At 73.0% G+C, this 55,808-nt stretch carries 52 protein-coding genes and 1 riboswitch (2 of these 53 cut by a window edge); of the genes, 22 read left to right on the top strand and 30 right to left on the bottom strand.

From position 1 onward, the window contains the following. The 3 genes from pucL to AB0C76_RS01220 all read left to right on the top strand — a co-directional run. Positions 1-575: the 3' portion of a factor-independent urate hydroxylase gene (gene pucL, locus AB0C76_RS01230; protein ID WP_359957708.1), read on the top strand. 346 nt of this gene lie to the left of the window's left edge; the window shows 575 of its 921 coding nt (coding positions 347-921); its start codon lies off the left edge, out of view; it ends in the stop codon at positions 573-575. A 431-nt stretch (positions 576-1,006) separates the two neighbouring features. Next, positions 1,007-2,353 carry a nucleobase:cation symporter-2 family protein gene (locus AB0C76_RS01225; protein ID WP_359957705.1) on the top strand — a complete coding sequence of 449 codons (1,347 nt, stop codon included), beginning with the start codon at positions 1,007-1,009 and terminating at the stop codon, positions 2,351-2,353. Between the two features lie 117 nt (positions 2,354-2,470). Continuing rightward, positions 2,471-3,856, top strand: a complete 1,386-nt coding sequence (locus AB0C76_RS01220; RefSeq protein WP_359957702.1) for an 8-oxoguanine deaminase — start codon at positions 2,471-2,473, stop codon at positions 3,854-3,856. A 303-nt stretch (positions 3,857-4,159) separates the two neighbouring features. On the opposite strand, the gene AB0C76_RS01215 is transcribed toward AB0C76_RS01220, so the two are convergent. Both AB0C76_RS01215 and aceB read right to left on the bottom strand, forming a co-directional pair. Then, complete coding sequence (locus AB0C76_RS01215) at positions 4,160-4,561, bottom strand: gamma-glutamylcyclotransferase (RefSeq protein ID WP_359957699.1); 402 nt, start codon at positions 4,559-4,561, stop codon at positions 4,160-4,162. A gap of 175 nt (positions 4,562-4,736) precedes the next feature. Further along, the gene (gene aceB / locus AB0C76_RS01210; protein ID WP_359957696.1) at positions 4,737-6,386 is read right to left on the bottom strand and encodes a malate synthase A; all 1,650 of its coding nucleotides are present in this window, start codon (positions 6,384-6,386) and stop codon (positions 4,737-4,739) included. 202 nt (positions 6,387-6,588) lie between these two features. Between aceB and AB0C76_RS01205 the strand changes: the two genes are divergently transcribed. Next, a complete protein-coding gene (locus AB0C76_RS01205; RefSeq protein ID WP_359957694.1) occupies positions 6,589-7,386 on the top strand; it encodes an IclR family transcriptional regulator in 798 nt (265 codons plus the stop codon). A gap of 253 nt (positions 7,387-7,639) precedes the next feature. Next, positions 7,640-8,158 carry a hypothetical protein gene (locus tag AB0C76_RS01200; protein ID WP_359957691.1) on the top strand — a complete coding sequence of 173 codons (519 nt, stop codon included), beginning with the start codon at positions 7,640-7,642 and terminating at the stop codon, positions 8,156-8,158. A 22-nt stretch (positions 8,159-8,180) separates the two neighbouring features. Here AB0C76_RS01200 and AB0C76_RS01195 read toward each other — a convergent pair whose 3' ends face one another. Next, a complete protein-coding gene (locus AB0C76_RS01195) occupies positions 8,181-9,470 on the bottom strand; it encodes a glycoside hydrolase family 16 protein (protein ID WP_359957689.1) in 1,290 nt (429 codons plus the stop codon). 1 nt (position 9,471) lies between these two features. Further along, positions 9,472-9,644, bottom strand: a riboswitch (cyclic di-AMP (ydaO/yuaA leader). Between the two features lie 189 nt (positions 9,645-9,833). Further along, complete coding sequence (locus AB0C76_RS01190) at positions 9,834-9,959, bottom strand: hypothetical protein (protein WP_359957686.1); 126 nt, start codon at positions 9,957-9,959, stop codon at positions 9,834-9,836. Between the two features lie 150 nt (positions 9,960-10,109). On the opposite strand from AB0C76_RS01190, the gene AB0C76_RS01185 reads away from it, so the two are divergent. After that, entirely contained in the window at positions 10,110-10,439 is a 330-nt protein-coding gene (locus AB0C76_RS01185; RefSeq protein ID WP_359957683.1) for a MoaF N-terminal domain-containing protein, read from the top strand. A gap of 85 nt (positions 10,440-10,524) precedes the next feature. Here the strand turns inward: AB0C76_RS01185 and AB0C76_RS01180 are convergent, their stop codons facing one another. Continuing rightward, positions 10,525-11,694, bottom strand: coding sequence for an alpha/beta hydrolase-fold protein (locus AB0C76_RS01180; RefSeq protein ID WP_359957680.1), 1,170 nt, complete (start codon positions 11,692-11,694; stop codon positions 10,525-10,527). Positions 11,695-11,924: 230 nt separating this feature from the next. Between AB0C76_RS01180 and AB0C76_RS01175 the strand changes: the two genes are divergently transcribed. Next, entirely contained in the window at positions 11,925-12,362 is a 438-nt protein-coding gene (locus tag AB0C76_RS01175; RefSeq protein ID WP_359957678.1) for a TIGR03618 family F420-dependent PPOX class oxidoreductase, read from the top strand. Positions 12,363-12,374: 12 nt separating this feature from the next. Here AB0C76_RS01175 and AB0C76_RS01170 read toward each other — a convergent pair whose 3' ends face one another. After that, positions 12,375-12,995 carry a TetR family transcriptional regulator gene (locus AB0C76_RS01170; protein ID WP_359957676.1) on the bottom strand — a complete coding sequence of 207 codons (621 nt, stop codon included), beginning with the start codon at positions 12,993-12,995 and terminating at the stop codon, positions 12,375-12,377. A gap of 138 nt (positions 12,996-13,133) precedes the next feature. Between AB0C76_RS01170 and AB0C76_RS01165 the strand changes: the two genes are divergently transcribed. Continuing rightward, on the top strand, positions 13,134-13,898 hold the full coding sequence (locus AB0C76_RS01165) for an SDR family oxidoreductase (protein WP_359957674.1): 765 nt from the start codon (positions 13,134-13,136) through the stop codon (positions 13,896-13,898). 100 nt (positions 13,899-13,998) lie between these two features. On the opposite strand, the gene AB0C76_RS01160 is transcribed toward AB0C76_RS01165, so the two are convergent. From AB0C76_RS01160 to AB0C76_RS01140, 5 genes are all read right to left on the bottom strand, one after another. Then, positions 13,999-14,655 (bottom strand): Pr6Pr family membrane protein, encoded by a 657-nt coding sequence (locus AB0C76_RS01160; RefSeq protein ID WP_359957671.1) that lies wholly within the window; start codon positions 14,653-14,655, stop codon positions 13,999-14,001. Between the two features lie 132 nt (positions 14,656-14,787). Continuing rightward, positions 14,788-15,708: a phosphotriesterase gene (locus tag AB0C76_RS01155; RefSeq protein WP_359957668.1), complete on the bottom strand. Its 921-nt coding sequence runs from the start codon at positions 15,706-15,708 to the stop codon at positions 14,788-14,790. Continuing rightward, positions 15,705-16,283 (bottom strand): carboxymuconolactone decarboxylase family protein, encoded by a 579-nt coding sequence (locus tag AB0C76_RS01150; protein WP_359957665.1) that lies wholly within the window; start codon positions 16,281-16,283, stop codon positions 15,705-15,707. Before AB0C76_RS01150 ends, AB0C76_RS01155 begins: the two co-directional genes overlap by 4 nt. A gap of 16 nt (positions 16,284-16,299) precedes the next feature. Next, a complete protein-coding gene (locus AB0C76_RS01145; RefSeq protein ID WP_359957663.1) occupies positions 16,300-16,899 on the bottom strand; it encodes a DUF4865 family protein in 600 nt (199 codons plus the stop codon). A 73-nt stretch (positions 16,900-16,972) separates the two neighbouring features. Next, positions 16,973-17,548: a TetR/AcrR family transcriptional regulator gene (locus AB0C76_RS01140; protein WP_359957660.1), complete on the bottom strand. Its 576-nt coding sequence runs from the start codon at positions 17,546-17,548 to the stop codon at positions 16,973-16,975. A 386-nt stretch (positions 17,549-17,934) separates the two neighbouring features. On the opposite strand from AB0C76_RS01140, the gene AB0C76_RS01135 reads away from it, so the two are divergent. Further along, positions 17,935-18,924 carry an aldo/keto reductase gene (locus AB0C76_RS01135; protein ID WP_359957657.1) on the top strand — a complete coding sequence of 330 codons (990 nt, stop codon included), beginning with the start codon at positions 17,935-17,937 and terminating at the stop codon, positions 18,922-18,924. 103 nt (positions 18,925-19,027) lie between these two features. On the opposite strand, the gene AB0C76_RS01130 is transcribed toward AB0C76_RS01135, so the two are convergent. The 6 genes from AB0C76_RS01130 to AB0C76_RS01105 form a co-directional block, all read right to left on the bottom strand. After that, positions 19,028-19,777 (bottom strand): winged helix-turn-helix domain-containing protein, encoded by a 750-nt coding sequence (locus tag AB0C76_RS01130; RefSeq protein ID WP_359957654.1) that lies wholly within the window; start codon positions 19,775-19,777, stop codon positions 19,028-19,030. Between the two features lie 557 nt (positions 19,778-20,334). Continuing rightward, a complete protein-coding gene (locus AB0C76_RS01125; RefSeq protein WP_359957652.1) occupies positions 20,335-20,457 on the bottom strand; it encodes a hypothetical protein in 123 nt (40 codons plus the stop codon). A gap of 278 nt (positions 20,458-20,735) precedes the next feature. After that, the gene (locus AB0C76_RS01120) at positions 20,736-21,278 is read right to left on the bottom strand and encodes an ATP/GTP-binding protein (protein ID WP_359958091.1); all 543 of its coding nucleotides are present in this window, start codon (positions 21,276-21,278) and stop codon (positions 20,736-20,738) included. 112 nt (positions 21,279-21,390) lie between these two features. Then, on the bottom strand, positions 21,391-21,966 hold the full coding sequence (locus tag AB0C76_RS01115; protein WP_359957650.1) for a DUF742 domain-containing protein: 576 nt from the start codon (positions 21,964-21,966) through the stop codon (positions 21,391-21,393). Positions 21,967-21,974: 8 nt separating this feature from the next. Continuing rightward, positions 21,975-22,397 (bottom strand): roadblock/LC7 domain-containing protein, encoded by a 423-nt coding sequence (locus tag AB0C76_RS01110; protein ID WP_329930638.1) that lies wholly within the window; start codon positions 22,395-22,397, stop codon positions 21,975-21,977. Beyond that, entirely contained in the window at positions 22,394-25,435 is a 3,042-nt protein-coding gene (locus tag AB0C76_RS01105; protein ID WP_359957648.1) for a nitrate- and nitrite sensing domain-containing protein, read from the bottom strand. The genes AB0C76_RS01110 and AB0C76_RS01105 overlap by 4 nt, the downstream gene beginning before the upstream one ends. A 430-nt stretch (positions 25,436-25,865) precedes the next feature. On the opposite strand from AB0C76_RS01105, the gene AB0C76_RS01100 reads away from it, so the two are divergent. The 3 genes from AB0C76_RS01100 to AB0C76_RS01090 all read left to right on the top strand — a co-directional run bounded on the left by AB0C76_RS01100 (position 25,866) and on the right by AB0C76_RS01090 (position 30,326). Beyond that, positions 25,866-27,692, top strand: a complete 1,827-nt coding sequence (locus tag AB0C76_RS01100; protein WP_359957646.1) for an AMP-dependent synthetase/ligase — start codon at positions 25,866-25,868, stop codon at positions 27,690-27,692. A gap of 284 nt (positions 27,693-27,976) precedes the next feature. Further along, a complete protein-coding gene (locus tag AB0C76_RS01095; RefSeq protein WP_359957644.1) occupies positions 27,977-29,119 on the top strand; it encodes a polysaccharide deacetylase family protein in 1,143 nt (380 codons plus the stop codon). A 346-nt stretch (positions 29,120-29,465) separates the two neighbouring features. Beyond that, complete coding sequence (locus AB0C76_RS01090) at positions 29,466-30,326, top strand: nitroreductase/quinone reductase family protein (protein WP_359957643.1); 861 nt, start codon at positions 29,466-29,468, stop codon at positions 30,324-30,326. 176 nt (positions 30,327-30,502) lie between these two features. Here AB0C76_RS01090 and AB0C76_RS01085 read toward each other — a convergent pair whose 3' ends face one another. The 3 genes from AB0C76_RS01085 to AB0C76_RS01075 all read right to left on the bottom strand — a co-directional run bounded on the left by AB0C76_RS01085 (position 30,503) and on the right by AB0C76_RS01075 (position 33,494). Further along, positions 30,503-31,279 (bottom strand): SGNH/GDSL hydrolase family protein, encoded by a 777-nt coding sequence (locus AB0C76_RS01085; protein ID WP_359958088.1) that lies wholly within the window; start codon positions 31,277-31,279, stop codon positions 30,503-30,505. Between the two features lie 403 nt (positions 31,280-31,682). Then, a complete protein-coding gene (locus tag AB0C76_RS01080) occupies positions 31,683-32,303 on the bottom strand; it encodes a hypothetical protein (RefSeq protein ID WP_359957640.1) in 621 nt (206 codons plus the stop codon). A 207-nt stretch (positions 32,304-32,510) separates the two neighbouring features. Beyond that, a complete protein-coding gene (locus AB0C76_RS01075; protein WP_359957638.1) occupies positions 32,511-33,494 on the bottom strand; it encodes a hypothetical protein in 984 nt (327 codons plus the stop codon). A 534-nt stretch (positions 33,495-34,028) separates the two neighbouring features. Between AB0C76_RS01075 and AB0C76_RS01070 the strand changes: the two genes are divergently transcribed. Together AB0C76_RS01070 and AB0C76_RS01065 are read left to right on the top strand one after the other, a co-directional pair. Further along, positions 34,029-35,198, top strand: a complete 1,170-nt coding sequence (locus tag AB0C76_RS01070; protein ID WP_359957635.1) for an exonuclease SbcCD subunit D — start codon at positions 34,029-34,031, stop codon at positions 35,196-35,198. After that, complete coding sequence (locus AB0C76_RS01065; RefSeq protein WP_359957633.1) at positions 35,195-38,239, top strand: SMC family ATPase; 3,045 nt, start codon at positions 35,195-35,197, stop codon at positions 38,237-38,239. Before AB0C76_RS01070 ends, AB0C76_RS01065 begins: the two co-directional genes overlap by 4 nt. Before the next feature lie 22 nt (positions 38,240-38,261). On the opposite strand, the gene AB0C76_RS01060 is transcribed toward AB0C76_RS01065, so the two are convergent. Beyond that, positions 38,262-38,480 (bottom strand): hypothetical protein, encoded by a 219-nt coding sequence (locus tag AB0C76_RS01060; RefSeq protein WP_359957631.1) that lies wholly within the window; start codon positions 38,478-38,480, stop codon positions 38,262-38,264. A 182-nt stretch (positions 38,481-38,662) separates the two neighbouring features. Between AB0C76_RS01060 and AB0C76_RS01055 the strand changes: the two genes are divergently transcribed. Continuing rightward, positions 38,663-39,208 (top strand): DUF1990 domain-containing protein, encoded by a 546-nt coding sequence (locus AB0C76_RS01055; protein WP_359957628.1) that lies wholly within the window; start codon positions 38,663-38,665, stop codon positions 39,206-39,208. 7 nt (positions 39,209-39,215) lie between these two features. On the opposite strand, the gene AB0C76_RS01050 is transcribed toward AB0C76_RS01055, so the two are convergent. Both AB0C76_RS01050 and AB0C76_RS01045 read right to left on the bottom strand, forming a co-directional pair. Next, positions 39,216-39,665 carry a YjbQ family protein gene (locus AB0C76_RS01050; RefSeq protein ID WP_359957625.1) on the bottom strand — a complete coding sequence of 150 codons (450 nt, stop codon included), beginning with the start codon at positions 39,663-39,665 and terminating at the stop codon, positions 39,216-39,218. A 204-nt stretch (positions 39,666-39,869) separates the two neighbouring features. Continuing rightward, on the bottom strand, positions 39,870-40,136 hold the full coding sequence (locus tag AB0C76_RS01045) for a hypothetical protein (protein ID WP_359957622.1): 267 nt from the start codon (positions 40,134-40,136) through the stop codon (positions 39,870-39,872). Positions 40,137-40,966: 830 nt separating this feature from the next. Here AB0C76_RS01045 and AB0C76_RS01040 point away from each other — a divergent pair. After that, complete coding sequence (locus AB0C76_RS01040; protein WP_359957619.1) at positions 40,967-43,165, top strand: bifunctional glycosyltransferase family 2 protein/CDP-glycerol:glycerophosphate glycerophosphotransferase; 2,199 nt, start codon at positions 40,967-40,969, stop codon at positions 43,163-43,165. A 121-nt stretch (positions 43,166-43,286) separates the two neighbouring features. On the opposite strand, the gene AB0C76_RS01035 is transcribed toward AB0C76_RS01040, so the two are convergent. After that, a complete protein-coding gene (locus tag AB0C76_RS01035) occupies positions 43,287-43,499 on the bottom strand; it encodes an EF-hand domain-containing protein (RefSeq protein ID WP_359957616.1) in 213 nt (70 codons plus the stop codon). Between the two features lie 188 nt (positions 43,500-43,687). Between AB0C76_RS01035 and AB0C76_RS01030 the strand changes: the two genes are divergently transcribed. Then, positions 43,688-44,356 carry a lysophospholipid acyltransferase family protein gene (locus AB0C76_RS01030; RefSeq protein ID WP_359957613.1) on the top strand — a complete coding sequence of 223 codons (669 nt, stop codon included), beginning with the start codon at positions 43,688-43,690 and terminating at the stop codon, positions 44,354-44,356. 37 nt (positions 44,357-44,393) lie between these two features. On the opposite strand, the gene AB0C76_RS01025 is transcribed toward AB0C76_RS01030, so the two are convergent. Both AB0C76_RS01025 and AB0C76_RS01020 read right to left on the bottom strand, forming a co-directional pair. Then, positions 44,394-46,232: an ABC transporter ATP-binding protein gene (locus tag AB0C76_RS01025; RefSeq protein ID WP_359957610.1), complete on the bottom strand. Its 1,839-nt coding sequence runs from the start codon at positions 46,230-46,232 to the stop codon at positions 44,394-44,396. A gap of 174 nt (positions 46,233-46,406) precedes the next feature. Beyond that, positions 46,407-47,180: an SDR family oxidoreductase gene (locus tag AB0C76_RS01020; protein WP_359957608.1), complete on the bottom strand. Its 774-nt coding sequence runs from the start codon at positions 47,178-47,180 to the stop codon at positions 46,407-46,409. Between the two features lie 154 nt (positions 47,181-47,334). Here AB0C76_RS01020 and AB0C76_RS01015 point away from each other — a divergent pair, with 154 nt between their 5' ends. From AB0C76_RS01015 to AB0C76_RS01000, 4 genes are all read left to right on the top strand, one after another. Further along, positions 47,335-47,544, top strand: coding sequence for a hypothetical protein (locus tag AB0C76_RS01015; protein ID WP_359957606.1), 210 nt, complete (start codon positions 47,335-47,337; stop codon positions 47,542-47,544). A 130-nt stretch (positions 47,545-47,674) separates the two neighbouring features. Next, positions 47,675-48,556: a hypothetical protein gene (locus tag AB0C76_RS01010; protein WP_359957603.1), complete on the top strand. Its 882-nt coding sequence runs from the start codon at positions 47,675-47,677 to the stop codon at positions 48,554-48,556. After that, a complete protein-coding gene (locus AB0C76_RS01005; RefSeq protein WP_359957601.1) occupies positions 48,553-49,488 on the top strand; it encodes a hypothetical protein in 936 nt (311 codons plus the stop codon). Before AB0C76_RS01010 ends, AB0C76_RS01005 begins: the two co-directional genes overlap by 4 nt. Continuing rightward, positions 49,485-50,537: a serine hydrolase domain-containing protein gene (locus AB0C76_RS01000; protein ID WP_359957598.1), complete on the top strand. Its 1,053-nt coding sequence runs from the start codon at positions 49,485-49,487 to the stop codon at positions 50,535-50,537. The genes AB0C76_RS01005 and AB0C76_RS01000 overlap by 4 nt, the downstream gene beginning before the upstream one ends. An 82-nt stretch (positions 50,538-50,619) precedes the next feature. Here the strand turns inward: AB0C76_RS01000 and AB0C76_RS00995 are convergent, their stop codons facing one another. Beyond that, on the bottom strand, positions 50,620-51,282 hold the full coding sequence (locus AB0C76_RS00995) for a LysE family translocator (RefSeq protein WP_359957596.1): 663 nt from the start codon (positions 51,280-51,282) through the stop codon (positions 50,620-50,622). Positions 51,283-51,384: 102 nt separating this feature from the next. Here AB0C76_RS00995 and AB0C76_RS00990 point away from each other — a divergent pair, with 102 nt between their 5' ends. Then, positions 51,385-52,734 carry a PLP-dependent aminotransferase family protein gene (locus AB0C76_RS00990; RefSeq protein ID WP_359957593.1) on the top strand — a complete coding sequence of 450 codons (1,350 nt, stop codon included), beginning with the start codon at positions 51,385-51,387 and terminating at the stop codon, positions 52,732-52,734. A 127-nt stretch (positions 52,735-52,861) separates the two neighbouring features. Here the strand turns inward: AB0C76_RS00990 and AB0C76_RS00985 are convergent, their stop codons facing one another. The 3 genes in view from AB0C76_RS00985 to AB0C76_RS00975 are tightly spaced (each overlapping or abutting the next) and all read right to left on the bottom strand, a layout consistent with a single transcriptional unit that may run on beyond the window. Further along, complete coding sequence (locus AB0C76_RS00985) at positions 52,862-53,773, bottom strand: SDR family oxidoreductase (RefSeq protein ID WP_359957591.1); 912 nt, start codon at positions 53,771-53,773, stop codon at positions 52,862-52,864. After that, positions 53,770-54,774: an alpha/beta hydrolase gene (locus AB0C76_RS00980; RefSeq protein WP_359957588.1), complete on the bottom strand. Its 1,005-nt coding sequence runs from the start codon at positions 54,772-54,774 to the stop codon at positions 53,770-53,772. Before AB0C76_RS00980 ends, AB0C76_RS00985 begins: the two co-directional genes overlap by 4 nt. Next, a protein-coding gene (locus AB0C76_RS00975) for an NAD(P)/FAD-dependent oxidoreductase (protein WP_359957586.1) crosses the window boundary here: on the bottom strand, positions 54,771-55,808 show its 3' portion. 645 nt of this gene lie beyond the right edge of the window; the window shows 1,038 of its 1,683 coding nt (coding positions 646-1,683); its start codon lies beyond the right edge, outside the window; it ends in the stop codon at positions 54,771-54,773. The genes AB0C76_RS00980 and AB0C76_RS00975 overlap by 4 nt, the downstream gene beginning before the upstream one ends.

Here is a 55,808-nt window from a genome sequence, read left to right as displayed (position 1 = left end):
GCTCGGCCCGCTTCATCGGCTCCGAGGAGGTCGGCCACTCCTTCGTCCGCACCGGCCAGGAGACCCGCACCACCGAGGTCGTCTACGACGGCGAGACCGTCCAGGTCATCTCCGGCCTCAAGGACCTCATCGTCATGAACTCCACCAACTCGGAGTTCTGGGGCTACATCAAGGACAAGTACACCACCCTGCAGGAAGCCTACGACCGGATCCTCGCCACCCAGGTGACGGCCCGCTGGAAGTACGGCTACAGCGGCCGCGACGGCGAGGCCCAGCCCAACTGGAACCGCTCCTACACCCACGTGAAGCGGCACCTGCTGGAGGCCTTCGCCGAGACCTACTCCTACTCGCTGCAGCAGACCCTGCACTCGATGGGCACCCGGGTCCTCAACAACCGTTCCGAGGTGGACGAGGTCCGCCTGGAGCTGCCCAACAAGCACCACTTCCTCGTCGACCTGGAGCCCTTCGGCCTCAAGAACGACAACGAGGTCTACTACGCCGCGGACCGCATGTACGGCCTGATCGAGGGCACCGTGCACCGCGAGGGCGTCGTCCCGGTCATCCCGGTCGTCTGACCTCCCCCGCCATGGACACCGCCCGGCATCGCCGCACCCTCCGGCCCCCATCGGCCGGCCGAGTCCGGGCGGTTCGCACCACCTACGGCACCACCTCCAGCACCATCCCCCGCACCACCCTTGTCACTACCTGTTCCACGTGTTTCTCCACCCCCACCCACCGGAGTTCGTGCCTGCCTCACGGCGGCCGGCCCGGGGCACTGGAGAGGCCGGCCGAGGGACTCTTGCACCGCCGTCCCGCCCTCGGCCAGGGAAGCATCCGGCAGTCTCCAGCGCCACGGGCGCGCCGGGAGCCGCGGGCACAAGAGGGGCTCGACATGGCACCCAGCAACACCAGCACCACCGACGGCGGTTCCACCCCTGCAAGATCTTCCGGTCCGGGCGGCGTCCCAGGCCTCCCCGGCACGCCGCCCGGACCGGGAACCCATCCAGTGGACGAGGTGCTGTCCCCGGTGAAGCTCGTCTCCACCGGACTCCAGCACGTCGCCGCGATGTACGCGGGAGTCGTCGCGCCCCCGCTCATCGTCGGCGCCGGCGTGGGACTCTCCCCCGCCGAACTCGCCCTGCTCATCTCGGCCAGCCTGTTCACCGCCGGACTGGCCACCCTGCTCCAGACCCTCGGCGTCTGGAAGATCGGCGCGCGGCTGCCGTTCGTGAACGGCGTGTCGTTCGCGGGCGTCGCGCCCATGATCGCCATCGCCAACGAACACGGACCGAAGCACGCCCTCCCGGTGATCTTCGGCGCGGTGATCGTCGCGGGGGTCCTGTGCTTCCTCGCGGCACCGTACTTCTGCAAGCTCATCCGGTTCTTCCCACCCGTCGTCCAGGGCACCGTGATCACCCTCATCGGGGTGTCCCTGCTGCCGGTGGCGGTGAACTGGGCGCGCGGCGGCTCGCCGGGCGCCCCCGGATTCGGCTCCATGCGGGCCATCGGCCTCGCCGCGATCACCCTCGTCGCGGTGGTGCTCTGCAACCGGCTGCTGCGCGGTTTCTGGCAGCAGCTCTCCCTGCTCGTCGGCCTGGCGTTCGGCACCCTGATCGCCTTCCCGCTGGGCCTCGCCGACTTCGGCCCGGTCAAGGACGCGAAGGTCTTCGCGCTCCCCTCCCCGTTCCACTTCGGCGCCCCCGAGTTCGACGCCGCCGCCATCGTCTCGCTGTGCATCGTCATGGTGGTCTCGATGACCGAGTCCACCGCCGACATGCTCGCGCTCGGCCGAATAGTCGACCGCGAGGCCGACGAACCCACGCTCGCCGCCGGCCTGCGCGCCGACGGCCTGGCCACCGCGCTCAGCCCGGTCTTCAACGGCTTCGCCGCCAGCGCCTTCGCCCAGAACATCGGGCTCGTGGCACTGACGAAGATCCGCAGCCGCTACGTCGTCGCGGCCGGCGGCGGCATCCTGGTCCTGCTCGGGCTCTTCCCCGTGCTCGGCTCGCTCGTCTCCCTCGTGCCGCAGCCCGTCCTCGGCGGCGCCGGGATCGTGCTCTTCGGCACGGTCGCGGCGAGCGGCATCCGCACCCTCGCGGAGGCCGGCATGGAGTCCGGCTCGAACACCATCCTGGTGTCGGTCTCGCTCGGCGTCGGCATCGTGCCGATCGCCGTACCCGCGTTCTACGACTCGTTCCCGGAGGCCGTCCGCACCCTGATGCACTCCGGGATCTCGGCCGGCACCGTGACGGCCGTCCTGCTCAACCTCCTCTTCCACCACGTCGGGGCCGCCCGCCGCGCAGCGGCCGGTGAGCCACCCGGCACGACGGTGCCGACGGTGACACCGTCCTGACCGGCGGGGTGGGGGCGCGTTCCCGTTCTACGCGCCCCCACCCGTCACCCGCCGCCGCCCCTCCACGGGCGCGCTGCGCGCGGCACCGCTCTCGCCCTCCCCCATAGGAGCAACACCATGGCAGTCCAGCCCCCACCCGCCGACCAGCGGATCGTCATCGAGAACGCCGCCATCGCGACGGTCGACGCCAACGACACCGAGCACGCCCGCGGCCACGTGGTCATCCTCGGCAACAAGATCGAATCGGTCGGCAGCGGCCCCGCCCCCGCCTGGCTGGACAACGTCGTGCGCCGGATCAACGCCGAGGGCCACCTCGTCACCCCCGGCCTGGTCAACACCCACCACCACTTCTACCAGTGGATCACCCGCGGCCTCGCCCAGGACGACATCCTCTTCGACTGGCTCGTCGCCCTCTACCCCACCTGGGCCCGCATCGACGAGAAGCTCGTCCACGCCGCCAGCCAGGGCTCCGCCGCCGCACTCCTCAAGTCCGGCTGCACCACCGCCTCCGACCACCACTACGTGTTCCCCAAGGACGGCGGCGACGTCCTCGGCGCCTCCGTCGAGGCCGTCCAGGAACTCGGCCTGCGCTTCACCGCGCTGCGCGGCTCCATGGACCGCAGCAAGAAGGACGGCGGTCTGCCCCCGGACCACGCCGTCGAGGAGCTCGACGACATCCTCGCCGCCTCCGAGGCCGCCGTCGACAAGTACCACGACTCCTCCTTCGGCTCGATGCTGCACGTCGCCATCGCGCCCTGCTCCCCGTTCTCCGTCTCCACCGACCTGCTCCGGCAGTCCGCCGAACTCGCCCGCCGCAAGGGCGTGCGACTGCACACCCACGGCTCGGAGACCGCCGAGGAGGAGCAGTTCTGCAAGGAGCTGTTCGGCATGGGCCCGACCGACTACTTCGAGTCGGTCGGCTGGCTCGGCGAGGACGTGTGGATGGCGCACTGCGTCCACATGAACGACTCCGACATCGCCAAGTTCGCCGAGACCGGCACCGGCGTCGCCCACTGCCCGTCCTCCAACGCCCGCCTGGCGGCCGGCATCGCGCGCGTGCCCGACATGATCAAGGCCGGCGTACCGGTCGGCCTCGGCGTCGACGGCACCGCGTCCAACGAGTCCGGCGAGCTCGGCACCGAGCTGCGCAACGCCCTGCTCATCAACCGCCTGCACGGCTACCCGACCGCGCTGACCGGGCGCCAGGCGCTGCGCCTGGGCACCATGGGCGGCGCGCGGGTGCTCGGCCGGCAGAACGAGATCGGCTCCATCGAGGCCGGCAAGCTCGCCGACCTGGCGCTGTGGAAGATCGACGGGATCATGCACTCGTCCATCGCCGACCCGGTCGCCGCCCTGACGTTCGGCGCGCTGCCGCCGCTGTCCGTCCTCTTCGTCAACGGCAACGCCGTCGTCGAGAAGGGCCAGCTGACCACCGTCAACGAGGACCGCATCGCCCGCGACTGCGCTCGCGCGGCCAAGGAGCTGGCAGCCCGCCCGGTCTGACGGACCGGTAGCCCGCTCCTTTCCGTTCCCTGTACTCCGGGCCGCCCAGGGACGGTGCGTGACCCGGACTCCGCGCGCCACACCCGGTGCGCGGACCGCAGCCCCGGACCCACGGCGAGGGTCCGGGGCTGCGGCGTGTCGGAATGTCGGGGCGGGGCGGGGGTCGGGCCGGGGTGGGGGAACGACATACAGGTGACAGATAACAGATGACAACTTTCGTCATCTGTTATCTGTCACCTGTATGTCGTTCACTGCCAGTCGCCAGCCGTCAGCCGCTCAGGGTGCCCGGCCGGGCCGACCGCGTCAGGCCGTGCGTCCCAGCGTCGCCAGGTAGGCGCGCCACCCCCCGTGGTGCGTGATCTCGCGGTGGACGCCGCGCTCCAGCTCCCCGCGGGCGAGCAGCATCGACAGGCACGCGGAGCCGTCCTCCAGCTCGATCACACCGAGCTCGAGTTCACGCGGCTCCCCGGGCAGGATGACGTCCCGCAGTCGCTCCAGGCTGATGTCGTACAGCTCGCCGTCGATCGCGCTGTCCACCTCCGGGTCCGCCAGCAGCCCCGGGCAGACGTCCGTTCCGCCGCTGTGGTCGATGGAGAAGAAGCGGTAGCCGGGGGCGGTCCGGGCCGGCCCGACCAGCGCGTCGGCGACCTTGGCGTGGAACGGTCCGCCGGCCATCGCCTGGCCGTTGAAGAAGATGCGTGCCATGGGTGAACTCCTCACGAGAACAAGGGCCACGACAGAGGAGCCGTGACAAAAAAGGCCGCTCCGTACGGCGACGAGAGGACAGGTGGATTCGTCGCCGTACGGAACGGAGTAGTGGCCCGCCGGGATGCGCCACCGCGGCAGGCGTGCGGCAGTGGCACCGGCGGATAGCTTGGGGTCAGCCCAGCAGGGGAAGCGCGGGGAGGGTCAGGAAGTCCGCGAACTCCTCGTCCAGGGCGACCTGTTCGAAGAGCTGGGCGGCCTCGCGCCAGCGGCCGCCGGCGTACCCGGCCTCGCCCAGCTCGGCGCGGAGCTCGGCCAGCTCCGTGGCGACCAGGCCGCGCACCAGCTCGGCGGTGGCCTTCTCGCCGGTGTCGGAAAGCACGACGCCGTTGTGGATCCACTGCCAGATCTGCGAGCGGGAGATCTCGGCGGTGGCGGCGTCCTCCATCATGTTGAAGATGCCGACGGCGCCGAGGCCGCGCAGCCACGCCTCGATGTAGCGGATGCCGACCTGGACGGCGTTGTGCAGCCCCGCGTGGGTGCAGGTGCCGCCGGCGCCGGCGATGTCGAGCAGCTGGGCGGCGGTGACCGGCTCGGACGGCCCGGGGTTGTCCTTCTGGTTGGGCCGCTCGCCGAGCACGGCGTCGAAGGAGGCGCGGGCGACCGGGACGAGGTCCGGGTGGGCGACCCAGGAGCCGTCGAAGCCGTTGCCGGCCTCGCGGTCCTTGTCGGCCCTGACCTTCTCCAGGGCGGCCGCGTTGACCTCGGGGTCCTTGCGGCTGGGGATGAACGCGGCCATGCCGCCGATCGCGTGGGCGCCGCGCTTGTGGCAGGTCTGCACCAGCAGGCGGGTGTAGGCGGCCATGAAGGGCGAGGCCATGGTGACGCTGTTGCGGTCCGGCAGGATGTAGTGCCGGCCGGCGTCGCGGAAGTTCTTGACGATCGAGAACAGGTAGTCCCAGCGGCCGGCGTTGAGGCCGGCGGCGTGGTCGCGCAGCTCGTAGAGGATCTCGTCCATCTCGAACGCGGCGGTGATGGTCTCGATCAGGACGGTGGCGCGGATGGTTCCGTGCGGGATGCCGAGCTGGGCCTGGGCATGCGTGAACACGTCGTTCCAGAGCCGCGCCTCGAGGTGGCTCTCGGTCTTCGGGAGGTAGAAGTACGGGCCGGAGTTGGGGTCCTCCGGACCCCTGGCGAGCAGCCGGGCCGCGTTGTGGAAGAAGTACAGGCCGAAGTCGAAGAACGCGCCGGCCACCGGGACGCCGTCGACGAGCAGGTGGTTCTCGTCGAGGTGCCAGCCGCGCGGGCGGACCACGACGGTGGCGAGTTCGGCGGCGGGCCTGAGGGCGTAGGCCTTGCCGGCGTCACTGGTGAAGTCGATCCGGCCCTCGTAGGCGTCGATCAGGTTGACCTGGCCGCTGACGACGTTCTCCCAGGTCGGGGAGGTCGCGTCCTCGAAGTCGGCCAGCCAGATCCGCGCGCCGGAGTTGAGGGCGTTGATCACCATCTTCCGGTCCGTGGGGCCGGTGATCTCGACGCGGCGGTCCTGGAGGGCACGCGGTGCCTCGGCGACCTTCCAGTCGCCGGCGCGGACGTCAGCGGTCTCGGGGAGGAAGTCGAGCGTGCCCGCCTGCGCGATCTCGGCGCGCCGAGCCTTTCGCCGGGCGAGGAGTTCCTGGCGACGGCCCTCGAACGTGCGGTGGAGGCCGACGACGAAGGCGACCGCCTCCGGAGTGAGCACCTCCTCCGCCCGGTGGACGCGCGGACCGGCGACAGTGACGACCGGAGCGGCGGGGGAGACGCCGGGTCCCTGATCTGTGGCCATGAGCAGGACACTCCTAAGACGGTTGAGCCTGGCGAAGGGAGCTCCGGTGGGAGCTTCCTTGGGGAACTTCCTTGATCCGAACCCACCTGTCGGCGCATTCGATTCTGTAAGGTGGAGACTAGTTTCCGCGATACAGAATTTCAACGGTTTGTTGATGTGATCGCCGGGACTCTACTCCTCCCCGACAGCGAAGGGAACGCCGGTGGTTGCGACCCCCGACACAGCATCGACGACGGGCGCCGACCGCGCGAGCGGCGGCGTGCAGTCCGTCGAACGCGCCTTCCAGCTCCTGGAGGCGCTGGCCGACTCCGGCGGCGTGGCCACGCTCAGCGAGCTCTCCACCACCTCCGGCCTGCCGATGCCGACCATCCACCGCCTGGTCCGCACCCTCGTGCAGCAGGGCTACGTCCGCCAGGACACCGCCCGCCGCTACACCCTCGGCCCCCGGCTGATCCGGCTCGGCGAGACCGCCGGGCGCCTGCTCGGCAGCTGGGCCCGCCCCTACCTGGCCGAGCTGATGGAGGCCACCGGCGAGACCGCGAACCTCGCGGTCCTGGAGGGCGGCGAGGTGGTCTACGTCGGGCAGGTGCAGTCGCGCCGCTCGATGCGGATGTTCACCGAGGTCGGCCGGCGGGTGCAGCCGCACTGCACCGGCGTCGGCAAGGCCCTGCTCGCCCAGCTCCCCGAGGAGGAGGCGCGCGCCGTACTCGGCCCCAACACGCTGCCCGCGCACACCGAGTACACCGTCACCGACCCGCAGGAGCTGCTGCACCAGCTCGCCGAGGCGCGCGAGCGGGGGTACGTCGTCGACGACCAGGAGCAGGAGATCGGGGTGCGCTGCATCGCGCTCGCCGTTCCGGGCGCGCCGACGCCGACGGCGCTGTCGGTGTCCGGCCCCGAGGCCCGCATCCGGGCGCTGGAGCAGCAGGACGGCGCGGCGTCGCTCGTCTCGGTGATGCACGACATCGCGGCCCGGCTGGGACAGGTCCTCGCCCCCTGACGGATGGTCAGCTGATGTGTCGTGCACGGGAAGTCGGACTGGTCGACTTCCCGTGCACGCGTTCCTCCGTTAGGGCGGACGGAGGGCGGGGCGCGGCAACGGCCGCCCGTCGCTCGGCCACCCTGGTGCGGACGCGGCCCGCGACGGCGCGGGCGGCCGGAGCACGAGGGCACGGTGAACGGCGATGGAGCGCAGGCGTACGGGGCTTCACGGCAGGACGGGGAGCGCGGCACGGAGCGGGACGTGGCTGACGGTGGCCGTCGCGGCGGGCTGCGCGGTGGCGACGCTCACCGCCGACCCGTCGTGGGCCGGGCAGCGGCCCGACCCCCGGCCGGCGCTGCAGCTCGCACCGCCCTCCCCGGCCGCCGCGCCGTCGTACTCGCACCTCGAGGTCGTCCGGATCGACCCGGACCCCGCGCCGCCGGGCGGCACGACCACCGTGCACGGCTTCGTGGCCAACCAGGGCCCGGACACGACGGCCTCGCCGATCACCGTCCTGATCACCCTGCCGCCGGGGGTGACGCCGATCGGTCCGTACTTCCCCGAGAACTGCGTGGTGCTCGAGCCGGGCCGCCAGGTGCGCTGCGTCTTCGGTCCCGGCCTGCCGGAGGGACGCAGCGCGACCGCGCTCGTCCCGGTGAAGCTCTCCCCCGACGTTCCGGTGGGCCGGCTCCGCGGCGGGTCGGTGGAGGTGCGCAGCGCGGACGACCCGGGCGTAAGGAACCACCGGCAGCCGTACGAGATCAAGGTCGTCGAGACGGCTGCCGGCTGAGGGCTGCTGCGTGCCGGTCCGGTTACCGGTACACGCGGACGTAGTCGGCGGCGAAGGTGATCGGGGCGGTCCCCTGCGGCGCGGGGTGGTACTGCCCCGCGCACACCGACAGGTTGAGGATCAGGTAGGCGGAGAAGTTCGAGCCGACGCCCTTGCCGTCCGAGAACACCTTCACGCCGTTGACGTACCAGTCCACCGAGTTGGCGCCGTAGTAGGTGCCGATGGTCACCCACTGGTCCTTCGCGACCGCGTTCGCGTTGGTGTAGTAGTCGGCGTTGCCCGGGTTGACGTGGTTGGTCAGCTCCAGGAGGTTCGGGTTGTCGGGGTGGTACTCGAAGGAATCGATCTCCCCGTTGCCGTTCTTCCAGGTCCACAGGGCCGGCCAGGCACCGGAGCCGGCCGGCAGCTCGACCCGGGTCTCGGCGTAGTCGCCGGTCTTGACCTGGAAGCCCTCGCTGGAGCCCTCGGTGGTGAGGAAGCCGGTGTTCCAGGACTGCTTGCCGTTCTCCAGCGTGTTGCTGCCGGGGGCGGCGGTGAAGGTGGCGACGCCGTTGGCCACGCTGACGTTGTTCGGGTCCAGCCAGTCGAGCTTGTTGTCGTCCGGGTTGTGGTTGCCGTACTTGTACGAGCTGCTCTTGTCGCCGACCCAGCGCTGCCCCCAGTTGATCGGGCCGTTGAACTCGTCGGACCAGGTCAGCGACTTGCCGGCGATCGGGGAGGACGGCGCCGGGGTGCTCGGGGCAGCGGTGGCGCTCGGGGCCTGCGTGGGCGTGGGCGTCGGCGTGGCCGACGGGGTCGGGGTGACGGTCGGGGCCGGGGTGACGGTCGGGGCCGGGGTGACGGTCGGGGTGCTGGAGACGACCAGCTGCTGCGACGGCAGGTTGTGCCAGGCGCCGCCGAAGTCCTGCCAGAACCCGAACTGGGTGTAGGTGCCGGCCGGCAGGGCACGCGCGCCACTGGTGAAGGTGTAGCTCCACGGGCAGATCGACACATTGGTGGCGTTGCCGGGGAAGTCGAGGTTGTCGCCGGCCGCGTCGCGCACGCCGACTCCGACGGTCTTGGCGGTGAAGCAGGACGAGGAGTGGACGGTGAGGGTCGCGCCGGCGGCCCGGCCGGCGACCATCGTGGCCGGGGCGAGCCGGTCCTGGGTGACGGTCGGGCCGGTGGCGGCCTGGGCACCGGGCGCGGACTGGAGGCCGAACAGGCCGGCGCCGGTGATGGCGAGCGCGCCGGTGGCGGCGAGCGCGGCGGTGCGGCCGCGGCGGGACGGGCGGGCGTGGCGGGGCACGGGGCGTCGGGCAGGCTGGTGCATGGGGTGTCCTCTGCGACGCCTGCGAGGTGAGCTGTCGGGTTCGGACTGAGAGGTCGCCCGGCCGCCTGTGGGAGCGGCTTCACCCCAAGCCGTGGCCCGGACGCGCGGGGGCGTGCCGGGTCGTGGCGCTGACCTTGGTTCCCCCGCTCCCGTCCGCCGTGGTGCTCGGTTGCCCGCCGTCGGGTGGACGGGACTCGGCGTCCCGGCGGCGGGGTCCGCGAGGGCGGACGCCGTTGCAGGCTAGGCAGTCGGTCCGTGAACGGACAACTCGTCGCGGCGGGTTGTCGCGCAGCTCACAGTCGTGTCGATCAACTACGGTACGCAGTGGATCAGTTGGCGGGCGTCCCGGCGGGCCGTGGATGATCACGCGAGCCGGGCCCGGATCCGGGCCGCGTCGTCCGGCGCCAGGGCAGGTTCGAGGTTGTTGGGCCCGCCGAGCAGCCGGGTGCCGCCGACCGTCGCGATGCCGGTGGTGTCGAGCGCGCTCACGACGGCCCTGCGGGGTGACGGTGACGGGGGTGCGCCTTCACTGGCAGTGGCCGTGCGAGCTCGCCCGATCGGATAAATTGGAGGTCCGACATCCACCGCCGTGCACAAGAGCACCGCGCCCCTCCCGCAGAGACGAGGAACCGCCCCACCATGACCGCGCCCCTGCCCGCCTTCGCCGGCCGCACCTACCTCTTCCGGGCCGACAACGGCGCGGCCTTCCGCAACGCCTACTCGGCCGACGGCAAGCGGCTGCGCTGGGAGGGCCTCGGCGAGTCGGCGGGCCAGTGGGAGGACGTGGCGCTCCATGTCGCCGAGGTCGCGCCCGACGTGTACTTCGTCAGCTGGACCGAGCAGAGCGGCATCACCGTCAGCCACGTGATGGACCTGGCCCGGCTGACGGTGCGCGCGTTCTGGACCTTCGAGGGCGAGGGCGGCCGGGTCGGCGAGCTCCACACGGGGACGCTGGAGCGGGTGGCCTGAGGCCGGCAGGTCCGCGAGCCCGGGGGCCGTCAGACCGCGAGCCCGGGGGCCGTCGGACTGCGGGACCGGCCGGCTGCGGTGGCCGTCAGACTGCGGGGGCCGGCTGGCCTGGCTGGTTCGGGACCTTGAGGTGCTCGGACAACCACTCAAGCGAGGACGGCAGCAGCTTGCTCCACGTCTCGAAGTTGTGGCCGCCGGTCTCCAGCATGCTGTACGAGACCTTCATCGGGCCGGGGCTCTGCACCGCGTCGATGAACGCCTCGGTGTCGTGCCGGTAGTCGCCGTCGCCCTGCTTCGTGCCCGCCAGCAGGACGGCCGCCGTGGGCTGCGGCAGGTTCTTGAGCCGCCACATGAGGTCGGCCTCGTCGCGGCGCTGCCGGCTGCCGCCGAAGAGGTCGCCGGTGGTCGGGTCCTCGGCGGCGCGGTAGTAGCCGGAGAGGGAGACGGCGGTCGGGAAGACCTCCGGGTGGCGCATGGCGAGCTTGACCGCGCAGTAGCCGCCGGTGGAGTTTCCCATGAAGGCCCACGCCTGCGGGTCGGCGGAGACCCGGAAGCTCGCCTGGATCGCCGAGGGGACGTCCTTGGTGAAGTAGGTGTCGGACTGCGCGCCGCCGGGGATGTCCTCGCACTCGGTGTCCTGCGGAAGGGCGGGCGAGGGACGCATGAGAACCATGACGGTCGGCTGCATCTTCCCCTCCTGGAGCAGCTTGAGCGCCGCGCCCGGGTAGTTGAACCGCGTGATCAGGTTCTCGGCCTGCCCGGGGAAGCCGGTGCTGACGATCACGGCCGGGAACTGGCGCTGCGCGTACTCGGGCTGGAAGTACTGCGGCGGCAGGTAGACGTAGCCCTCGGTGGACAGCCGGGTGAGCTTGCCGTCGATCCGGACCTTGCGGATCTCGCCGGACTTGGCGGGCTCCCGGCCCATCGCGCCGCCGCCCTGGACGGAGGCGTGGCCGATCGTCTCCACGAGCAGGCGGCCGGAGGCGTCCGCCTTGTTGTGGATCACCACCGGGCCGTTGTCACCACCGGTGCCGAGCAGGTCGTCCCAGCTGCTGTAGAAGGAGAAGTAGTTGTTGGCGACGAGGCCGATCGCGGCGAGCACGGTGAACTGGGTGGCGAGCAGCGTGCCGATCCGGCCGAGCACCGCCTGCCAGGTCTTCCTCGCGAGTCTGGGCCACAGCCAGACCGTGCCGGCCATCATCACGACGGCGATCAATACGGTCAGCGCCAACACCTTGTGGCTCGTCAGCCCCATGTCCTACTTGCTCCCACGCCTCGAACTCACGCCCCCGCCGCTAGGACATCCGGGGCACCTCCCCGGTTCCCCGTCGGGACGCGATCTTCCACCCTAGCGGGCCGGGGTTTCTGGTGACAGATGACAACTTTCAGATGACAGAGTTTGAAATCTGTCACCTGAAAGCTGCCGCCTCCCCGAGCCCGATCTGATGGAACGTCAGGTGATCGGGGATCCCTGGAGGTAGCGCGGTGGGCGGCTGGAACGAGGAGATCCGGGCCCGGGTTCGCGAGCCGCGGATCTGGTACGTGGCGACCACGGACGCCGAGGGCGCCCCGCACGTCACTCCGATGTGGGTGGACCTGGAGGGCGACCTCGTCCTGTTCGACACGGCCCCCGGCCGCACGAAGGAGCGGAACCTGCGCCGCGACCCGCGCGTCTGCCTCTCCGACGCCGACCCGACCGACCCGTACGACCGGGTCCAGATCCACGGCCGGGCCGTGGAGTTCGTGACCGGCGACCGGGCCGACCGCAGGATGGACGATCTCGCCCGCAAGTACCTCGGCGCGGAGCGCTACGAGTGGGGGATCCCCGGCGAGCGGCGCGTCACCGTTCCCATCGAGCCCACTCGCATCCGCCGCGCCGTCGGCGTCGAACCCCTGCCGGCCGCGGCCTTCGAGGACCGCTGACGCGCAGTCGGCTCACGGCACCCGGCTCCACAGGCGCAGCCCCCCGGTGAGTTCGCGCATGCAGCGGGCGCCCAGTTCCTGCGGTGAACCCGGGCCCGTCGTGGGGGCGTCAGAGAGGGCCCACTCCTCCAGGGCGACCCGGATCGCGGAGGTCGCCGCAGCGGCGGCGAGGCGGATCTCCAGCGCGTCCGCGCCCTCCGGGCAGCGGTCGGCCAGGACGCCGCGGAGCCGGTCCTCGGAGTCGGCGTGGACGCGCTGCCAGGTACCCGCGAGGCGGGGGTCGCGCAGCAGGCTGCGGGTCCAGTGCATGGCCTCCGCGGCGGGCTCGTCGGCCGGGGTCAGCGAGGCGACCGCCGAGCGTTCCAGCGCCTCGCGCACGGGCAGGTCGGCGGAGCTCTCCGCGAACAGTTCCACCCAGCGCCGCCCACCGGCCGCGAGCAGTGGGGCGACGGCGTCCTCCTTGACCGAGAAGTACCGGTAGAAGGTGCGCAGCGAGATGCCCGCGGCGTTGGCGATCTCCTCGGCGGTGGTCGCCTCGGCACCCCGTTCGGCGAAGAGCGCGGCGGCGGTGCGGGCGATGTCCAGCCGGGTGGCATCGCGGCGGCGCTGGGTCAGTGAGGGACGTCCGGTCACGGGCTCAGCGTACGCGTCTGGTGCCAGGAAGGCAGCTCGCGCCTTAGTGGCATGTCGAGACTTATTGGCACGTTATGCCATCCAGGCGTACCGTGGCTCTTGGGGTCGAGAGGCCACGGGAACGAACGGAGTACCACCATGGAGCGCTTCAGCGGACGGAACGTCCTGATCACCGGCGGCGGGTCGGGCATCGGCCAGGCCACCGTGCACCGGGTCCTCGCCGAGGGCGGCCAGGTCGTCGCGGTCGACGTCAGCATGGACGGCCTGCAGAGGACCGCGGACCGTGCGACCGCCGACGGCACCGCCGGCCGCCTCACCACCGCGGTGCTGGACGTCTCGGACGAGAGCGCCGTCGTCGCGGGCGTCGCCGAGGCGGTCGCGGACCTCGGCGGACTGGACGTCCTGGTCAACGCGGCCGGGATTCTGCGCTCCTCGCACACCCACGAGACCAGCCTGGAGTTCTGGAACGAGCTCCTCGCGGTGAACCTGACCGGCACCTTCCTGATGACCCGCGAGGCACTGCCGGCTCTGCTCGCGGGCGGCAAGGGCGTGGTGGTCAACTTCAGCTCCACGTCGGCGAGTTTCGCCCACCCGTACATGGCCGCCTACGCGGCGACCAAGGGCGGCATCCAGTCCTTCACGCACGCCATCGCATCGGAGTACTCGAAGCAGGGCCTGCGAGCGGTATGCGTGGCCCCGGGCAGCATCGACAGCGGCATGACCAACAGTCCGGGCCTGCCGGCCGACGCCGACTTCGGCCTGCTCGCCAAGCTCGCCCCCGCCATCGGCCAGGGCTTCGCGGGGCCGGAGACCGTGGCGGGCGTCATCGCGATGCTGGCGTCGGAGGACGGCGCGTTCGTCACGGGCACCGAGATCCGCATCGACGGCGGCACTCACATGTGAGCCGGCGGGCCGGAGCGTGGGGTGACGGCCGGCGGCTGACAGACAACAGCTGACAGATGACAGATTTCGAAATCTGTCATCTGTCAGCTGTTCGTCGGCTTCAGGTCGTCCTGGCGTGGGCGCGGCGGCCTCGCCAGGCGGTGCCGTGGGCGTCGCGGCGGGCGGCGAGGGCGTTGCCGACCGCCAGGACCGCCGCCCCGACCACGACGAACGCCGCCGCCACCAGGGCGCACGCACCGGCCACCCGCCGGTACCCGCCGTGCACGCCGGGGTCGAGGAACGGGTACGGATACCAGCCGACGGCCCAGCCCCGGAGCAGCGTGTAGCCCAGATAGAGCAGCGGGAACCCCAGCCACCACAGCCCTACCGTCGGGCGCAGGCGGCGCGCCGGCGGGTCGATCAGCCAATCGGCGAGCACCGCGAGCGGCATGACGCGGTGGAGCACGTCGTTGACCCACGGGATCGTCAGCTGGTCCGGGTACTTGGCGAGGACCGTGCCGTACACCAGCCCGGTGATCACCAGGTAGAGCACGACCGCCCCGCGCACCGGGTCGGGCACGGGGCCGCGGCCGATCAGGCCCGCCAGTCCACCGAGCGCCAGGACGACGACCGCGGCCGCGTTCGCGAGGATGGTGAAGTAGCCGAAGTGGTTCACCACCCCGGTGGAACCGGTCGCCGCGTGATAGCCGGAGAAGCCGAGGGCGACGGCCGCGATCGCGGCGACGGCGAGCCGGGCGGGAGCGAGCCAGGAGTGCATCGTCGGTCCGCCTCTCTGGGTGGCGTGGTCCGTCGGGGTACTCGGATTGAAACCCGGGCGGGCGGAGTCGGCCACAGGAGAGACGGCAGGAGAGCCGGCGTCAGAGCCGACCGGAGGGACGGGGCACCAACCTCAGGGGGTGCACCAGTCGGTGGCGAAGGCGGCTGCCGGATTGGCGGTGAGGAGCAGTTCGGGCAGCTCGGGGCCGAACGTGCGGCCGAGGCGCGGTGCGAGGTCGGTGAGAAGGCGGGTGGGGCCGCCGGCCCGGCGGGCGGCGCGGGTGGTCGTGTCGGCGCCGAGAAGCAGCCTGTCGGCGTGGCCCGCGTCGACGAGGCCGGCGATGAGGTCGAGGGCCTGATGGTCCTCCGGGTGGCCGGCCCGCGAGGGGCTGTCCAGGGCCAAGTAGACTCCCTCGTCGGCGAGTTCGCGGTGCAGGCGGACGTCGGGAAGGCGGGTGAGGTGCCCGAGGACGATCCGGTCGACCGGGACGCCGTGGCGGCCGTGGAGCCAGAGCAGCACGAAGTGCGGGTCGCCGCCGGGTTCGAGGTGGACGGCGACCGGGGCCCCGGTGGCGTGGTGGGCCTCGGCCGCGGCCGTCATGACCAGACGGGTGTGCGAGCTGCTGACGCCCACGTCGCACGCGACCTTGATCAGCCCGGCGCGGACGCCCTCGGGAGCGCCGGGGAGCCCGGTGGTCAGCTCGGTGACGAAGCGTTCGGCGAGTCCGTCGTACCGGGCGGACAGACCGCGGGCGTCCTCGGCGTAGTGGACCGCCTGGTGCATCCCGGTGGCGGCGACCACGTGGACGCCGGTCGTGCGCGAGAGGCGGGCGAGCGCGTCGGCGCCGCGTCCCATTCCGTGCGGGGTCCACTGGACGAAGGTCCGGCCGCCGCGAGCGGCGAAGGAGCGCAGGACCTCCTCGGCGGCGACCGGGTCGTCAAGCTCTTCGCCGGGGAGCAGCGGGCTTCGGATGAAGAGGTGGTCGTGGGAATCGGTGACACCGAGTTCGGCCGGCTCGACGTCGCCCAGGACCGTTCGGACGGCGGCGGTCACGCGTCGGCCTCCCGCTGCACGTCCTGGTCCTGTGCGATGTCCTGGCGCTGGACGGGCGGTGCCGCCTGTTGCGTCTGCACTGCTTGCGCCCGCTGGGCCGGCTGCGCCTCGGCGAAGGTCGCGGTGGCGACGCGCAGGCCGGCCAGGGCCTTCGGTACCCCGACGTAGGGCGCCAGGTGGACGATCACCTCGGTGATATCCTCACGCGTCATCCCGATCCGCAGGCTGTTGCGGACGTGGTCGGCGAGCTGCGGCTCGACGCCACCGAGGGCGGTGAGCGCGGCCAGGTTCGCGACCTGGCGGTCGCGCAGGGCGAGGCCGGGGCGCTGGTAGGTGCCGCCGAACAGGGCGGTGACGATCCAGTCGGCGAAACCCGGGGCCAGGCCGTCCAGGCCGCCGAGGGTCGACACGGCGGCCGGTCCTGCGAGGTCTGCGAGCAGGGCGTAACCGGCCTCGCGATCGAGCGGAGCGGGAGCGAGGTCGGCGGGCACGAGGGAGTCGGGGGCCGGGGACTCAGGGGCGGGGGACTCAGGGGCGGGGGACTCAGGGGCGAGGGACCGGGGCGCGGTCGTCATGGGGTGGCGAATCCTTTCACCAGTGGCGGCCGGCGGGGAGCCGGTCGAGTTCGGGCCGGGACAGGTGCAGCACCCGGTAGCGGGCGCCGGGCGCGTCGTCGGGGACTTCGCCGCACCAGAGGGCGATCTGGAGCAGCTCCCACCGGCTCGGGTCGACCGCGACGGCGGCGGTGTGCAGCGCGGGGTGGTCGGGCAGGTCGGCGAGGGCCTGCTCGACGGCTTCGGCGGGGTCGGCGGTCTCGGGGAGGCGGACGGTCCGGCGGGTGGCGGTGGCCGGTCCGTCCGCACCGGGTACCGCGGGCCCGGCAGCCACAGGCCCGTGCGCGAGCCCGGCGCCGAGCCAGTGCCGGACGACGGGACGGCCGAAATCGGCACTGAGGCCGCGGAAGCCTGGGCCCCAGAGGAAGCCGTTCATGCCCTCGGCCGTCCGCCACAGGTAGAACGGCGCGTACTGGTTGACCGGCGAGCCGTCACGCCCGCGTTCGCGGACCAGGTACGCCTTGAGGCCCAGGCCGGGATGGGCGTCGAGGAGGTGGCCCCGCTCGGCGACGCGCTTGCGGATGATCCCCATGTCGTAGTCGGCGGGGAGGGTGATCTCGTACTGCATGGCGTGCACGGGTGGGTCTCCTCCGTGGGCGGCTTGATCGAGGCGGGCGTGTCGGGGTCTCGCCCGCGGTCCGGCCCCGGTCTCAGGCCGTCCGGGTCGTCCGGTGGACCGCGAGCAGGGCGAGGGCGCCGCGGACGGCCTGCTCGAAGGGCTCGGCGCGGTCGGCCGCGCGGGCGAGCACGTAGCCGCCCTGGACGACGGCGACCAGCGCGGCCGCGGTGTCGGCCGGGTCGACACCGGGTGCGAGCTCGCCCGCCTCCTGGCCCTCGGCGACGAGTTCGGCGATCCGCCCGCGCAGCCAGTCGAACGTCTCCTCGACCGGCGCCCGCAGCCGCGGGTCGGCGATGACGTCCGGGTCCTGCGCCATCCGCCCGATCCGGCACCCGCGCAGCACGTCGCGGTCGCGGTGGAGGTAGGCGGCGATGCGGTCGTAGGCGCTGCCCGGGGAAACGAGGTCGGCCTCCGCGACGGCGCGCATCTCCTCGGCACTGCGGCGCAGGGCGGTCGCGGCGAGGTCGGGCTTGCCCGTGAAGTGGTGGTACATGCTGCCCTGGCCGACGCCGGCGCGCTGCTGGATGGCCTTGGGGCTGGTGCCGACGTAGCCGCGCTCCCAGAGGAGTTCCTGGGTGCTCTCGATGAGACGGTCCTGGGTTGCCATGTGGATCACTGTACATACCAGTAGGTACAGAGCGCCAGTGGTTTCCCCTCGGCGATTTCTCCGCTCCGGCGGCACACCCGTCCGCCGGACGACCGAGGACCGTGCGCCGCCCCCCGGCGGCCACGGTCCCTCGCCCGCGTTCCCTCGCCCGATCGTCATCCCCCACACCGCCTGGCGGCATACCGCCCATGCCGGTGGCACGCGTCACGTCACGCCGTGTCACGCACGGGCGCTGCCACAGCGAGCGCAAAGCGACCCCGGGGGTCGGAGGTGCAGACGACGGCCAGGGGCGGGGCACGGGCGAAAGCCAGGGGGCGGCGTGCAGGCGAAGGCCAAGGGGCGGGCAAGGCCTTGATCCACGCGCACCGGCTGGCAAGATGTCCGGCATGAGCTACCTCGCCTCGGATGACCGCTATGGCTCGATGACCTACCGAAAGGCCGGACGCAGCGGCGTGCAGTTGCCCGCCGTCTCGCTCGGCCTCTGGCACAACTTCGGCGACGCCCAACCCCTGGACGTCCAGCGGGCGGTGCTGCGCCGCGCCTTCGACCGCGGGATCACCCACTTCGACCTGGCGAACAACTACGGCCCGCCGTACGGCAGCGCGGAGCGCAACTTCGGGCACCTCTTCGCGCAGGACTTCCGCCCGTACCGGGACGAGATGTTCATCGCCACCAAGGCCGGCTGGGACATGTGGCCCGGCCCGCACGGCAACGGCGGCAGCCGCAAGTACCTGCTGGCCAGCCTGGACCAGTCGCTCGGGCGGATGGGGCTCGACTACGTCGACGTCTTCTACTCGCACCGGTACGACCCGGAGACCCCGATCGAGGAGACGATGGGCGCGCTGGACAGCGCGGTCCGCTCGGGGAAGGCGCTGTACGCAAGCATCTCCAACTACCCGGCGGATCAGCACCGGGAGGCGGTGGCGATCCTGCGCGAGCTGGGGACGCCGGTGCTGATGAACCAGTCGGCGTACTCGATCCTCAACCGGCACGTCGAGGAGGGCGTGCTGGACGCCGTCGGCGACACCCAGACCGGCTTGATCGCCTACTCCCCGCTCGCACAGGGCCTCCTGACGGACCGCTACCTTTCCGGCGACGTGCCGGCCGGGTCGCGGATGTCGGTCGGGAAGTTCCTGAGCGAGAAGGCCCTCGACGGGGCGCGGCTGGAGCAGCTCCGGGCGCTCGCCAAGGTCGCGGAGAGGCGCGGGCAGACGCTCGCCCAGCTCGCGCTCTGCTGGGTGCTGCGCGACCCGCGGGTGGTATCGGTGATCATCGGGGCGAGCAGCGTCGCGCAACTGGACCAGAACATCGACGCACTGAACGGCGGCCCGCTGACGATGGAGGAGCTCGCGGAGATCGACCGACTGAGCCGGTGACGGGCGGGCGGGTGACAGATGACAGATGACAGATTTTGAAATCTGTTATCTGTCATCTGTTCCCTGTCCGCTGTTCGCCGTCGGCCCCCCGTGGGGCGGCCCCTCACGCCACCGGCGTGTACTTGTAGCCGACCCGGCGGACCGTCACGATCGTGTCGCGGTAGGCCGATCCGAGCTTGCGCCGCAGACGGGCCACGTGCACGTCCACCGTCCGGCCGTCGCCGACGTGGCCGTAGCCCCACACGGCGGAGACCAGGTGGTCGCGGGTGTGCACCCGCTGCGGGTGCTCCGTGAGGTGCGCGAGCAGCTCGAACTCCAGGTACGTGAGGTCGAGCAGCCGCCCGTCCACGTACGCGTTGCGCCGCTCGTTGTCGACGGTGATGCCCCGGCCCGCCGGGCGGGCCGGTCGGGAGGCCGACGCGCCGGCCGGGCCGCCCGCCGGACCCACCGCGGTCGCGCCCGTGCCGGCCGGGTTCTCCGCCGGCACGAGCACCAGGTACCCGACCATCGGACGCCCGGCCGGGTCGCCGAACTGTGCGCCGTACTGGGCTAGGAGGGTCTGCGGCAGCGCGCCCTGCGGCAGCGCCGCGACGACGGACGCGCCCTCCGGCAGCGCCGCCAGCAGCGACTGCGGCGGCGCCGGAGGTGCCGCGGCCGGAGCGACCGCCGGGGTGGGCCGGGGCGGGAGCACGTGCGGCGGAACCGAACGCGCGGACCGGCCCTGGGAGTTGATGGCTCCTGACGGAACGGACGGAACAGGCGGAACGGGCTGAACGGGGTGGACCGAGCGGACCGCGCGCAGGTGCGGAGTCGCGGTGGGCAGGGGCAGGGTGGCCGTGGAAGAAGAAGACATGGTGTGCCGCTCATTTCGCGCGTGACGGACGGGGTGGAGTCGTCTGCGCGTCGACCGGGCTACTGCCTGGGCTGATCCGGACGGCGGGTCCGGGATCCGGAGTCCGGAATCAGCGGGCGGAGGACCGGGACGCGCTGGGCGAGCCCGGACACGTCTGATCGAACAGGTGCGGCTGCCTGGAGGGCCAGAACGGTTCCAGGTCAGCGCGACCGGATCGGCGGGAGCGGCCGCAGCGGCCGTCCGCTACTGCGTGGCCGACCGTGCGCGAGCGCCCGTTCGGCTGTCCGCTCGTCCGCCCGATCGACCGCCCGGACGGTGCGCCGCAGTGCGCGGCGGGGCACGTCCCGGCGGCGCGTGGGCGCCCGGCGGCTCCGGGGGCGGGGGTGGGGAAGGCGAGGTTCACAGGTGGTCTCTCCGCGGGGCGGGGCCGGATCGCCGGTCGCGGGCACGCCGGGTTCCGGTGTGCCGCTCCGGCCTGGTCGACGGGGTGACGGTGCGCCGGACGGAGCGGCCGGGGCCGCAAGCGGGGTCGGGCGTACCGGGGAGGGGCCGGCCGGTCAGCGACAACACGCGCTGCAGGTCAGCGCGTGGTCGATGTAGCGGCGGGCGGTGAGCACCGACGGGACCGGGGTGCGGACGGAGGCGGGCGCGGCCGCGGTGGTGTGCCGACCGACGGTCATCCTGCTGCCCTCCCCTGGATCCGTGCTCGGCGACGCGGGCTGCGGGCCGAAGGTGCGTGATCGAAGGGCCTGCTGCCGGACATGCGCCAGTACTCACACACGTCCGGGCTCCCCGACGGCACGGCCGGGCGGCCTTCGTCCACAGAGCCTTCCACGCCGGCCCGGTCTAGGCAACCTTCACCGCACGGGACGTCCGGGATGCGGACACCCACATGAGACGCCGAGCCGAGGAGACCCCTGCCGGAACGGGGAACAGCGGGCAGGGAGCGGACGAAGGGTCAGGCTCTGGAGGCCGCACGGCGCGGCCGGGTGGCGGCGTGCTCGACGAGGGCGACCAGCAGGTCCTTCCCGTCCTCGCGCAGCCGCGCGTCGCACAGCAGAACCGGGACGCCCGGGTCGAGGTCGAGTGCGTCCCGCACCTCCTCGGGCGAGAAGCGCTCCGTCCCGTCGAAGCAGTTCACCGCGACGACGAACGGGATGCCGCGCTGCTCGAAGAAGTCCACCGAGGGGAAGCAGTCGGCGAGGCGCCGGGTGTCCGCGAGCACCACGGCGCCGAGTGCTCCGCGCGCCAACTCGTCCCACACGAACCAGAAGCGGTCCTGCCCCGGCGTGCCGAACAGGTAGAGCGCCAGCCCGGGCCTCAGGTCGATCCGGCCGAAGTCCATCGCGACCGTGGTGGTGCGCTTGGCCTCCACGCCCGAGGTGTCGTCCACCGGGCGGCCGAGCTCGCTCAGCTCCTCCTCGGTGCGCAGCGGGCGGATCTCGCTGACCGCGCCGACCAGCGTGGTCTTGCCCGCGCCGAAGCCGCCCGCGACGAGGATCTTGACCGCGACGGCCGGACCGCCGCGCCAGCGCGGGTCGGTGGCGTCGGGCCCGGCGGCCGAACCGGCGCGGTGCCCGGCAGCGTTTCCGGTGTCGTGCCCGGCGTGGTACTCAGAGCGCACGGAGTCCATTGATCACGTCTCGCAGCAGGCGCTCGTCCGGCAGCTCGGCGAGCGGAACGGGTCGGGTGACGCTGATCAGTTCGGCGTCGTAGAGGTCGCCGAGCAGCACCCGGACGACGCTGACCGGCAGGTCGGTGTAGGAGCCGAGTTCGGCGACGGACAGCGGCTCGCGGCGGCACCAGGCCAGGATGGTCTGGTGCTCCGGGTCGAGCACGTGCGCGGGCACGGCCCCCGCGTCCGGTCCGGGCTCGGCGGCGGTGATCAGCGAGATGAGGTCGAACAGGCCGTCCTCGACCGGGCGGGTGCGGCCGCGGGTCATCGAGTACAACCGCACCACCGGGCCGGCGTCGTCGTCGAACCAGCGGTCGTCGACCGGGGTGCGAGGCCGGAACAGGTCGACCTCGGGATCGTCCGCGGCCGTGCCGTCCACGGCCACGGCCGCGGCGTCCGCACTCGAAGCGTCCGCAGCCCCGGCGCCCGCAACCGCAGGCCCGGCCCCGTCCGTCGCGGCCACGGACTCGTCCCGCACCGCCACCGCCTCCGCCTCCGCGTTCGGATCCGCCATCGAACCGATCATCTCCCCGGCGGCAGCGCGGTTTCGGTGCGCGGCTCGGCGGCCATGTGCTCGCCGACCCGCTTGACCAGCAGGGCCATCTCGTAGGCGATCTGGCCGATGTCCGCCTCGGCCTCGCTCAGCACGGCCAGGCAGCTGCCGTCACCGGCCGCCGTGATGAACAGGAACGCCTCGTCGAGCTCGACCATGGTCTGGCGGACCCCACCGACCTTGAAGTGCCCTCCGGCACCCTTGGCGAGGCTGTGGAAGCCGGCCGCGACGGCGGCGAGGTGCTCGGCGTCCTCGCGCTCGAGACCACGGGAGGCGCCGGTGGCCAGGCCGTCGCTGGAGAGGATCACCGCGTGCCGCAGGGCCGCGACGCGTCCCACCAGGTCGTCCAGGAGCCAGTTGAGGTCTCCGGACGGCTGCGTCGAGATGGTCATGAATCAGTTCCTTCCGCTGGAGCGGGTGTTACGGGTGGTGCTGGTCGTGCTGGTCGCGCTGGTGGTGTCTGCGCGTCCGTCCCGGGTGCGCCGGAACCGGAAGAACCGGAGAAATCGGAGGAACCGGACGGGTCGGAGAAACCGGAGGAGCCCGAAGCGCCGGCCGGCGGTACCAGGCGGACCGGCGGGCCCGCCGGGAAGCGCCGGGCGAGCGGTGCCCGGCTGCCGTCGGGCGGCGCGGGGAGGGCCGCCGGGGCGGGCGCCGGGCTGATCGCCCGCCGGGAGGTGTCCGGCGGCCGCCAGACCGGGACGGACGCGGCGGCGGGCCGGCCTTCGGGCGTCGGCGACGGGCTCGTCGGGCCCGACGGCGACGCAGCCGACGACGGGCCGGTGGCTCCGCGGCCCCGGGTGAACCCACGCTGGAACGACGCGAACGTGGCCCGCGCCTCCTCCGGCGACCGCTCCCGCACGCGTTCGGCCTCTCTGGCAGCCCGCTCGGCCTCCTGTGCCGCCCGGACGACCGGGTCCTCCGACGGTCGCGCGTCCTCGGCGCTCGCGACGCGGAGACGTTCCTTCATCTGCTGCTTGAGCTGGGGCGCGAGGTTCGCTTGCCGGACCCGCCGGGGCAGGCCGCCCGGGGTCCGCGCACCAGCGGCCGGCTGCTCCCCCAGGGCCGGCGGGGCCGGCGAAGGCGCCAGGGCATCCAGGTCCACCGGAACCGCCGGAACCGCATCACCGACCGCCACGTCCGCGGGCTCCGCAGCCGCCGCCGCGCCCACGGCGGGCACGACCTCCGCCCGGCGGTGGCGCCCGCCGCCCTCCGCGCCCGGCGGCGGGACGAGCACCGGCCCGCCCTTCGTCCGCGACGCACGCCGCGGCAGCCCGCCCGGCGTCCGGGCCGGTTCGGCCGCGGACGGCCGCGGCCCGCCGGTGACGCGGTGCTTCCCGCCCGTGGAGCCCCTTGCGGAGCTCGCAGCGGCACTCGGCGCACCGTCGCCGGGAGCCGAAGCGGGCACCATCGAGGACACCTCAGAGGACGCCGCCGCCGGGGCCGCGCCTCCCGGCACCGCCACGAGGTCCCGCTGGCCGCGCCGGGCCGTCGCCACCGGACGCCGCCCCGCCTGCGAGGGCTCGGCCGGCCCGTCCGGCGCCTCCGCGAGCAGCTCGCGCGGCACGAGCACGACGGCCGTCGTCCCGCCGTACGGCGAGGGCCTCAGATGCACCCGGATGCCGTGCCGCCGGGCCAGCCGGCTGACCACGAACAGGCCCAGCCGGTCGGTGTCGGCGAGGTCGAACTCCTGCTCCACGGCGAGGCGTTCGTTGATCTCCGCGAGCGCCGGCCCGCTCAGCCCGAGCCCGCGGTCGTCGATCTCCAGCGCGAAGCCGTGCGCCACGACCTCGCCCTGAACGGTGACCTGGGTGTTCGGCGGGGAGAACACCGCGGCGTTCTCGACGAGTTCGGCGACCAGGTGGGTCACGTCGGCGACGGCGCTGCCGAGCAGTCCGGTGCCGGGGAACGGCCGGACGGTCACGCGGGCGTAGTCCTCGACCTCGCCGACCGCCGCGCGCACGACGTCCACCATCCGCACCGGCTTGCGCCAGGCGCGCCCCGGCGAGCCCCCGGCGAGGATGATCAGGCCCTCGGCGTGACGGCGCATGCGGGTGGTGAGGTGGTCGACCTTGAACAGGTCCTCCAGCTCCGCCGGGTCCTCGGTGCGGCGCTCCATGGTGTCCAGCAGGGTCAACTGGCGGTGCAGCAGCACCTGGCTGCGCCGGGCGAGGTTCACGAAGACGGCCGAGACGCCGCGGCGCAGGTCGGCCTGCTCGACGGCGGCCTCGACGGCGGCCCGCTGCACGGCGTTGAACGCCTGGCCGACCTGGCCGATCTCGGCCTGCCCGAACCGCAGATCCGGTGCCTCGGCGGCGACGTCCACGGCCTCGCCGCGGCGCAGCCGCCGCATGACGGCGGGCAGGCGGGTGGTGGCGAGCTCGTTGGCGGCGTTGCGCAGGCCGATCAGCTCGCGGGCGAGGCCGCGGCCGATCCGGAAGGAGATGAGCACCGTCAGCACGATGGCGACCAGGCCGGCCGCGCCGGCGATGCCGCCGCGCCACAGGAGGCCGGTCGCATACGACCGTTCGCGCTCGGCGATGCCGTCGGCGATGCGGGAGTTGACGGCGGCGAGGTCGCCGAGGGCACGGTCGGCCGTCTCCCGCCAGGAGTCGCCGTTGATGGCCTGTGCGACGTTGGCGGGGCCGCCGGCGCCGACGAAGTCCGCCTCGGCGCGCACCAGCGCGGCCCACGCGTCGCCGCCGCGCAGGGCGATGTAGTCGGCCTGGTCGGCGGGTTCGAGCTCGGCGATGTAGACGGTGTACAGCGCCTGCTGGTTGTGCAGGGCGTCCAGCGCGGTCTGGTACTGCTCGGCGGTGGGCCGGGCGGTGCCGCGAAGGCCCTCCATCGCCGCGTCCTCCTGGGCCAGGTACTCGCGGGCGCGCACGAGCTCGATCAGGATCGTTCCCTGGCGCGGGAGTTGGCCGCTCTGCTGGGCGACGAAGGCGGAACGGAAGCCGAACACCGGCTTGATCAGGTCGCTGTACTGGTCGAGCGCGAACTCCCAGTTGAGCGCCGAGCGGCCCACCTGGGCGCGCAGCGGGCCCATCTGGTCTGCGGCCGCGAGGATCTGCAGCAGGCGCCCGCGCTGGGCGGTGGAGAGCCTGCCGCCGATGCCGTCCTTCTTGTCGCGCAGGACGCCGAGGTCGCGGTCGGTGTCGGCCTTGGCGCGGTCGTAGGCGTCGCGGGCCGCGCGCGAGCCCGGGTCGGCGAGGCGCTGGACGGCGGCGCGGCGCTCGTTCTGCAGGTCGGTGGCGTACTGGTCGGCAGGGGTGCCGAACTCCTTGTACGTACGGCTGAGCTCCAGCTGGCTCCAGACGTCTCCGGTGGTGGCGATGGTCGCGTACACCCACAGGGCGGTGAGCGCGACGATGGGCACCAGGAGCAGCGCGATGATCTTCGCGCGGATCGAGCTGCTACGCAGACGCATGGAGTCCTCGGTCGGGAAGTGCCAGGCGCGGAAGGGGGAGGGTGGGCGGAGCGGGACGAGCACACGGGCGGTGGGGAGCCCGGTTCGGGGGTCGGGTACGGATCGGGCCTGGCCGGGGGCCCGGCCGCGGGTCTGCGAGAGCCTACTACGCCCTGACCACTCGTTCGAGGGCCGAAATCCTTCTCGTCTTCACTTGCCCCGCACACGTCAGGACGGCGGCGGCCCCCGGCTCCCGGGCACGACCCTCGGCCGCACCCGCGTACGACGCTCTCCGTACGGACGTACGGCACTTTCCGTAGGCCCTTGTGCCGATCTCGTCGCGTCACCGACACAACCCTGGGCAGTCGCGGGACGATCCGATAGTTTCGGCTCCACGGCAGCCGCGAGCGGGACGCGAGCGAGCACGGGAAGACGCGAACCGGGGAGGAACGTGCGCGAGTTCACCACCCCGGCCCTGGCCGCGCCCGAGGCCGCCGGAGGGCTCGCCGACTCGCTCTACGACACCGCCGAACGCACCCCCGCCCTCCCTCAGCTGGCCCTGCGCACCGCCGACGGCGCGTGGCGGGACGTCACCGCCCGCGAGTTCCGCGACGAGGTCCTCGCCCTCGCCAAGGGCCTGCTCACCCGGGGCGTGCGCTACGGCGACCGGGTCGCCCTGATGTCCCGCACCCGCTACGAGTGGACGCTCTTCGACTACGCGCTCTGGTCGATCGGCGCGATCACCGTCCCCGTCTACCCCACCGCCGCACCCGAGCAGGTGCGCTGGATCCTCGCCGAGACCCAGTCGGTCGCCTGCCTGGTCGAGGACGAGGACGCCGCGATGACCGTCGGCGCCGTCTGCGACGCCCTGCCCGACCTCAGTGGCATCTGGCAGCTCGACCGCGACTGCGTCGGCGCGATCACCGAGGACGGGCTCGGCGTGCCCGACGCCCTCGTGCACCGCCAGCGCCTCGGCGTCGCCGCCTCGAACATCGCCACCGTCGTCTACACCTCCGGCACCACCGGACGCCCCAAGGGCTGCCTGATCACCCACGCCAACCTGGCCGCCGAGGCCGACGCCCTGCTCGGCGGCTGGAGCGACGTCTTCCAGGACCCCTCCGGCGGCCAGCCCTCCACCCTGCTCTTCCTGCCGCTCGCGCACGTCTACGGGCGGGCCGTGCAGGTCGCGGCGATGCGCGGCGGCTTCCGGATCGGCCACGTCCCCGAGGTCTCCACCGACGCCCTGCTGCCCGCCCTGGCCTCCTTCCGGCCCACCTTCCTGCACGCCGTCCCGTACGTCTTCGAGAAGATCTTCCAGCAGGCCCGGCGCACCGCAGAGGACGCCGGACGCGGCGAACTCTTCGAGCAGGCACGGCAGGTGGCCGTCGACTGGGCGGCCGCCAGGGAGCAGAGGCTCTTCGGCCGCGGCCCCGGACCGAGCCCCCGGCTGCGGCTGCGCCACCTCGCCTACGAACAGACGCTCTACCCGCGGCTGCGCGCCGTCCTCGGCGGCAGGACGCGCAGCATCGTGTGCGGCGGCTCGTCGCTGCGCCGCGAACTCGCGCTCTTCTTCGCCGGCGCCGGCTTCCAGCTGTACGAGGGCTACGGGCTGACCGAGACCTCCGCCGCGATCACCGCCAACCCGACCGGGCGGCAGAAGCTCGGCACGGTCGGCCGGCCGATCCCCGGCGCCTCGGTGGCGATCGCGGACGACGGCGAGGTGTGGGTGCGCGGCGGGTCCGTGTTCGGCGGGTACCTCAACCACCCGCGCTGCACCGCGGAGTCGCTGCACGACGGCTGGTTCGCCACCGGGGACCTCGGTCACCTCGACGAGGACGGGTACCTCACCATCACCGGCCGCAAGAAGGACCTGATCGTCACCAGCAGCGGCAAGAACCTCGCCCCCGCCGCCCTGGAGGAACGGGTGTCCGCGCACCCGCTCGTCTCCCAGTGCCTGGTGGTCGGCGACGACCGCCCGTACATCGCCGCGCTGATCACGCTCGACCCGGCCGCCCTGGCACACTGGCTGCGCACGAACGGACGGGAGCAGCTGGACCCGTGGGCGGTGCTCGCGGACGAGCAGCTGCACGCCGAGATCCAGCGCGCGGTGGCGGCGGCGAACACGGCGGTTTCGCGGGCCGAGTCGATCCGCGCGTTCCGGCTGCTGCCACGGGAGTTCAGCCTGGAACAGGGGCTGCTCACGCCGTCGCTGAAGCTGCGGCGGGCGGCGATCGCGGAGCACTACGCGGCGGACATCGAGGAGCTGTACGTCCCTTGACGTACTGTCTTGTCCGGTTTGCCAGGCCGTAGTTGCCGGGGTCGGGTCGTAGTTGACGGAGGGCGGCCGGCGGAGCCGTTCGGCGGGATTCCCTTGACGGACCGATTGGTCCAGTCCATTGTTTCTCCTCGGTCCGAGTGCGGCGCACCACCTCCCGCTCCCGCCCCTCGGGGAGCGCCCCGGTACGACGGTTCCAGCTTTCGACGGCTCGGCGTTTCGACGGCTCACCGCTTCCGTCACGCCCTCCCCACGGGCGTGCATCCCCCACACCCAGGAGTCTTCACATGCCCCTGTCCACGCGCCTGTCCGCACTGGCGGCGTCCGTGGCGCTCGTCACCGCCGCTGCCCCCATGGCGACGGCCGCGCCCTCCGCCACCGGTTCCTCTGCAGCGGCCGCCGCCCCCATCGTCAACCTCGTCACCAACCCGGGCTTCGAGCTGCCCGCGCCCAACCTGTCCGACTGGGGCGCCGTCGCCGGCTGGAACTGCACGGGCGGCCCGGCCGAAGCGGCCATCACCACCAGCGCCCCGCACACGGGCACCTCCACGCTGACCGTCACGCCGGCGAACGCGGACTCCACCGGCGAGTGCGCGCAGACCGTCTCCGTCCAGCCCAACACCACGTACACGGCCTCCGCCTGGGTGCGCGGCAGCTTCGTCCACCTGGGCGCCACCGGCACCGGCCACGACGTCGCCCCCGCCTGGACGGAGACCACCGGCGGCGGCTGGCAGCAGCTCACCACCCGGTTCACGACCGGCCCGGACGCGCGCAGCATCCGGCTCTACGTCCACGGCTGGTACCAAGAGGGCCCGTTCTCGGTCGACGACGTGCACGTCGACGGCCCGGCACCCGCCCCGGCCACGCCCCTCGGGTCGCTGCCCACCACCGACAAGGTGGTCTTCTTCACCGTCGACGACGGCTGGACACGCACCCCCGAGGCGGAGAAGTTCATCGCCGACAACCACCTGCCGATCACCGCCTTCCCGCTGCCGATGCCCGCCGGCGCCGACCCCGGCTTCTTCCAGCGCGTCACCGCCGTGCCCGGCTCCTCCATCCAGGACCACAGCGTCTCGCACACCGACCCCACCACGCTCACCCTCGCCCAGCAGCAGGTCGAGATCTGCGACGCCCGCGACGCGATGACCCGCACCTTCGGCACACCCCCCGCGGTCTTCCGCCCGCCCTACTTCGCCTGGAACGCCGACACCCTGCAGGCGGCGGCCAACTGCGGCATGCGCACCGTCCTCACCGCCGACGCCGACTTCAGCTGGGGCGCCTCCAACATCTGGCACCCCGGCTCCCTGCAACCCGGCGACGTCGTCCTGATGCACTGGACCGACACCCTCGCCACCGACCTCCCCCGCGCGCTCGCCGCCGCCCAGGCCGCAGGCCTCAAGCCCGCCGGACTGATCGGCTACCTGCACTGACCCATGGGAAGCGCGCCGCCGCCCCTCCCCGTGCCCGGCCCTTACCCGAAGAGGGCGCGCGGCGAGGGGCGGCGGCGCCTCGGCTCGGGTGCTGATCTTGCTCGTTGACAGGGCGACACGGCATCGCTCTAATGGAGGCGTGCAGCGCGGCGTCGGCCACAGAGCAGTGGGCCGGCCGACAGCCGAGCCGGCACCTCACTCCGAGGGACGATGCGCGATGAGTACTTTCTCCGCTCCCCTGATCTGACGTACGCGGCCACCCGTGGTGTCCGCGTACGCGTGTGCTTCGCGGCACTTGCGTGTGGCCCTGACTCCTTTACTCGTTCGGAGACTTCACCACACACGTATGCCTATTTCTTTCAACCAGAGTGTCATTGACGAGTTCCGCGCCAACGGTGGGGAGGTCGGCGGGCCGTTCGAGGGCGGCGACCTGCTGCTCCTCACCACCACCGGGGCCCGGTCGGGGCGGCCACACACCGTTCCGCTGGGGTACGTCCGGGAGGCGGGAGAGCTCGTCGTCGTCGCATCGGCGGGCGGGGCATCAAACGATCCGCAGTGGTACCGCAACCTGCTCGCCCATCCCGTCGTCCGAGTCGAGCTCGGCACGGAGGCGTTCGACGTGATCGCGGTGCCGGCGGAAGGGGCGCAGCGGGAACGGCTGTTCGCTGCCGCCGTGCGGGTCGCACCGGGGTACGGCGACTACCAGGCCCGTGCGGGGCGGGAGTTGCCGGTCGTCGTCCTGGAACGGCCCGAAACGCCCACACAGGAGGTGCGCAGCCTCGCCGACAAACTACTGGAGGTACACACCTGGCTGCGCGCGCAGCTGAGCTACGTCCGCGAGGAGGCGCAGGCGCACGTCGCGGGGCGGCGGGCGAGCCTCGGGCTCCAACTGCGGCAGCACTGCCTGGCGTTCTGTGAGGGGTTGACGCACCACCACCGCGGCGAGGAAGCGGCGATCTTCCCGGCGCTGGCGCGCAGCCATCCCGAACTTGCCGGGGCGCTGGACCTCTTGGGCGAGCAGCACCAGGCCATCGGACGGATCAAGGAGGAGCTGGTCGCCCTGCTGGCCGGAATCGAGGTGGAGGAGCCGGAGCGACTGCGGGTCGAGGTGGACCGGATGGCCGCCGAACTGGAGGCCCACCTCGCGCACGAGGAGGCCGAGCTGCTACCGGCGCTCGCCGGGATTCCGTTCCCGCCGATGCGCTGAGGGGCCGGGCGCCGCCGGTGGGGCGGGCGCTGGCGGGTTGCACGGGAGTGGCGGGGCCGGGCCAACGAACAGACGACAGATAACAGATTTCGAAATCTGTTATCTGTCATCTGTCACTTGCCAGCCGTTAGGCGTCTCCGGCCGGGCGCCGCCCTCCGGCCGTCAGGCGTCAGGCGTCACGACTGCGAGAAGACCGGCAGGTACCCGTAGGCCTGCCCCGAGGAGTTCGGGTGGTAGCTCTCGTCGATGGGCCACGTGGTGCTGTGGAGCCAGGTGTCCAGCGAGCCGCAGATCTCGTGCCCGCTGAAGACGTCCCGCACGTCGGCAAAGGTGAAGCCGGCGTTCGCGGCTCGCTTGGCGATGACGCCGTCGAGCACGTCGGCGGCCTCGTTGATGGCGGACCGCTTGGTGTCGCCGATGCCGAAGATGCAGCTGCCGCCGATCTCGTACAGGTGCGGGTACCCGAGGACCACGACGTGCGCGTGCGGCGCCTTGGCATGGATCGTCGAGTAGACCTGGTCGAGCTGGGCGGGCAGGGTGTTCCGGGCATAGGCCTCGCCGGCCGAGACCGAGCTGAGGCAGGAGCTCTCAGAGCCGAGCACACAGGTCTGCATGGTGCTGGCGAAGCCGGCGTCGTTGCCGCCGATGGTGATGCTGACCAGCGTGGTCGAGGAACTCAAGGCAGCGACCTGACCGTTGAGGACGTCTCCGGTTCTCGCGCCCGAGCAGGCGACGAAGCTGAAGGAGGACGGCGAGTTGGCACTCTGCCACAGGTACGGATAGGCGTTGGTGCTCCGCTTGCAGCTGCCGCTGTCGCCGAGGTAGTTCCCGGAGCCGACACCCGCGGAGTACGAGTCCCCGAGGGCGACGTAGTTGACGGCGTCCGCACTCGCGGACGTGGCTGCGAAGAACGTGGTGAGCGTGAGCAGGGCCGCTATCGCGGTGGCGGCCATGGCACGGGTGGGGCGCAGCATGAAACCTCCTGGCGTGATGTGGGTCACAGATTTGATACCAGGCGGTAGCAAGCTCGGGAAGCGGTCATGCCAAAGATATTGACGGTCCGTCTGACAACGTTGGAGTGAACGCCTCCTCACATAGCGCGTATTGGAGCTGCTCAGCGCCGGTGTGCGCGTGTACGCACCAGGCGGGCGCCGAGGAACGCGCTTTGGCCGGCCTTAAGCGCAGGCTTGAGTACAGGCTTGGGTGCAGGCTTGAGTGCAGGCTTGAGTCACGCGTCGAGCGGAGCCTTGAAAGGTACTCAGAGAGGTAATCAGAGAGATGCGCTGCGCGATGCCGCCGCCGGCGCGCTCAGCCGCACCCCGCCCACCGCGTATGGCAGGTGGCAGACGGCGAACCTCAGCGCCTCGAATAGACGGCGCCCGGGAAGACCTCGCAGCCCTCCAGTGGCAGTTCCTCGATCGTCTCGTTGGCGGCCGCGGGCACACCGAGCCACCGGACGGCGCACGCGACGGCCGCCCGCGCCTGACGCAGCCCGGCCTCGCCCCAGCCCAGCAGCTCGACCGCGAGCCCGGGCGCGACGAGCAGGCGCCGGTAGTGCCTGCCGGACGCCGGATCGGCCATGCTCGGGCCGACCGCCCGCAGCGCCGCGGCCATCCGCACCCGGGCACACTCGTTCCCGCCGTTCGCGGAGCCCACCCGGTCGTAGAGGTAACCGAGGTAGTACGGCTGCCCGATCACGGCCTGGGCCTCCTCGGCGGCCTCCCGGGCCAGGGCGGAGGCAGGGTCTCCGGCGTCCTCCGGTTCGAGCGAGCCGCCGGGCAGCGAGCAGATGCCGTCCCGGGGGTTGACCAGCGTCAGCACCCGGCCGTCGGGAGCGAAGAGCCACCCCCACGACTGCTTGACCGGCAGCCCCTCGGGCACCTGCTCGCCCGGCCGCCACGGCCACCCCGCGGAGGGACGCCGGCGCACTCTGCCGAGCAGCTCGGCGATCTCCGCGGTGTACTCGATCCTGCTCATGCGTCCCCCTTTCGGTGTCGGGCTCGGCCGGGACCGACGGGGCGCGGGGCGGACCTGCGGAGCGCGGTACGGGGCGGAGCGGCGGAAGCGGCGGCGTGGGGTGCCGCGCGCTCCCGCTGTTGATCTTCCCCGAAATCTTCCCCGAACAGGCGGTCGATGAACAGTCCCCAGCTCCGCTTGGTGGACGCGGAGGACGAAAATCCCTGGTCAGGCCAGCGGCTCACCTCCACCCCCGGCGTCGTCGTCCGGACGCTCCCCGACCCGGCCGTCCCCGGCCGAACCATCGCCGGGCGAACCGTTGGCCGGCGAGCTACCGCCGGCGGGCTTCGCTCCGCCCGCACCGCCACCGCCTGGCCCCTCCCGCGGTGCGGCGTGCCCGGGGAAGGGCGGCAGGGGGAAGCCGGGCCGCGGGAGCACCCCGGGCGGGAACGGCACGCCGCGCCCGACCGTGTCGGCCAGCTCGTCGAACACCTCGTGCGCGCTCATCGGCCGCAGCCGGCCGCGCAGCAGCGCCCAGCCCCGCACCGGCGGTCCCTCGGGCCCGGCCTCGCCGTGCAGCAGCAGCGCGCCGTCGCCCGCGACGGCCACGCCCGCCGCCAGCGTCACGCAGAACGCCTCCGTGTCCCGGCCGCCCGGGAAGAGCATGCCCGCCTCGACGCACAGCTCGGCCGCCACGGTGAGCTGCTCGCCGTCCTCCGGACCGTGGAAGCGCAGCGTCAGGAGGTGGAACCCCTCTCCCGCGCCCTCGGCCAGCGCCACGAACACCGTCGTGGCGTACTCCATGACCGCCACGAGGTGCCGCTGCCCCACGTCGTCGTCGCCGACCGCCCCGAGGAGGGCGGCGCAGGCGAAGGACATCCGCACCCTGGCCCGGTGGTCCTCCAGCAGCAGCGGGACCAGTTCGGCCAGCGGCTCCCCCGCGTAGAGGAAGGGTTCGCCGGCGAGCTCGGGGTCGCCCGCGTACGCGACCCGGGCGGCGGCCGTGGCGGGGTCGAGACCGAAGGCGTCGCAGTAGTCCGCGTAGTCCTCGGCCTCCATGACCCGCAGGTGCACCTCCAGCCCCTGGCGGCGCAGCCCCCGCAGCAGGTCCTCCGTCAGCCGCAGGTACTCCAGGTGGGTGAGGCCGCCGAACAGCCCGTGCCCGGCCAGCCCGGCGAAGTCCGCGGCCCTGACCGGAACCGCCAGGGCCACCGGCACCGGCGGCGGCGCCCCGCGCGCCAGGCCGCGCCGCCGCTTCCCCCGGGCCCCGGATCCACCACCGCCGGCCCCACCCCCCGGCGGACGCCCGCCACCGGCGCCGCCGGGGCCGGCGCCACCACGGCCCGGCGCGTTCGCCCGGGGCCCGCTCCAGCGAGGTCCGGCCGCGCTGGGCCCGTCCCCACCGGGGCGGTTCCACCGCGCCGCCGCCGGGCGCGCTCGCGACCGCCCGCGCGCCCTCCATGCACCACACGCTCCCGCGAGCGTCTCCGTGAGCGACCGCGAGCACCGCCCGCGGAGCATCCCCGACACCAGAACCCGCACCGACATGGCGTGCTCCTCTCCCCGAGCCACTCGACGTGCCTCCGGCCGGCCACCCCGGCCGGCCACGGACGCGACCGTCCGCGACGAGGAACATACACACCGTCACTGACAATCGGCCGTGCCCGACGGGTCACGCCGCCCCGGGGCGCCCGGGTCCACAGTTCGGGCCGGGATTGTCGGTACCGGAGGTTAGGGTCGGGGACCATGCGACTGCTGCATACCTCCGACTGGCACCTGGGGCGTTCGTTCCACCGGGAGAGCCTCCACGACGCCCAGCGCGCGTTCCTCGACCACCTGGTGGCGGTGGTCGAGGAGCAGCGCGTCGACGCCGTGCTGGTCGCCGGGGACGTGTACGACCGGGCGCTGCCCGGCCTGGAGGCGGTCGCGCTGTTCGACGACGTGCTGCACCGGCTGGCCGCGCTCGGCGTGCCGACGGTGTTCATCAGCGGCAACCACGACTCCGCGCGCCGGCTCGGCGTCGGTGCGGGGCTGATCGGGCGCGCCGGGATCCACCTGCGCACCGACCCGGGCGAGTGCGCCGACCCCGTGCTGCTGGCGGACGAGCACGGCCCGGTGGCCGTCTACGGGCTGCCCTACCTGGAGCCGACGCTCGTGCGCGAGGGCTTCGGTCTGGAGCGCGGCGGGCACGCGGCCGTGCTCGGCGCCGCTATGGACCGGGTCAGGGAGGACCTCGCCACCCGGCCGGCGGGCACGCGCGCGGTGGTCCTGGCGCACGCCTTCGTCACCGGCGGCACGCCGAGCGACAGCGAGCGCGACATCGCGGTCGGCGGCGTCGCGGCCGTGCCCGCCTCGGTCTTCGACGGCGTGCACTACGCCGCGCTCGGCCACCTGCACGGTTGCCAGACGCTCGCCCCGCACCTGCGCTACAGCGGCTCCCCGCTCGCCTACTCCTTCTCCGAGGCCAAGCAGCGCAAGACGATGTGGCTGGTCGACCTCGGCGCCGACGGTTCCATCACCGCCGAGCGCGTGGAATGCCCGCGGCCGCGCCCGCTGGCGACCCTTCGCGACACGCTCGACGCCCTGCTCACCGACGAGAGGTACGCGGAGCACGAGCAGTCGTGGGTGCAGGCCACCCTGACCGACGCGGCCCGCCCGAGCGAGCCGATGGAGCGCCTGCGCCGCCGCTTCCCGCACACCCTGCAACTGCTGTTCGACCCCGAGGAGACGCCGGCGGAGCCCTCCCGGTCGTACGCGGCCCGGGTCGGCGGGCGGGCCGACCTGGAGATCGCGGAGGGCTTCCTGCGGCACGTGCGCCCGGGCGCTGATCCGGACGAGGAGGAACTCGACTGGCTGCAGGCCGGGTTCGAGAGCGTGCGGGAGAGCGCCGAGCGGAAGGCGGACCTGCCCCGATGAGGCTGCACCGGCTGACCGTCACCGCCTTCGGCCCCTTCGCGGGCACCGAGACGGTGGACTTCGACGCGCTCGCCGCCGGCGGGCTGTTCCTCCTGCGTGGCTCGACCGGTGCGGGCAAGAGCAGCGTGCTGGACGCGGTCTGCTTCGCCCTGTACGGCGACGTGCCCGGCAGCCGTCGGGCCAACCGCCTGCGCAGCGACCACGCCGACCCGCACCGCCTCACCGAGGTCCGCCTGGAGCTGACCATCGGCGGGCGGCGGTTGCAGATCACCCGGCTCCCGGAGCAGCGGCGACCGAAGAAGATCGGCACCGGCACGACCGTCGAGCGAGCGCAGACCCTCCTGCGCGAATGGGCGGCGGACACCGGCGACGGCACCCCGGGCTGGCGGGCGCTCAGCAAGTCGCACCAGGAGGCCGGCGAGGAGATCCACCGGCTCGTCGGCATGAACCGCGACCAGTTCTGCCAGGTCGTCCTGCTGCCGCAGGGCGACTTCGCGCGTTTTCTCAGGGCGGATTCGGAGGAGCGCGGCAAGCTGCTGCGGCGGCTGTTCGACACCGATCGGTTCCAGCACGTCGAGGCGTGGCTGGCGGAGCAGCGGCGCTCCCAGGAGGCGGCCGTCCAGGCCGGCCGACGCCGGCTGCGCGACCTCGTGAGCAAGGCCGAGCAGGCGGCGGGGCCCACCGCCGAGCCGATCGAGGACTGGGTGCCCGCCGACGACGACCGCGCCGACCTCACGGCGGGCGTGCTCGGGTGGGCGGCGATCCTGCGCGCCGGGGCGGCCGAACAGCAGGCCGTCGCGGACGCCGCCCTCGCGGGCGCCGAAGCGGCTCACTTGGAGGCCCAGCGCGCGCGGGAGGCGGCCGAGGAGCTGTCCGGGCGCCAGCAGCGCCACCGGCAGGCCCGCCAACGGGCCGAGCGGCTCGCCGGGTCCGAGCCGGAGGCGGCACGCGACCGGCAGCGGCTGGCGGCGGCGCAGGCGGCCGTCGGCGTGGAGTCGGCCCTGCGCCTGCGCGAGCACGCCGCCGAGGCGCACGGCCGCGCGCAGGACGCCGAGCGCAGGCACCGGGCCGCGCTGGCCGGAGACCTCCGCGAACCCGCGGCCACGGGAATCGGCGAGGCCGACGCCGCTGAACTGGCAGACATCGAAAGGCGGTTGCGGGCCGAGGTGGTCCGTCTGGAGGCCGCCCGGGCCGACGAGCGGCACTGCGTCGAACTCGCCCGCGAGCAGCGGGCCGCCGACGAGGAACGGCTCCGCGCCGAGGACCTCGCCGAGGAGGCCGAGGACTGGCTGGCCGACTTCGAGGACCGGCTGGTCCGCCTCCAGGAGGAACGGACGGCGGCCCGCGAGGCCGGCGCCCGCGTCGAACAACTGGACGGAAGGCGCGTCGAGTTGGCCGCCCGATTGCAGGCGGCCCGGGAACGCGACGACCTACGGGCCGAGATCTCCGCGGCCGAACCACACGCGCACGCGCTGCGCGTTGCCGCCCTGGACGCCCGCGAGTACAGCCAGGACCTACGCGAGCGCCGACTCGTCGGCATGGCCGCCGAGTTGGCCGATCAGCTGCGGGCCGGCGAGGCCTGCCGGGTCTGCGGCTCGGCCGAGCACCCGGCACCCGCCCTGGCCGCTCCCGGCGAGCGCGTCAGCGCGGCCGACGAGGACCGGGCCCGCGCCGCCCAGAGCGCCGCCGAGCAGGCCGCGACCGACGCCGACCAGGCGCTCACCGCGCTGCGGGTCCGCGAGGCGACGGCCGCCGGAGCCGCCGGACCGGACGACGCCCGAACCCTCGCCGACGCCCTCGCCACGCTGGACCGCGAACACCACGAGGCGCTGCGGGCCGCCGAGGCGCTCGGCCGGGTCGAGCGGGAGATCGGCCGGCTCACCGACGACCGCGCCCGCCGCCTCGACGAACTGCGCGAGGCCCGCGAGCGCGGCGCCGTCCTCACCGACCGCCTCCAGGTCCTCGGCACCGAACAGCGGGAGCTCGCCGCCCGGGTGGCCGCCGCCCGGGGCGAGGCCGCCTCCGTCGCCGAGCGGGCCGCGGCCCTCGCCCGGCTCGCCGACGGCATCGCGGCAGCGGTCACCGCGGTCCGCGCCCGCGCGGAGGCGGCGGCCCGGCTGGCCGACGCCGAGGACGAACTCACCAAGGCCGCCGCCGCGGCCGGATTCCCCAGCGCCGACGACGCGCTCGCCGTCCTGCTCCCCCGCGGACAGCGTGAGCAGTTGGAGGCCCGGCTGGACCGGCACCGCGCCGAACTCGCCTCCGTCGAAGGGGAACTCGCGCTGCCCGAGCTCGCCGCGGCCGCAGAGCGCCCGGACGCCGACCTGCCCGCCGCCCAGGCCGCGCTCGACGCCGCCACCACACGACTGCGCCACGCCCACGCCGCCCAGGCCGCGGCCGGCGAGCGCCGCACGGCGCTGGCCGCCATCGGCGCGCAAGCCGCCGCCTTGGCGGAGGAGCTGGCGCCTGCGCTGGTTCGATTCGAGCGGATCAACCGGCTCGCCGCGCTCGCCGCCGGCACCTCCACCGAGAACCGGCTGCGGATGCGCCTGGAGTCGTACGTCCTGGCGGCCCGGCTGGAGCAGGTCGCGGCGGCCGCGAGCGACCGGCTCGTCAGGATGTCCGGGGGCCGCTACACCCTCGTCCACAGCGACGACCGCGGCACCGGCAACAAGCGCTCGGGGCTCGCCCTGCGCGTCGTAGACGCCTGGACCGGCACCGAGCGCGACACCGCGACCCTCTCCGGCGGCGAGAGCTTCTTCGCCTCGCTCGCCCTCGCCCTCGGCCTCGCCGACGTCGTCACCGACGAGGCGGGCGGCATGCCGCTGGACACCCTCTTCATCGACGAGGGCTTCGGCACGCTGGACGAGCAGACGCTGGAGGAGGTCATGGACGTGCTCGACGGGCTGCGCGAACGCGACCGGGCCGTCGGCATCGTCAGCCACGTCGCCGACCTGCGCACCCGCATCCCGGCCCAGCTGCTGGTCCACAAGGGGCGGCACGGATCGACTCTCGCTCTGGCCGGGCGGGAGGACGCCTGAGACTCGCCCGGACGGGGCGGCCTCAGCCCGAGCAGGCGATCCGCTGAGCCTGCTGCCAGGAGCAGACCGGGCAGAGCGTGGTGCCCGGGTGGTCGGCGGGAAACTCGGTCGGCTCGCCGCACAGGACGCAGTCGGCGAGCGGACCCGTCAGCGCCGGGTCGTGCACCAGGGCGGCCTCGGCACCTTCGGCAGGGGCCAGCGCGCAGACGGCCGTCTCCTCGTTCGTCTCCGTATCGCTCATGCCGCCTTCCTACTCCTCGCTCCCGGTGTGCGGCAAGGCGGGGGGCTGACGGACGACAGATAACAGATGACAGATTTCAACATCTGTTATCTGTCATCTGTCTGCGCCACTCGCCCCCTGCCCCACCGAGCCCCACCCCACCCCGCCGCCTTCGCCCCGGGCGCCCCCGCTACGGTGGCCCCATGGGCCGAGTTCTCCACCAGCGCCTCACCACCGCCCGTGCCGCCGCACTGACGTATCCCGAGGTCGGGGCCACCCGGGGCGGGCCGCTTCCCCGCGGGTACGCGCACCTGCGGCGGCGCGTGCACCTGGGCCACGGGCCCGACGTGCTGGAGCGGGCCGGCCGGTACGTCCTCGGCTGGGGCAGCCAACTGGGCACCGGCTTCGCCGTCCACCCGCACGCGCCCGCCACCGAGGGGGCCACGGTCCTGCTGCGGATCGCCCTGCCCGGCAGCCGGTGGCCGCGCCTCGTGATCCCCTGCCGCGTGGTGTGGACGGTGGACGAGCCGGACCGGATCGGCTTCGCCTACGGCACGCTACCCGGCCACCCCGAGCGCGGCGAGGAGTCGTTCCTGGTGTCGATGGACACCGACGGCGAGGTGTGGTTCGAGGTGGCCGCCTTCTCCCGGCTCGCCGCCTGGTACGCCCGCCTGGGCCGTCCGGTCGCGGCACTGTGCCAGTACCTGGCCATCGAACGTTACCTCGCCGCCGTCGCGTCCCGCGTCTGACGTCCGCTCAGCCGCCCAGGAAGGACAGCCGCACGGTCCGGCGCGGGTTGTCCCCGTTCGTGTCGACCAGGACGACGGACTGCCAGACTCCGAGGGCGAGTTGACCGCCGATCACCGGCAGGGTCGCGTGCGGGGCGACCAGTCCGGGCACGACGTGGTCGCGCCCGTGACCCGCGCTGCCGTGGCGGTGGCGCCAGCGGTCGTCGGCGGGGAGCAGGTCGCGCAGGGTGGCAAGGAGGTCGTCGTCGCTGCCGGAACCGGTCTCGAGGACGGCGATGCCGGCGGTGGCGTGCGGGACGAAGACGTTGAGCAGGCCGTCTCGGCCGGCGGCCCGCTCGGTGAGGAACGCGGCGCAGCGGTCGGTGATGTCGAGCGCGACCTCGCGGCTGCCGGTGGTGATCTCGAAGGTGGTGGTCTGGAAGAGGCTGGTGGGGTGGGAGTGGATGTTGTCCGCCATGGGCGCCATCCTGCCGGAAGCCGTCGGCCGGTTCGCGCAAGCGCCGCTGGAACCAGCACCAATCGGTCAAGGAACCTTCGGCCCACCGACACTCCACCGTCGGCCCGGACCCGTCCGGGTACGACGAAGACCCGACGGTCCTCGTGGTCCGCCGGGCCGGGTGCCGGGGTGCGGGTCGGGCCGGAGGCCGTGAGGCCTCGGGTCCTAGCCGCGACCGCCGAACAGGCTCCGCCGCAGCCGGCGCAGGGGCGCCAGCAGCGACACCCGTACGTGGCGGCGCGGCGACGCCGGGGCGCCGGCGCCGCGCGGCGTCAGCTCCCTTATCAGCCCGAGCGCCTCGGCGGTGTCCACCGCCGGGACGGCGGGCGCGCCGAGCACGGCCAGGTGTCGTTCGATCCGGCGGCCGGTCGCGCCGACACCACACTGGATCGCCGGCACACGGGGCCGAGTCCGCACTTGCATGTGTTCCATCAGTTTTCCCACCCCTACGAGGCGCCAGGGCCGTGAGGCGAAGACTATCCGTGACGGACGGCCTTCGCGCAACCGTCCTTGGTGTTGTGCCACCGTATCGTGCGGCGTCAACTGACGATGCACCAGGGGCCACCCGGACCGGTCACGACTAGGCATCAATGATGGGTGCACGACCGGCCCTCCGTCAGCGGTTTTCGGAGGTACGGACCCGGCGCCCGATCACGAGGCACGCGCCCGGCGCACGGGATCATCGGGAGTGCCCGGTCGCGCGGCCGGTATATAGGGGTCGCGCGGGGAGGGCGGAGGGTCGGTACGCGGCCGGCGAAGCACAGGACAGGGGCAGGGCGGGGAGAGGACAAGGACAGGGCAGGGGCAGGGGCCGCCCCCGAGGACGGACCACCGGCACCATGGGTATCACCCCACCGGAGCGATCACCGAATTGGATCATTCATGAAGTGAACACATTCGAGGGATTGACTCCGGCGTAACCTCCAAGCAATATCTCCTTCTACGCGCAGGGCTCGCACGTTGCCCAACTGCGTGTTCGAATGATGAAGGACTCCGGCTCCCCCGAGCCACTGCCCGGCCGCCTCGACGCTGCGGCGGCCAGGCTCGGACGGGTGCCCGGACCGGCGGTCGGCCGTAGAGGGTCGGCCGGGCCGCCACCAGGCTGCCGGTGCCGCCCCCCACCAGGGCCCGGCACCGGCGGCTCCGGGTTCAGGACCAGTCACCCGGGCACCCACGTCCGCCGCGAGCCCGGGATCACCCCTCGCCCCCGGCTGATGCCCAGCTCAGAGGTCACGTCCGGGCGGTCGGTAGACTCGGCCAGCGTGTCACTCCTCCTCAGCATCGTGCTCCCGGTCCACGGCGTGGAGCGGTTCCTGCCGCGCTGCCTCGACTCGATCCTCGGCGACACCCCCGCCGCCGAGTCGCGCTTCGAGGTGATCGCGGTCGACGACCTCTCCCCCGACGGCTGCGGCGCGATCCTGGACGAGTACGCCGCCCGCGATCCGCGGCTGCGGGTCCTGCACCTCACCGAGAACCAGGGCCTCGGCGGCGCCCGCGCGGCCGCCCTGCCGCTCGTGCGCGGCGCGTACGTCTGGTTCGTCGACAGCGACGACTGGCTGCCGGAGCGGACCGTCAGCGTGGTCCTGGACGAGCTGCGCCACGAGGGCCGCCAGGCCGTCCCCGCCGACGTGCTGATCACCGACTTCACCCACGTCTACCCGGACGGCGCGACCGAGCCCAACCCGTGGCGCCACGTCCTGCTCGGGTCCCCTCTCGTGGAGGGCTGCACGCTCGCCGAGCACCCGGCGCTGTTCCAGACGGTGATGTCGGTGTGGAACAAGGTCTTCCGCCGCGCGTACCTGGAAGGCCTCGGCGTCGCGTTCGGGCGCGGCTACTACGAGGACATCTCGGTCACCTACCCGGCGCTGCTCGCCGCCGAGCGGCTGCGCTACGTGGACCGTCCCTGCTACGTCTACCGCCGCAACCGGGACGGCGCGATCACCGCGACCGCCTCCCCCAAGCACGCCGACGTGTTCGCCCAGTACGACGCGATCTTCGCCTTCCTGGACCGCCCGGACCGCCCGGGCCGGCCCGTCCCGGCGTCGCTGCGCACGCTGGTCTTCGACCGGACCGTCCGCCAGGCGCTCAACGTCTACGACACCCCGGGGCTCGTGCCGGTCGAGCGGCGCAAGGACTTCTTCCACAGCATCTCCCGGCACTTCGCCCACCACCGGCCGGACGGCTACCAGTTCCCCGGCGGCGCGCGCGGCGTGCAGTACCGGCTGGCGGCGCGCGGCGCGCGGATCGCGTACGCGGAACTGCGCCGCACCGGGCGGCTGCCGCGCGAACTCAGGCGCGGTGCGCGGGCGGTGGCGCCTGCGGTGCGCAAGGGGGTGCGCAGCGGAGCCCGGTTCACCGCGTACAACGCGTTCCGCCGGCTGCCGCTGGACGACAACCTCGCGGTCTACGCGGCGTACTGGCACCGGGGTTACGCGTGCAGCCCGGCCGCGATCTACGAGAAGGCGAAGGAGCTCGTCCCGGAGATCCGGGGCGTGTGGGTCGTGGAGAACCGCACGCAGGCCGCGGCCATGCCGGCCGGGGTGCCGTACGTGATCGTCAACACCCCCGCCTACCTGAAGGTGATGGCGACCGCCCGGTACTTCGTCAACAACGTCAACTTCCCGCACACGATGGCCAAGCGGCCGGGCACGGTGCACGTCCAGACCCAGCACGGCACCCCGCTGAAGGCGATGGGCATGGACCTGCGAGACCGTCCCGAGGCCGCCGACGGCATGGACTTCGACCGGCTCCAGGAGGCCGTCGACCGCTGGGACTTCCTGGTCTCCTCCAACCCCCACACCAGCGAGCACTTCGCCCGCGCCTTCCCCGGCCGCTACGAGATGCTCGACACCGGCTACCCGCGCAACGACCGCCTGGCCAACGCCACCCCGGACGAGGTGCGCGCGATGCGCGAGAGGATCGGCCTGCGTCCGGGCCGCACGGCGGTGCTCTACGCGCCGACGCACCGCGAGGGCCAGGGCGGCTACGTACCGCTGCTGGACGTGAAGGACCTGGCCCGGCGGCTCGGCCCCTCGTACACGCTGCTCGTGCGCACGCACTACTTCCACACCACCGGCCCGGGGGACCTGGTCACGGGCGAGGACGCGGCGGAGATCGTGGACGTCTCGGCGCACCCGTCCGTCGAGGACCTCTACCTCGCGGCGGACGTGCTGGTGACGGACTACTCGTCGATGATGTTCGACTACGCCGTGCTGGACCGGCCGATCGTCGTGTTCGCGCCGGACTGGGACGAGTACCGGCGGGTGCGCGGGGTGTACTTCGACCTGTTCGCGGAGCCGCCGGGCGCGGTCACGGTGGAGGCGGAGGGGCTGGCGGCGGCGCTGCTCGCCGGCGACGCGGATCCGGCGGCGCGGGCGCGGTTCCGGGCGAAGTTCTGCCCGTGGGACGACGGCGGGGCGGCGGAGCGGGTGGTGCGCCGGGTGTTCCCGGTCTCGGGCTGACGACGAAACGACTGACAGCTGACAGATAACAGATTTCGAAATCTGTTATCTGTCAGCTGTCAGTCGCCAGACGATCGGGACCGGTGCCGCCGGTACGGCGACCGGCCCCGTCACGGCGGGCTCAGCCCCGGCGGGCGGCCAGGAACTCGTCGAAGGTCAGGTAGCCCTGGTGGTGGGTGTCCATGGCGTGGATGAGCGCCTCGGCCATCGACAGCGTCACGTCGTGGTCGCCCATCTCGTTCGCGACCAGCGCGTACTCGGCCGGAGTGATCTTGCCGTCGCCGTTCTTGTCGAAACGGTCGAAGAGCGCCTTGATCTCCTCGGTGCTCTGCATGGTTGCCCTCCTGGGAACTACGGGTTGTGCGGTGTTCGGACGGGCGTACCCTACCCGGCCCCGGCGCACCGCCCGTGGCGCGGGCCACGCCCTGCGGGAGTGGACGGGCGGCGGGGCCGGTGGCGTAGTCTGCGGAACCGATACCGGCCCGGGCTCCTCCCGGGCGCTCGTTCGTCCAGGGAGGGACCATGCTCGATCTCGTCACCAGGCTGGTGCTGAAACCCGTCTCGCGCGGCATCTGGCGGCCGGTCATCGAAGGTGTCGAGAACGTGCCGCGCAAGGGCGGGGTCATCCTGGCCAGCAACCACCTGTCGTTCATCGACAGCGTGGTGATCCCGCTGACCGCCCCGCGCCGGGTCCACTTCCTCGCCAAGGCCGAGTACTTCACCGCCCCGGGGTTCAAGGGCCGCCTCTCCAAGGGCTTCTTCGAGGCGATCGGCGCCGTGCCGGTCGAGCGGGGCACCTACCGCTCCGCCCAGGCCTCCCTGGAGTCGGCGCTGGAGATCCTGGAGGACGGCAAGGCCTTCGGCATCTACCCCGAGGGCACCCGCTCGCTCGACGGCCGCCTCTACCGCGGCAAGACGGGCGTCGCGTGGCTCGCACTGACGGCGGGCGTGCCGGTCGTGCCGGTGGCGCTGGAGGGGCCGGAGCAGATCCTGCCGGTGGGCAAGCGGGTGCCGCGCCTCAAGAAGGTGACCGTCCGCTTCGGCGAGCCGCTGCACTTCGACGAGCTGCACGGGCAGGCGCGCTCGGCCAGGGCCCGCCGCCAGGTCACCGACGAGGTGATGGCGGCGATCCAGCGGCTGTCCGGCCAGGAGGTCGCGGAGGGCTACAACGAGGCGCCGAAGGCGGCGTAGCGGCGACCGCTGGGTCCCCCGGCCCCGGACCGGCCCGTCAGAAGCGCCCCAGGACCGCCGGCTCCGGGGCGCCGGGCGCCTGGGGTGCCTCGCGGCGCAGCAGGGCCGCGTACCGGCCGTCCAGCGCCACCAGTTCGTCGTGGGTGCCCAGTTCGACGACCGCTCCGTGGTCGAGGACGGCGATCTGGTCGGCGCCGCGCACGGTGGAGAGCCGGTGGGCGATGGTGATCGTGGTGCGCCCCGCGGCGAGGGTGTCGACGGCCTCCTGGACGGCGCGCTCGGTGCGGTTGTCGAGCGCGCTGGTGGCTTCGTCGAGGATCAGGACGGGCGGGTTGCGCAGGATCGTGCGGGCGAGGGCGAGGCGCTGCTTCTCGCCGCCGGAGAAGCGGTAGCCGCGTTCCCCGACGAGGGTGTCGTAGCCCTCGGGCAGGCCGGCGATGGTCTCGTGGACCTGGGCGGCGCGGGCGGCCTCGACGAGTTCGGCGTCGGTGGCGTCCGGTTTGGCGAAGCGCAGGTTCTCGGCGACGGAGGCGTGGAAGAGGTAGGTCTCCTGGGAGACGACGCCGACGGCGCGGGAGAGGGTGTCGAAGGAGAGGTCGCGCACGTCCTCGCCGTCGATGGTGACGCGCCCTGCGGTGACGTCGTAGAGCCGGGGGACGAGGTAGCTGAGGGTGGTCTTGCCGGAGCCGGTCTCGCCGACCACGGCGAGCGAGCTCCCGGCCGGGACGGTCAGGTCGACCCCGGCGAGCGTGGGGCGTTCCTGCCCGCCGTCGTAGCGGAAGTCGACGCCCTCGAAGCGCACCTCGCCGCGGATCCGGTCGAGGGTCACGGGCCGCGGCCGTTCGGCGATCTCGACCGGGAGGTCGAGGTACTCGAATATGCGCTGGAACAGCGCGAGCGAGGTCTGGACGTCGACGCCGGTGGAGAGCAGGCCGACGGTCGGGCGGAACAGGCCCTGCTGGAGCGTGGTGAAGGCGACCAGGGTGCCGACCGAGACGATCGGCGCGCCGCCTGCGGCGGTCAGGCCGGCCGCCCAGTAGATGACGGCGGGCATCGCGGCCATCACGATCTGGATGGTGTTCATCCGCCAGCGCCCGGCCATGCTGGCCCGCACCTCCAGGTCGGCGAGGCGGTCGGACTGCTCGGTGAACTCCCGGGCGAGGGAGCCGGAGCGGCCCATCGTGCGCCCGAGCAGGATGCCGCTCACCGACAGCGACTCCTGGACCGCCGAGCTCATCGCGGCCAGCTGCTTCTGGCGCTCGGTGGTGATCTTCTTGCGCTCGTTGCCGACCCGGCGGCTGATCCAGACGAACAACGGGAGCAGGAGCAGCGAGACGACCGTCAGCCGCCAGTCGAGCGCGACCATCGCGACGACGGAGGCGACGACGGCGGTGAAGTTGGAGACCAGGCTGGTGGCGGTGGAGGTCACCGTGGACTGCATGCCGCCGATGTCGTTCGCGATCCGGGACTGCACCTCGCCGGTGCGGGTGCGGGTGAAGAACGCGAGGGACTGGCGCTGGAGGTGACCGTAGACGGCGGTGCGCAGGTCGTGCATGACGCGCTGGCCGACGGTGGTGGAGATGAGCGTCTGGAGGACGTTGAACACGCTGTTCACGACGGCGGCGGCGATCATGCCGAGCACGAGCACGCTCAGCAGGCCGGTGCGGCCCCGCGGGATCGCGGTGTCCAGGACGGCGCGCAGCAGGAACGGCGAGACGACCGAGACGACTGCGGAGGCGCCGACGAGCAGTCCGACGGTGGCGAGGCGGCCCGCGTAGGGGCGGAAGAGGGCGAGGATGCGCCGCCACTGCGCGGGCGGGCGGGGTTCGCCCTCGTCGCGCGGGGACGGGGTCCAGTCGATTCTGTCGGGCCTCAAGGGCGGACCTCCGGGGGTCGGGCGGTCGGGCGGCCGCCAGTATAGCGAGAGTAGCTCATAGTTAGACTAGCTAATAGTGAGAGTTGCCCTATTCCCGCGGCGCGCGGGACCCCTGCCCGGTCGCGCCGTGTGCCGCGGGTGGACGGGGCCCGCCCGTCCACCCGTCCCGCGCGGTCAGTCCGTCCGGTAGGTGCGCGCCGCCTTGTTGGAGAGCCCGCCCAGCTTCCCGGACGGCAGCACTCGGGCCAGCGCCACCGCGGCCTTGTACCTCTTGCCCGGCACCGACACCGACCGGCCGCGCCCGAGGTCCCGCAGCGCCTCCTCCACGACCCGCTCGGCCGAGAGCCAGGACCAGGACGGGATGTTGCCGGTGCCCATGCCGGCCCGCTCGTGGAACTCGGTCCGCGTGAACCCCGGGCACAGCGCCATCATCCGCACCCCGCTGCCGCCGAGGTCGCGCAGCACCCCCTGGGTGAAGCTCACCACCCACGCCTTGCTCGCCCCGTACGTGCCGCGCGGCAGGAACGCCGCCACGGAGGCGACGTTGATGATCGCGCCCCGGCCGCGGTCGCGCATCCCGGGCAGCGCCGCCGTCGTCAGCCGGAGGACCGCCTCGACGTGCACCTTCAGCATGTCCAGCTCGTCCTGGAGCGGGACGGTCAGGAAGGCGCCGCGGTTGCCGAAGCCCGCGTTGTTGACGAGCAGGTCCACCGGGCGGGCGCCGTCGGCCAGCCGCGCCTCGACAGCGCCGATGCCCTCGTCGGTCGCGAGGTCGGCGGTCAGCACCTCCGTCTCGACGCCGTACTTCCCCTGCAGGTCGGCGGCGGTGCGCTCCAGGCGCTCGGTGTCACGGGCCACCAGGACGAGCCGGTAGCCGCCGCGGGCGAGCCGGCGGGCGAAAGCGGCTCCGATGCCGGCGGTCGCGCCGGTGATCAAGGCTGTGGTCATGCCCCGACCGTACCGACTCGCCGCGACCGGGCCCACACCCAGGGCAACATCCCTGCTCAGCGGACTGCGGATGCACGGCCCCGGCCCGGCTCGTAAGGTCGGACCGGGGCATCGCCCGACCGGGTGATGACATCCGTATGAGGAGGCATGCCTGATGCTTACTCAGTTCCGTACCGAAACGGCCCCGGTGTCACCCAGCGCGACGCCGGCCGAGGCCGCAACACTCGCGAGCCTGATGGTGGAGGACGAGGCCGTCGTGACCGACGCGCCCACGTACCGCCCCGACGCCGCAGGCGTGCTGCTGCTCCTGCTGTCGCCCAAGGAGCCGAGCCCGAAGCGGCCCGAGGAGCGGCCGAGCCGGTAGACCGGCAGTCGGCAGCCGGTGGGCCCACGGCCACGACACCTGCAACTTTCCGTGACTCCCGTGACGTCTCGTGAGCCGTCGAGGTTCCCTCGTGAACCCTCCCGGGCTCCGGAAGGAGGACCAGCGCACCATGCCATTCGCCGGGACACCACTGCGCGACGAGTACGCCGCGGCCGTCGAGCGGATGGCCCGCCGGACCCTCGACGCCCTCCAGGGCGCCGGGGGAACGGCCTCGCTCACGGAGCCGGACGAACTGCTGGCCTCCTTGCCGACCGACCCGGACGGCTCCGTTCCCGGGCCCGTACTCGCGGCCGCGCGCGTACTCGGCCCGGACCTGTTCGCTCCTCAACTCTTCAACTCCTCCTCTCCGTTGAATCCGTTGAATCCGTTGAATCCGTTCAGGGAGTCGACCCGCGTGCCGCTGGACGGCTCCGCAGCACGGCTGCTGGCCGAGGCCCGACGGGTCTTCCCGCCGCCCGCCGCCGACTCGTGGGACGGCTCGCCGACCGGCCCACCCCCGCCCGCCGACGATGCGAACCTCGTGATCGCCTGGCAGGACTGGGCGGCCTCCGCACTGCTCGCGCACACGCCGTACGGCGGCCAGGCCGCCCCGCCTCCCGCCGCCGTACCGCGGCCGGGCCCCCGGCCGGGCTCGCCTCCGGGCCCGCACGACTGGCAGGCCTGGTCCGTCCGCATGGCGCAGCTGTCCGTGCTCGCCCTGCCCGGTCTCGACGGCCCCGTGCACGAACTCGCCCGCGCCCACACCCTCGACCTCGCGCGCGGCACCGCACGCTCGATGCTCCGCCGGGACCTTCGGACCGCCGCCCGCCTCGCCCGCTGGCTCGCCTGGGCGCGGGCCGACGGCCGTCCGCTGCGCCTGGAGGTCTGGCCCGTGCTGGAACGGATCCGCCTGACCGGCGACGGAAGCGCCCGCACGCTGCTCGAACTCGCCATCGCTGATCGGCTGTTGAACGGCCCACCGGAACCGGGCCGGGCGAGGACGCCGCGATGACGGCCGATACGCGCGTGCTCTCCACCGCGCAGCACGTCGGCTCGCGCGCGCTGGACTGGCTGGACGCCGGCCGCCGGAACGGGTTCGGCCGGCTCCCCGACAACACGGTCGTCGACCTCGCCGACCCCAACGACGCCTACAAACCGCTCGGCGAACTCGCCCTCGCCGCCTCCCTCGTCCTGCGCGACGGCGTGGCCGGCCCCGGCGACACCCGCACCGCACGCGGCCTCCTCGACTTCGCCTGGGACCAGGTGCGCGCGGGCGACCTCCTGTACGAACGGCAGCTGCGCCACCTCACGACGACCGACCCGCTGGAGACGTACGCCCACTTCGCCCGCGCCGACTACCGGCACGCCGCGATGGAGGAACTCCTGGACTCGCTCGGCCGGTTGCGCGCGGTCCACGCCGTCGAGGCCGAACCCAACCGGAGGCTGGCCGTGGCCAACGCCCGCCGGATCGTCGGGCTCGCCGACCGGCCGGACTGGGCGGCACTCGCCGCCGCCACGTGGCTCGGCGCCACACCGGAGCCGTGGGCCGTCGACTGGATGACCGCCTACCGGATCACCCACACCGTCTTCCACCTCACCGACTGGGGCGCCCGCCCGGACGGCCTGCCGGAACCGGTGCACGCCTACGTCCGCGACTGGCTGCCCGTCTGGCTCGACGTCTGGCTGGAGATCGGGCAGTGGGACCTCGCCGCCGAACTGCTCGCCGTCGACGCGTGCATCGGCGAGCCGGCCACCGGACGTCAGGGCTGGGAGGCCCTGGCCACCGCGCAGCATGCGGACGGGCTGCTGCCACGCGACTCCGAACCGGTCGACGCGGACCCGGCACACGCCTTCCGGGACCACCAACACACCGCAGTGGTAGGGGTGGTGGCCGCCACCATCACCCTGTCCCGGGCGCTCGGCGGCACGCCGGTGGCGACGTGAACGGGGCGGACAGGAATCTGCCCGCCCTGGTCGAGGCGGCCGGACCGTCGGCGACGGCCGTCACTCTGGCCATGGCGCAGGGGAGTTCGACGGAAGTGCGGTGCCACGGGCGGCTCGGCCGCGCCCTGAGCGCGCCGGACTGCACGCCCGACACCGTCTTCGAACTCGGTTCCGTCACGAAGACGTTCACCGCGCTGCTGCTCGCGGCGATGGCCGCGCGCGGCGAACTCACGCTGAACGACCCGCTGGAGCTCCACCTCCCGTACCCCTGGCGGCCGTTGACCGTCCGCTCGGGCGGGCCGGTCCGCCTCCTCCACCTGGCCACGCACACCGCGGGCCTCCGTCGCCTGCCGCCCGGCCTACTGGCGGGTGCCGTCCGGGCCTGGTGCAGCAATCCGTACGGGGCTTTCGGGGAACAGGAGTTGAGGGAGGCAGTGGCCCGAACCACCGTCCGCAGCAGGCCCGGAAGCCGATACGAGTACTCCAACTACGGGGTCGCTCTGCTCGGCCGCCTCCTCGCCGAGACGGGTGGTGCGCCGTACGCCGAGCTCCTCACCGAACGGATCGGCCGACCCCTGGGCCTGCGGACGCTGACCTGCGCGGCGGACGCCCCGAACCGCGCCATCGGGCACCGGCGCGGTCGGGCGCTGCCACCGTGGCGGATGCCCGGCCTTCCGGGCGCGGGCGCGGTCCGGGCGAGCGGCGCGGACCTGCTGCGCTTCCTGCGGGCGCATTCCGGTGCGCGGCGGGGCGAGTCGGGCGGCGAGGGGCACGGCGTGTTGGGCGCGGCGCTGCGGGAGGTGCAGTTCCCCCGACTGCGGCTGCCGGGGTCCGGCGACGAGGTGTGCCTGGTGTGGAACCACCGACGGGCGGGTGGCCGGGACCTGTTCTTCCATTCCGGCGCCACGCGCGGGTTCACCGTGTTCGTCGGTTTCTCCCCGCAGACGGAGACCGCCGTCGCCGCCCTCGCCAACACCGGACCGACGATGGACGGGCGGTTCCTGCAGGCCGGGTACGGGGTGTTGACGGAGACAGCAGGGAACAGATGACAGATGACAGACTTCGAAATCTGTCATCTGTCATCTGTCATTTGTCAGCCGTCGGCCCTCACCCGCCACTCCCCCGGTCCGCTCAGACCGCAACCGCCTTCGCCCGGTCCGCCGCAATGTGCAGGGCGAGTCCGCCGAGGACCGTGCCCATCGCGTAGCGCTGGATGCGGAGCCAAGCGGGGCGGCGGTTGAGGAAGGACGCGATGCTGCCCGCGCTCGCCGCTATCAGTCCGTTGACGGTGACCGCCACGACGATCTGGGCGAGACCGAGCACCAGGCTCTGGGCCGCGACGTGGCCGCGCGCCGGGTCCACGAACTGGGGCAGCAGGGACAGGTACATGATGGCGATCTTGGGATTGAGCAGACAGGTCAGGAAGCCCATCCCGAACAGCTTGCGCGGCGAGTCGTGCGGCAGTTGCTGCGGTGCGAAAACGGGCGCACCACCCGGCTTGACGGCCTTCCACGCGAGCCACAGCAGGTACCCGGCCCCGGTGAGCTTGATCGCCGTGTAGAGCACCGGCACCACCGTGAACACCGCGGCGACGCCGACCGTCACGGCCCCGAGGTAGACCAGGAATCCGGTCGCGACCCCGACCAGCGACACCAGACCCGCCCGGCGCCCCTGGGCGATCGAGCGCGAGACCAGGTAGATCATGTTGGGCCCCGGGGTGAGCACCATGCCCAGCGCCACGGCGGCGATTCCGAGCAGGGCATGCGGGTCGGCGGCAGAGATGAACAGGTCCATGCGAGGAGGCTAGGCCGCACCCCGATCTCGATGCAATGATGACTTTGCACTCGGTGCAATCAGCGCACTCCCACCGACCACGACCGACCGGAAGGCCTGCCGATGGACGACTACCGGCTCATCGCCGACGAGATCGCCACCGCCATCACCGACGGACGGCTGCGCCCCGGGGAACAGCTCCCCACCCAACGCGCCTTCGCCCGCCGCCGCGGCATCGCCGCCTCGACGGCCGGGCGCGTCTACCGGGAACTGGCCCTCCGTGGGCTCACCACCGGCGAGGTCGGCCGCGGCACCTTTGTCCGCGCCGACCGGCGGGCGCCCGGTCAGCACATCCCGCTCGCCGAACCGGCCGGGGCACCCATCGACCTGGAGCTCAACTACCCCGTCGTCCCCGAGCAGGCACTGCTCGGCGCCGCTCTCGCACCGATGCTCCGTGCGGACGCGCTCGACGCCGCGCTGCGCCCGGTGGGTGCCGTCGGGACGGCCGCCGCCCGCCACGCGTTCGCGCAGCTGGCGTCCGTGCCGCACGGCTCGCCCACGTGGCAGGCATCGCCCGAGGACGTGCTGTTCGCGGGTAGCGGCCGACAGGCGGTCGCCGGCGCACTCTCCGCACTCGTACCGACCGGCGGGCGGCTCGGCGTCGAAGCACTGACGTACCCCGTGGTCAAGGCCGTCGCGCAGCGGCTGGGGATCACCCTCGTACCGCTGGCCGTCGACGAGCACGGCGTCCGGGCCGGCGCCGTCGTCGCCGCGCACCAGACCGCGCCGCTCAGCGCCGTCTACCTCCAGCCCCGTCTGCAGAACCCGCTCGGCGGCAGCCTCCCGCCCGAGCGCCGGACAGCCCTCGGTGAGGAGTTGCGCCGTCTCGACCTGCCCGTCATCGAGGACGCGATCTGGTCCTTCCTGAGACCCGACCTCACACCCCTCGCAGCCCTGCTGCCCGAGCGCACGATCCTGGTGGACAGCGTCTCCAAGCGCCTGGCGCCGGGCCTGACCACCGGGTTCGCCGTCGTCCCCGGTGCGTTCCGCGACCGGATGGCCGCCGCGCTGCGGTCCGGCGGATGGACGCCCAGCGGGTTCGCGCTCGAGGCGGTCGTCCGCTGGGTCGGGGACGGCGCCGTCGCGGCGGTCGAGGCGGCGAAGCGCTCGGATGCGACCGCGCGTCAGCTGCTGGCACGGGAAGTGCTGGCAGGACAACAGCTGCGCGCGGACCCGTGCTCGTACTACGTGTGGTGGGAACTGCCGGCGGCGTGGCGGGCGGAAACGTTCGTGGCCGCCGCGGCGCGCGAGAGCATTGCGATCACACCGGCCGCAGCCTTCGCCGTGGACCCCAGGGTCTCCCCGTCCGCCGTCCGGGTCGGCCTCGCGTCGCCGTCGGTCCCGGTCCTGACGCATGCCCTGGCGACGCTCGCCAGGATCGCCCGGAGCACGCCGGAGGAGCTACTGGAGTGAGAGCCGATGGCCGACGGCGAACAGCTGACAGATGACAGATTTCGAAATCTGTCATCTGTCAGCTGTCATCTGTTACCAGCGGCTCGCTGCTTCCCCGCGCCCGAGCCCTCTCGTCACGAGCCGACCGTCACCCGTCCGCCCGCGCACCGCTGCCAGAGCTGCGCGCCACCGTGTCAGCCGCTCCGCCCGCGCCGACCGCCCGCAGGCGCGAGGCGGCGGTCGCGGCCAGCTGCGGGGCCAGCTTGGCCACGTCGCGGGAGCCCACCACCGCGATGAGGCTCGGCAGCAGCCACCGGACGGGCTGCATGCCGCGCAGCCAGGCCTGGGCGTAGACGTGCGCGGAGCGCCGGGCGATGCCGGCCACGATCCGGTCCACGGCCGGCTCCAGCGGGTAGGTCTTGCTGGCCGGCCACGGCAGGCGGCTGCGCATCTGCTTGAGGACGGCGTCCTCGTCGGCGCCGCGCACCATGTCCGTGTCGGTCCAACTCAGGTACCCCACACCGACCTTGACACCTTGGTAAGCAACCTCGCCGCGGATCGAGTGGGCGAACGCCTCCACCCCCGACTTGCTGGCGCAGTACGCGCTCATCAGCGGCGACGGCGTCAGGGCGGCAAGCGAGGCGATCTGGAGCAGGTAACCGCGGCTCTCGATGAGGGCGGGGAGGAACGCCCGTGCGGTGGCCACGCTGCCCAGCAGGTTGACCTCGATCACCCGGCTGAACGCCTGGTGGTCGCTGTCCACCAGCGGCCCCCCGATGGCGATCCCGGCGTTGGCGACGACGGTGTCGATCCGGCCGTAGTGCTCCTTGATCCGCCGGGCGGCGTCACTGAGAGCGTCGAGGTCGGTGACGTCGACCTCCCACGTGGTCGCCGTCGGACCGCACTGGGCGGCGACGTCCTTGAGTTCGGCCGGCTCCAGTCCGAGCAGCGCGACCTTCGCCCCGCTGCGCGCGAGCTTGCGCGCGAGCGACGCGCCGACGCCACGGGCAGCCCCCGTGACGACGACGACCTGGGCGGACAACGGCGGGATGGCATTCACGCGACGACACTCCTCTCGGAGTCGGAATCATCGGATTCGGAGACGGAACCACGGGTGGAACGGGGGATGGAACCGGCGGCGGGACCGCTGTCCGCAGTCAGATGGGCCACGGCCATCCGGTGGATCTCCGCCGCGACCTCGACCGGCCGTTCCAGCGGCGACATGTGACCGACCCCCGGCAGCAGCAACAGCCCCTGCGGGTCGCGCAGTTCGGCGACCATGCGGTGAGCGTGGACCGGTGGTGTCAGCCGGTCCGCGGTGCCGGCGATGACCGACGTCGGCGCGGCGAGGCGGCCGAGTCCGGCGAAGACGTCCAGCCGTCCGAGGACACCCGCCCAGCGCGCGCGGACGGTGGTCGGGCAGGCGTGCACGATCCGGGCCGTCGCCTCGACCCGCCCCGCCGCCGAATCCGGCCCCATCGTCGCGAACTTCAGCGCTGCGCGGCTGACCGCCGAGACCGGCCCGAGCGGCATCCGGGAGTGGAGCAGCCGGCCGTGCAGGAAGCGGCGCAGCCCCGCCGGGCGGAACGACTCCGGTAGGACGGCGAGTTCGTCGAGCAGCCGCCCGGGGCCGGTGGAGACGAGGACGGCGGCGGCGGTGCGTTCGGCGACCTCGGGCCGTCCGCCGGCCGCCATGACGGTCATCCCGCCCATGCTGTGGCCGGCGAGGACGGCCCGTTCCCCCTCCGGGACGGTCCGGGCGAGCACGGCCGCCAGGTCATCGGCGAGCGCCCGGGTGGAGTAGCGGGCCGCGCTCGGCGGGATCTCGCTGTGCCCGTGACCGCGCTGGTCGTAGGCCACGAGCCGGTAACGGTCGGAGAGTTGGCGGATCACCGGCGCCCAGAAGGCGGTCGAGCAGGTCCAGCCGTGGGCTAGCACGATGGTCGGTGCTCCGGGCTGGCCGTGGATCTCGACGTGCAGGCGCAGCCCGTCGGCGGAGCGGACGGCCAACTCCTCGACGGGCGCGGGCGGCACGCAGTCGGGGGAAAGCTGCGGACTCATGCGGATACTCCCTGGGCGGTCATGGCCTGCGCCGAGCTGGACGCGGGGGCCGGCGTCGTGCGCATGATGAGCTCGTACTCGCCGAGGTCGACCTTGCGGGTGGCGCGGCGGAACGCGGTGGTGGAACCGGGCCACAGCACGGTGTTCTTGCCGTTCTGGTCCTGGTACCAGCTGCGGCAGCCACCGGTGGACCAGACGGTGCGGTCCATCCGGTGCTGGAGTTCGAGGTTCCACTGGCGCTGGGCGCGGGCGGTCGGCTGCATGGCGGCGGCACCGATCGAACCGAGTGTGGTGAGTGCGTCGACGACGTAGTTCAGCTGCGACTCGATCATGAGGATCATCGAGCTGTTGCCGAGGCCGGTGTTGGGGCCGATCACGAAGAACAGGTTAGGGAAGCCGCGCACGGTCGAGCCGCGCAGCGCCTCCATGCCGTCCTTCCACTCCTCGGCCAGGCTGGTGCCGTTCGCGCCGAACACCCTTGTGCCGAGGGGCATGTCGGTGACGTGGAAGCCGGTGCCGAAGACGATGGCGTCCACCTCGTGCTCGCTGCCGTCGGCCGCGACCAGCGTGGAGCCGCGCACCTCGCGCAGCCCGGAGGCGACGACCTCGGTGTTGGCGGCGGCGAGTGCCGGGTAGTACGTGTTGCTGAGCAGGATGCGCTTGCAGCCGATCCGGTAGTCCGGCGTGAGCTTGGCGCGCAGCGCGGGGTCGGCGACGCCCTGGGCGATGTGGTGTTCGGCGAGCCGCTGGACGGCGCGCAGCAGGCCGGGCCGGCGGACGAAGGCGTCGACCTGGAGCTCGCGGAGCGCGAAGAGCGTCCCCCTGCGGACCTTGCCGGTCACCGGGAATCGGCCGTGCAGCCACTTCTCCAGCTGGGTGATCTCGCGGTCGCGGCGCGGCAGGACCCAGGCGGGCGTGCGCTGGAAGACCGTCAGCTTGCCGACCTGCGGCTGGATCGACGGGATGATCTGGGCGGCGGAGGCGCCGGTGCCGACCATCGCGACCCGCTTGCCGGTCAGGTCGTAGTCGTGGTC

The organism is Kitasatospora sp. NPDC048722, from assembly GCF_040650235.1.
GTDB lineage: Bacteria > Actinomycetota > Actinomycetes > Streptomycetales > Streptomycetaceae > Kitasatospora.
This window is presented reverse-complemented; position numbering and strand designations above follow the sequence as displayed.

Excerpts from the sequence above, each read along its gene's own strand:
- AB0C76_RS01060 (WP_359957631.1), bottom strand. The coding sequence starts at position 38,480 with ATGAGCGATACGGAGACGAACGAGGAGACGGCCGTCTGCGCGCTGGCC.
- AB0C76_RS01080 (WP_359957640.1), bottom strand. The coding sequence starts at position 32,303 with ATGAGCAGGATCGAGTACACCGCGGAGATCGCCGAGCTGCTCGGCAGA.
- AB0C76_RS01195 (WP_359957689.1), bottom strand. The coding sequence starts at position 9,470 with ATGCACCAGCCTGCCCGACGCCCCGTGCCCCGCCACGCCCGCCCGTCC.
- AB0C76_RS01065 (WP_359957633.1), top strand. The coding sequence starts at position 35,195 with ATGAGGCTGCACCGGCTGACCGTCACCGCCTTCGGCCCCTTCGCGGGC.
- AB0C76_RS00980 (WP_359957588.1), bottom strand. The coding sequence starts at position 54,774 with ATGAGTCCGCAGCTTTCCCCCGACTGCGTGCCGCCCGCGCCCGTCGAG.
- AB0C76_RS01005 (WP_359957601.1), top strand. The coding sequence starts at position 48,553 with ATGACGGCCGATACGCGCGTGCTCTCCACCGCGCAGCACGTCGGCTCG.
- AB0C76_RS01135 (WP_359957657.1), top strand. The coding sequence starts at position 17,935 with ATGAGCTACCTCGCCTCGGATGACCGCTATGGCTCGATGACCTACCGA.
- AB0C76_RS01095 (WP_359957644.1), top strand. The coding sequence starts at position 27,977 with ATGCCCCTGTCCACGCGCCTGTCCGCACTGGCGGCGTCCGTGGCGCTC.
- AB0C76_RS01015 (WP_359957606.1), top strand. The coding sequence starts at position 47,335 with ATGCTTACTCAGTTCCGTACCGAAACGGCCCCGGTGTCACCCAGCGCG.
- AB0C76_RS01215 (WP_359957699.1), bottom strand. The coding sequence starts at position 4,561 with ATGGCACGCATCTTCTTCAACGGCCAGGCGATGGCCGGCGGACCGTTC.
- AB0C76_RS01035 (WP_359957616.1), bottom strand. The coding sequence starts at position 43,499 with ATGCAGAGCACCGAGGAGATCAAGGCGCTCTTCGACCGTTTCGACAAG.
- AB0C76_RS01115 (WP_359957650.1), bottom strand. The coding sequence starts at position 21,966 with ATGGCGGATCCGAACGCGGAGGCGGAGGCGGTGGCGGTGCGGGACGAG.
- AB0C76_RS01105 (WP_359957648.1), bottom strand. The coding sequence starts at position 25,435 with ATGCGTCTGCGTAGCAGCTCGATCCGCGCGAAGATCATCGCGCTGCTC.
- AB0C76_RS01055 (WP_359957628.1), top strand. The coding sequence starts at position 38,663 with ATGGGCCGAGTTCTCCACCAGCGCCTCACCACCGCCCGTGCCGCCGCA.
- AB0C76_RS01110 (WP_329930638.1), bottom strand. The coding sequence starts at position 22,397 with ATGACCATCTCGACGCAGCCGTCCGGAGACCTCAACTGGCTCCTGGAC.
- AB0C76_RS01050 (WP_359957625.1), bottom strand. The coding sequence starts at position 39,665 with ATGGCGGACAACATCCACTCCCACCCCACCAGCCTCTTCCAGACCACC.
- aceB (WP_359957696.1), bottom strand. The coding sequence starts at position 6,386 with ATGGCCACAGATCAGGGACCCGGCGTCTCCCCCGCCGCTCCGGTCGTC.
- AB0C76_RS01085 (WP_359958088.1), bottom strand. The coding sequence starts at position 31,279 with ATGGCCGCCACCGCGATAGCGGCCCTGCTCACGCTCACCACGTTCTTC.
- AB0C76_RS01165 (WP_359957674.1), top strand. The coding sequence starts at position 13,134 with ATGGAGCGCTTCAGCGGACGGAACGTCCTGATCACCGGCGGCGGGTCG.
- AB0C76_RS01030 (WP_359957613.1), top strand. The coding sequence starts at position 43,688 with ATGCTCGATCTCGTCACCAGGCTGGTGCTGAAACCCGTCTCGCGCGGC.
- AB0C76_RS01125 (WP_359957652.1), bottom strand. The coding sequence starts at position 20,457 with ATGACCGTCGGTCGGCACACCACCGCGGCCGCGCCCGCCTCCGTCCGC.
- AB0C76_RS01130 (WP_359957654.1), bottom strand. The coding sequence starts at position 19,777 with ATGTCTTCTTCTTCCACGGCCACCCTGCCCCTGCCCACCGCGACTCCG.
- AB0C76_RS01010 (WP_359957603.1), top strand. The coding sequence starts at position 47,675 with ATGCCATTCGCCGGGACACCACTGCGCGACGAGTACGCCGCGGCCGTC.
- AB0C76_RS01160 (WP_359957671.1), bottom strand. The coding sequence starts at position 14,655 with ATGCACTCCTGGCTCGCTCCCGCCCGGCTCGCCGTCGCCGCGATCGCG.
- AB0C76_RS00990 (WP_359957593.1), top strand. The coding sequence starts at position 51,385 with ATGGACGACTACCGGCTCATCGCCGACGAGATCGCCACCGCCATCACC.
- AB0C76_RS01070 (WP_359957635.1), top strand. The coding sequence starts at position 34,029 with ATGCGACTGCTGCATACCTCCGACTGGCACCTGGGGCGTTCGTTCCAC.
- AB0C76_RS01185 (WP_359957683.1), top strand. The coding sequence starts at position 10,110 with ATGACCGCGCCCCTGCCCGCCTTCGCCGGCCGCACCTACCTCTTCCGG.
- AB0C76_RS01090 (WP_359957643.1), top strand. The coding sequence starts at position 29,466 with ATGCCTATTTCTTTCAACCAGAGTGTCATTGACGAGTTCCGCGCCAAC.
- AB0C76_RS00995 (WP_359957596.1), bottom strand. The coding sequence starts at position 51,282 with ATGGACCTGTTCATCTCTGCCGCCGACCCGCATGCCCTGCTCGGAATC.
- AB0C76_RS01180 (WP_359957680.1), bottom strand. The coding sequence starts at position 11,694 with ATGGGGCTGACGAGCCACAAGGTGTTGGCGCTGACCGTATTGATCGCC.
- AB0C76_RS01140 (WP_359957660.1), bottom strand. The coding sequence starts at position 17,548 with ATGGCAACCCAGGACCGTCTCATCGAGAGCACCCAGGAACTCCTCTGG.
- AB0C76_RS01220 (WP_359957702.1), top strand. The coding sequence starts at position 2,471 with ATGGCAGTCCAGCCCCCACCCGCCGACCAGCGGATCGTCATCGAGAAC.
- AB0C76_RS01020 (WP_359957608.1), bottom strand. The coding sequence starts at position 47,180 with ATGACCACAGCCTTGATCACCGGCGCGACCGCCGGCATCGGAGCCGCT.
- AB0C76_RS01045 (WP_359957622.1), bottom strand. The coding sequence starts at position 40,136 with ATGGAACACATGCAAGTGCGGACTCGGCCCCGTGTGCCGGCGATCCAG.
- AB0C76_RS01150 (WP_359957665.1), bottom strand. The coding sequence starts at position 16,283 with ATGACGACCGCGCCCCGGTCCCTCGCCCCTGAGTCCCCCGCCCCTGAG.